Source organism: Mesorhizobium sp. P2_E7, from assembly GCF_056403855.1.
In genome coordinates this window covers 113,433-170,162 of sequence record NZ_JBFUER010000008.1, presented here as the reverse complement: position 1 = coordinate 170,162, position 56,730 = coordinate 113,433, and the positions used below count along the sequence as shown (strand labels likewise).

Genomic DNA, 56,730 nt, shown 5'->3' with positions numbered 1-56,730 from the left:
GGAAAAATGGCCGAACGGTCTTTTGCCAAGGAAGTCGAAAAACTGAGGCTCGGCGCCGGCGAGGAGTTTGCCGGCGAAGGCATCCTCGCCATCACCAAGGCGCTCTTGCAGTGCGGCGTCGGCTATGTCGGCGGCTACCAGGGCGCGCCGATCAGCCACCTGATGGATGTGCTGGCCGACGCGCAGGATATTCTGGGCGAGCTCGGCGTGCATTTCGAGGCCAGCGCGTCGGAAGCCACCGCCACCGCGATGCTGGCAGCCTCGGTGCACTACCCCATTCGCGGTGCCGCCACGTTCAAGTCGACCGTCGGCACCAATGTCGCTTCCGATGCGCTCGCCAACCTCGCCTCCGGCGGGGTCACCGGCGGGGCGCTGATCATCGTCGGCGAGGACTATGGCGAAGGCTCCTCCATCATGCAGGAACGCAGCCATGCCTTCGCCATGAAAAGCCAGGTCTGGCTGCTCGACCCGCGCCCCAATCTGCCGTCGATCGTCAAGGCGGTGGAGGACGGCTTTGAACTGTCCGAGGCCTCCAACACGCCGGTCATGCTTCAGGTCCGCATCCGCTGCTGCCATGTCCATGGCCATTTCATCGCCAAGAACAACAAGCGCCCGCCGATGACGGTGGCCGACGCGCTCGACGCGCCGCGCCGCGATACCGGCCGCATCGTGCTGCCGCCCGCCTCCTTCCTGCACGAGAAAGAGAAGGTCCAGAAACGCTGGCCGGCGGCCGTGGACTTCATTCGCGATAACAAGATCAACGAATTTTTCGGCTCGGACAACGGCTCCGTCGGCATCGTCATGCAGGGCGGCATGTACAATTCGGTCATCCGCGCCCTCCAGCGTCTCGGCCTCGCCGACACCTATGGCGAGACGGATGTGCCGCTCTATGTGCTCAACGCCGTCTATCCGCTGATCGACGACGAGTTCCTGTCCTTCTGCGAAGGCAAGCAGGCGGTGCTGGTGGTCGAGGAAGGCCAGCCCAACTACATCGAGCAGGCCTTTGCCGCCATGCTGCACAAGGCCCTGCGCGGCACCAGGCTGGTCGGCAAGGAGTATCTGCCGATGGCCGGGGAATATACCGGCCAGGTGATGCTCGACGGCATCGGCGCCTTCCTGCGCGCCGAGGCCCCGCATCTCTTGCCGGGTGAAGTGCGCGCGCCCAACAAGGTCGGCGACGGCGTCGACACCGCTGATCTGATCAACGTCGTGCCGGGCCGGCCGCCCGGCTTCTGCGTCGGCTGTCCAGAACGGCCAATCTTTGCTGCGACAAAACTGGTCGAGCAGGAACTCGGCAAGCATCACATCGCATCCGACATTGGCTGCCATTTGTTCTCGATCATGCCGCCCTTCGAGCTTGGCGCCACCACCATGGGCTACGGGCTCGGGCCGGCGTCGGCCTCGGCCTTCAATTCGCCTGACGCCAAGCGCCGCTCGATCTCCTTCGTCGGCGATGGCGGCTTCTGGCACAACGGCCTGACCTCCTCGATCGGCAACGCCGTGTTCAACAAGAACGACGGCGTCATCGTCATCGTCGACAATTTCTACTCGGCCGCCACCGGCGGTCAGGACATTCTCTCCTCCCGCGCGGGCAACAAGACCAAGTCGACCAAGCATCCGATCACCGAGGCAGTGAAAGGCATGGGCGTCAAATGGCTGCGCCACATCGACCGCACCTATGATGTCGGCAAGATGCAAGACACGCTGCGCGAGGCGCTGACAACGGAGGAGAAAGGTCCCAAGGTTATCGTCGCCTCGTCCGAATGCATGCTCAATCGCCAGCGCCGCGAAAAGCCGCTGGTCGACCAGGCGATCAAGGGCGGGACCCGTGTCGTCAAGCCGAAGTTCGGCGTTGACGAGGACATCTGCACCGGCGACCACGCCTGCATGCGGCTGTCCGGCTGCCCGTCGCTGTCGGTGAAGTCGCTCGACGATCCCTTGCGCGACGATCCGGTGGCATCGATCGACCAGAGCTGCGTCGGCTGCGGCAATTGCGGCGAGGTGGCGGACGCCGCCGTGCTGTGCCCATCCTTCTACCGCGCCGATGTCGTGCACAATCCGAGCCGATGGGATCGCTTTTTGGAGGGCGCCCGCCGCGTCGTGATCGGCCTGATGCAACGCCGCCGCGAGAGCCGGCGCCTGACCTTTGCCGATGCTTGACGCTGTCCCGCCATTCAGCGCCCGGAGCGGCGCACAGGACGACGAGCGCGTCATCAAGCTCGCCGTGCTGGCGGTCGGCGGCCAGGGTGGCGGCGTGCTGGCCGACTGGATCACCGACGTTGCCGAGCGCAATTCCTATGTTGCGCAATCGACCTCGGTCGCCGGCGTCGCCCAGCGCACTGGCGCTACGATCTACTACGTCGAGATGGCCCGCGATACCGGCCGGCTGCCGGTCTTTGCCCTGTCGCCTTCGCAAGGCGACGTCGACATATTGATCGCTGCCGAGCTGATGGAAGCCGGCCGCGCCATCATCAGAGGCTTCGTCACGCCCGATCGCACCACGCTCATCGCTTCTTCACACCGTATTGCCGCCGTGTCGGAAAAGATCGAGCCGGGTGACGGCCGGGCCTCGTCTTCCAAGGTACACGCGACAGCGCAAGCTGCATCGAAACGCTTCATCGCCTTCGACATGGAAAAGATCGCCGCCGACAATGGCTCGATGATCTCTGCCAGCCTGCTTGGCGCGCTGGCCGGCTCCGATGCGCTGCCGTTTCCACGCGAAAGCTACGAACAGGCGATCGGCGTCGGCGGCCGGGGCGTGAAAGCCAGCCTCGCCGCCTTTGGCGCCGCCTTTGATCGCGCCCGCGGTACCAGTTCACCAGCGCCACAGGCGGCGGAACCCGCGGTCGCCAGGATTGGCCTGGATGCGGCGGGAAAAGTCAGCGGACCGCAAAGCCTGCTGCAAGGTTGGCAGGCCTTGGCGGCTCGCGTCGCTGCATTTCCGGAGCCCTTGCGCGACATGGCGCTGCGCGGCCTGAAAAAGGTCGTCGACTACCAGGACATCGCCTATGGCGGCGAGTATCTCGACCGGCTCGACCGGGCGGTGGCGCTGGATAGCGACGGCCATGCCTATGCGCTATCCATCGCCGCCGCGAAGCATCTCGCCAACGCCCTGTGCTATGACGATATGATCCGCGTTGCGGATCTGAAAACGCGGTCAACGCGCGACCGGCGTGTGCGCAAGGAGGTCGGCGTCAAGGACGGTTCTATCCTGCAAGTGACCGAATATTTCCATCCGCGCATCGAGGAGTTCTGCGGCACGATGCCGGCGGGGCTCGGCAGCTACATCGAGAGCCGGCCGAAACTCGCCGCTTTTCTCGACCGGCGCATCAACCATGGCCGCCGCATTCGCACCGACAGCTTTGCCGGTTTTGCGGCCCTCTGGTTCATCGGCGGCCTGCGCCGCTGGCGCCGCCGGCTGTTGCGCCACAAGGTGGAGACCGCACATCTGGAGCGCTGGTATGCGCTGGCGCTCCGCCACGTGCCTCAGGACTACGCGTTGGCCACAGAAATCCTCAACTGCCGCCGACTGATCAAGGGCTACAGCGACACCCATATCCGCGCCCAGTCGAAATTCGACCGCGTCCTGTCGGCGCTCGATCTGGTCAAGGGCCGCGACGACGCTGCCGACTGGATCAGGCGGTTGCGCGAGGCCGCGCTGAAGGACGAGAAAGGCGACATGCTCGATGGCGCGCTGAAGACGGTGGCGTCATTGTCCGATCGTAGTGTGTGAGGAGGAGGAGGTTGACCTTGATGGTCCCGAAGTCGGCGACAGATGTCGTGCTCTCCGCTGCAGGCGGACTGCCCGGCGAACTCTACTGCACCTGGAGATCGATCGGCGTCGGCACATTCGAGTCCAAATATGGCTTCTCAGTACGCTACGTCGCAGATTGGCGTGCTTCGGCGGCGTTTGGGTAAGGCTGAATCACTCCCACTCGATTTTTGCAAGCCATGATAACCGACTGATTTTGAAGAGTAATTAATTTTCGTTCAACACAGATACCGTCGAACACACCGTCAAAAATCTGGGCTTTTGATTTCACTGGCGAATTTTCGCTGCTAGATAGAAATCCGAGCTTCGCGGACTATCGATAGGACCGGTCGATTTTTCACAGACCGGATGCAGGTCAGATCAAAAACGTTCACCGTACATTCTCGCTCTATTTTCCTTTTTCACCGACGGGCTCTGGGGGTGGGATCTGCGACTGCGGCGGCACAGTGTCCGAGCCGACCACGCTGTCGATCCGAGGTGGGGCAACGTCGATCTTCCGGGACGATCTAGAAGCCCAAGCGATAGCGGTCGAAGAGCGGTTCGGATCGGATGCATCTGCGGCTGTGCCGCACATGTGGCCATATCGGCTACTGCTACGACTGGTGTTTAGAGATCATTCGGACATGGAACGGAGCGTTTCAGGCTTGCGGATTTCGAGGATACGAAGTCCGTGAAACCTGAGCACACCCTTGTCGCGCAATCTCGATAGCACGCGCGATACCGTCTCTATCGTGAGGCCGAGGTAGTCGCCGATATCCTGTCGGGACATCGGCAGCTCGATCTGAGCGAGATCTCCCTGTCGTCCAGCCATGTCGACCAGGAAAGCGGCGATGCGTTCGATCGCTGTCTGCCGGCCGACCACCAGCAAATGTTCCTGGGCCCGCACCATGCAGCGAAGGGCAAGCGGCAAAAGTTCGCGCGATCTGTCCAGGCCAGCCACCGGCCGGAATGTCCGCAGTCCGGTCGAGACGATGGCCTCGGCAAAGAAATGATGGACAAGGTCCGCTTCAAACCCGAACGTCTCTCCCCCCAGATGGAAAGCCGTGATCTGCCTGCGACCATCGGCAAGCAGCCGGTAGATGCGGACCGCGCCGAACTCGATCTGGTAGTGGGAAGCGACCTTTTCGCCCTGAGCGTAGATTTCCCAACCTGCGTTGAAGAACGAGAGCGGCACCGGCCGGCCATCATTCGACACGTCTAGTTGCGGGGCCAGGGCGGTGAGGATCTCGAAGGGCACCCGAGTGTCGGCAATCGCATTCATGGCTGTTCCCTTAATTTCGGTGGGATAGCCATCGCGCGGAATGCCGGTCTGCGAAATTGGGTTATGTCCTAAGGGATTCTACTTAGTCAGCAAGGTGGGTGGCTTGGTCAGCCGGGACGTAGCGGGCCGAAAAGGCCTGCACCATGTCGATCAGGTCGCTCCCCTCGACCGGTTTGGTCAGGACGGCGAACCCGTCGGCGCCGGCGGATGGATCAACGTCTTCGACAAGCAGAATCACCCGCCCGGCGAAACCGGCAAGCGGCTGGCGCCCGGCAGGGCTGAGCCGGATCGCACTTTCATCGACAATGAGGCAGGCCGCGGCATTTGCCTCGTGCGAAGCCTCGACTGTTGAAAGCGACGCATGCGATTCAACCGCGAAGCCTTCGACTTCGAGCGCGAACTCGAGCGAACGCCTCAGCCCCGGGTCGGGCGCCACGACTAGTATGGTTTTGGCGGCGGGCAAGGTTCGCGGCTTCCGGATTTGCCAGCGAGGTCATCCCGCCAGTCATTTCACAACAAGCGGCAATCTGGAGCTTCACGCCTTGCGCCAGATCAATCCTTGTGAAACAGGGCCTTGCGAAATTCAGGCTGGCCCGAAACCGGCGGCCAATGCCATCCGCACAAGCTGCGGCAGGCTTGTTGCCTGCATCTTGGCCATGACGCTGGCGCGGTGCACCTCGACGGTGCGCGGGCTGATATTCAGATCATAGGCAATCGACTTGTTCGGCAATCCAGCCACCACGCCTGAGAGAACCTGGCGTTCACGGTCGCTCAGCCGTCCAAGCCTTGCCTGTATCGAAACGACGTCGTCGAATTCCAGCGGTTTGTCGACAAGTTGTTCGGCTGCGCGCTGGATGGCTTCGATCAGGACGACGTCCTCGAACGGCTTCTCGATGAAATCCGTTGCGCCGGCCTTCATCGCTTCGACCGCCATGGGAACGTCGGCGTGACCAGTGATGACAACGGCCGGAAGCGAGGCGTTTGCGCTCACGAGATTTCGCAAAAGCTCCACTCCGGTCATGTCAGGCATGCGCAGGTCGGTCACCAGAACGCCATTTCTGATGCTTGAAGCCGCAGCCAGAAAGTCGGTTGCGCTCTCGTGCATCTTGACCGCGAATCCCGACATCGTGAGCAGAAAAGCCAACGACTTCCTGACCGGTTCCTCGTCATCGACGATGTGAACGATATAGTCACCCGTCTCCATGTCCGTCCTCTTCCGTAAATGCGGGGAGCGTGAACCTGAACGTCGCCCCACCAGCGGCGTTCTGGCTCACCGTCATCGTTCCGCCATGCGCCTCGACGATCCGCTTGGAGATCGACAGTCCAACCCCCATGCCGCCAGGCTTTGTCGTCACGAAGGGTTTGAAAAGCTGGGCCGAAATCTCCTCGGAAATCCCTGGCCCGGTGTCTTCGACGACAACGGCGATTTCGCCATCCTGCGCGGCATAGGTGCGCACGACAAGCTCGCGGCGCGCGCTGTCGTGCATGGCGTCCATGGCATTGCGCATCAAATTGGTCAGCACCTGTTGAATCTGTATGCGGTCGACCATCACGGTTGCCGGTCCAGGCGCGAAGTCGAACACTGTCCGCACCCCGCGCTCGCGCGATCCCACCAATGCCAGGGCTCCCGCCTCTTCCACCAGGCTGCGAATGTTCTCCGGTGCTTTGTCGGTGGCGCCTTTGGTGACGAATTCGCGAAGATGGCGAATGATCTGCCCCGCACGCAGCGACTGCCTTGCTGTTTCTTCCAGTGCGGCCCTCATCCTTGTTGCCACGGCGTCGTCCATGTCGCGCAGCAGGCGGGCGCAGCCTTGAACGTAATTGGCAATCGCCGAAAGCGGTTGGTTCAGCTCGTGAGCGAGCGTCGAGGCCATTTCGCCAAGTTCGTTGAGGCGTGCCAACCTTGCCAGTTCGCCCTGGATTTCATGCAGACGTGCCGCCGATTCTTCCCGTTCCGTAAGGTCTCGAATGAAGCCGGTAAAATAGATCTTGTCACCCGACTTCATCTCGCCGACCGCCAATTTCATCGGAAACGTCGAGCCGTCCTTGCGGCGGCCGACAACAACGCGGTCGATTCCGATAATCCGTTTTTCCCCAGTGGTCAGGTATCGGTGCATATAGCCGTCATGCTCGTGGCGATAAGGCTCCGGCATCAGGAGGCGCACATTCTCTCCGACCACCTCGGCCTCGGCGTAGCCGAACTGCCGCACCGCGGCGGCATTGAACGAAACGATCGTGCCGTCCTTCTCGATGACGACGGTCGCGTCGATCACCGTGTCAAGAATGGAGCGAAGATGGGCCTCCCGCGCGTTGAGCGCGCTTTCGGCCCGATCGATTGCCTTGCTGGCGCGGTGCAGGAGTTCGCCCATCCAGGCAATCGCCAGGCCGACAAGGGCGAAGACGACGAGTTCAACCGGATTTTGCGCACGATCAGACTGAAGATTGTCCAGCCAGAACGCTCCGCCCAACGAAAGCGCCACGGACAACAGCCCAGGCCAGATTCCACCGGCGATCGAGGCGACGAGGATAGCCGGGGTGAAGAGAGTAAATGTCGCCCGGTCTTCGAGCAGTCCCTGCAACAGAAGCCGCAGCAGGACAGCGGCTGCGACCATGACAATCGCCAGCAAATAGCCATCGCGTCCTTCGAAACGGCGAGACAGCACCGCTTGCAGGAAGCGCCCTTTGATACCGGTAATGTCCCGCGCTGGCATAAAATTCGTTACCGCTGAGCTGAAAGGCTGCCCCCAAGCTCAGCCAACCTAGCTGAACGTTCGTCACTTAGCGCACTTTTTCCGTTCGTTCCCGAACAGAAAGGGAAGGAGCGCGGGCTGCGCGAGGCAAGCAGGCTGCCAGAGGTCCTCACGGGCGCCGGATCGCCACGTCATATCCAGATATTTCGTGTGCCGGTTTGCGCCAGCGCAAACCGCAGCGCCATCCCGCGGCGTAGAAGGCCGCAACGGTTGATGCCGTGATGAAACTTAGGAAAGGACTATCCCATGAAATTGCCCCTGATCGCCGCGGCCATCGCGTTGTTCGCCCTGGCCGGCGCAGCAAGCGCTGAAGAACACGTCGTGCAGATGCTCAACAAGGGCGAGAAGGGTTCGATGGTCTTCCAGCCCGCCTACGTAAAAGCGGCGCCCGGCGACACGATCAAGTTCGTGCCCACCGACAAGTCCCACAACGCCGAAACCGTCAAGGGAATGCTGCCGGACGGCGCTGAAGCGTTCAAGGGAAAGGCGAACACGGAGATTACCGTGACCCTAACCAAGGAAGGCGTCTACGGCGTGAAATGCGCGCCCCACTACGGTATGGGCATGGTGGCGTTGATCGTCGTTGGCAAACCTGTGAACCTCGACGCGGCGGAAGCCGTCAAGCAGACCGGCAAGGCCAAAACGGTCTTTGCGGAGCTGTTCGGCGAGGCCACCAAGGCCGCCTCCAACTGACATCTCGATGACAGATACCCTCGGTTGGCGATAGCCGAGGGAAAGGGCTGGACGGACCACAGGGGGAGGTCCAGTCCGGCCTATTTCATATGGATCGATGAGCGCTTCGGAACACGATCCTCTCCGCACCCGCAAACCCAACAATCGCATTGGAAATGAACTTGGTTTGCGCCAGCGCAAAGACGGTCCCTGCAAGCAGGCTATTCTTGGGGCATCAAGTGGTTGACGCACAGGGAGATTGAAATGCTTACGCGACGTGAAGCTCTGTTGGGATCTGTCCTTACCGCCGCCGCCGCGGCAACGATGGTCGCAATGCCGGCTGCGGCGAGCGCCAAGGAAGTGGCCGGACTGCCGCGCGAAAAGGTCACCCTCGTCGCGCCACCCTTCGTCCACGCGCACGACCAGGTGGCCAAGGACGGCCCGAAAGTCGTCGAGTTCACGATGACGATCGAGGAAAAGTCCGTCGTCATCGACGCCGATGGGACGCAGCTCAACGCGATGACCTACAATGGCTCGATCCCCGGTCCCTTGATGGTCGTCCATGAAGGCGACTATGTCGAACTCACTCTCATCAATCCCGACACCAATACGCTTGCGCACAACATCGACTTCCACGCTGCCACCGGCGCGCTCGGCGGTGGCGGGCTGACACTGGTCAACCCCGGCGAGCAGGTGACGCTGCGCTTCAAGGCAACGCGCACGGGGACGTTCGTCTACCACTGTGCGCCCGGCGGACCGATGATCCCGTGGCACGTCGTGTCGGGCATGAGCGGTGCGGTGATGGTGCTGCCGCGTGACGGCCTAAGGGACGACAAGGGCAAATCCATCCTCTACGACCGCATCTATTATATCGGCGAAAACGACTTCTACGTCCCTCGCGACGAGCAGGGGAAATTCAAGAAATACGAAACGGCCGGCGACAATTTCGATGACACGATGAAGGTCATGCGTGGATTGATTCCGACGCACGTCGTGTTCAATGGCAAGGCGGGATCGCTGACCGGCGAGAATGCCATGAAGGCGAAGGTTGGCGAGACTGTTCTGATCGTCCATTCGCAAGCCAATCGCGATACGCGGCCGCATCTGATCGGCGGCCACGGCGATTACGTCTGGGAGCAAGGCAAGTTCGCCAACCCTCCCGCAAAGGACCTGGAGACCTGGTTCATTCGCGGCGGTTCCGCCGGCTCGGCCCTCTATACATTCCAGCAGCCGGGCATCTATGCCTACGTGAACCACAATCTGATCGAGGCCGTGGAACTCGGCGCAACCGCACATTTTACGGTCGATGGAACCTGGGATGACGACCTGATGACGCAGGTCGAAGCCCCAAGGGCCATTACGGCGTGAGCATCGGCACGACCTTGCGCCAATCTGCGCAAGGTCGCGTGCGCTTTGGATGAAATGCCATGTCGTTCAACCCAATCGTAGCCATCGGAAGTATCGCGGCTGCCGCGCTGATCGTCATGGGCGCGACCAGTGCGCTCGATCGGTTGGCTGGTTTACCCGTGGAAGGTCCCGAACTTGTGACCCTCGCGCCCGGATCGTTCGACCACCCTCAGTCAGGCGAATTCCTAGGGGAAGGCCATCCCGTCGCGGCGCCGCGGATGCTGGCAACGGTCAATGTTCCGCTGAAGATCATGAAATACCAGGTGAGCGCAGCCGAATACGGACGGTGCGTGGCATCAGGCAGTTGCAAGGCGGCCGACACCCTGGATATCGGCAATGTCCCGGTCACCGGCGTAAGTCATATCGACGCCGAAGCCTATGCGGCCTGGCTCTCGGCCCAGACCGGCGCGACATGGCGGCTGCCGACAGATACAGAATGGGCCTACGCCGCCGGCGAACGATTCCGCGGTGATATCGAGGGCGGCGCCGGCGACCCTAACAATCCCGCGCAGCGCTGGCTCGCCCAGTATCGCACCGAGGCTTCTCTCGGACGGAAATCCGATCCCGAGCCACGGGTTCAGGGGTCATTTGGTGTCAACTCAAAAGGGCTGGCTGACGTCGCGGGCAATGTCTGGGAGTGGACATCGACCTGCTACCTCCACGCAACGATAGCCGCCGACGGCATCAGCATCGTGAGCTCGATCGATAATTGCGGGGTGCACGTCGTGGAAGGCTTCCACCGCACCTATATGTCGAACTTCATCCGGGATGGGAAAAGTGGCGGCTGCGCGGTCGGCACACCGCCAGACAATCTGGGTTTCCGCCTTGTCCGTGAACGCCTCAACGTCATACGAGCCGCCATGCGGCGCCTTGGATATTCTTGACCCGTGAGTGCCGCGTTTCGAGGCCAGGGAATTATGAAGGCACAATCACCGAAAGGATCACTATGAACTCATCCGCGATCGATCAGGCGCGACCGGCTGCCGAGCGGCCGTTGGCCGATCCGGGAGTTGACCGGGCGAGCATCGGCGCACTGGTGCGCGAATTCTACTCCAGACTGCGGAAAAATGAACGGCTGGGGCCGATCTTCGCGCGTGAGATCACCGGCGACTGGGAGCCGCACCTCGAGAAAATGACCGACTTCTGGTGTTCCGTCATTCTCAAGACGGGCGACTATCAAGGACGCCCAGTTCCTGCCCATCTGAAACTCAAGGATGTGACCGAGGCCGATTTCGACATCTGGCTGGGCTTGTTCGGCGAGACCGCGGCGGCGCATTTCGCCCCGCAGACGGCCGCGGTCTTTGTCGATCGAGCCGAACGCATTGCGAAAAGCCTGAAGCTGGCGATGTTCTTTCGCCTTCCGCTTGCCGGCTCACCGGCGGGCAACACTGCTGAAGCCAAGGGCAGCTGAGCCGGAGCTCGCCCGTCGCTCCCGTCGGGCCGGCCGCCTGAAAGCGGCACTCTCTTTCCGGGTGCAATCAGCTTCGTTTTTGCGCCAGATCAAATTACCTGCCGCGCAGCCATGCGAAACCCGAGGGACGATTTCGCCCTGACGGGCATCTGAGGTGGCCGCATATGCTCGCTCAACTGACATCCGGCGAACGCCAACTTTCCATCGTGGTGCTGACCCTGATGACCATGGTCGGACTGGCCATGGCGGCAGCTGGGCGCGGCGACCCGATCGGCGTGCATGGCTTTATTGTCGTTGTTGCAAGCCTGGCGATGCTCTTCGTCATGCTTTCGGCGCTCTACGCCCCCGAACCCTCTGCTGAACGTCTGGATCACTATTATGACGACCCGAGCAAGGTCGGCGTCATCCTCACCATGATCTGGGCCATGGTCGGCATGTTCTTCGGCGTCTGGGTGGCGAGCCTGCTGGCCTGGCCCGATCTGACCTTCGACGCGGCCTGGGCAAGCTTTGGCCGCTTGCGGCCGGTCCATACCAGCGGCGTGATCTTCGGCTTCGGTGGCAACGCGCTGATCGCCACGTCTTTCCATGTGCTGCAGCGGACTTCGCGCGCCCGGCTGCCCGACCAGTTCAGCCCCTGGTTCGTCCTGCTCGGCTACAATCTGTTCTGTGTCATGGCCGCGACCGGCTATTTCATGGGCGTCACGCAATCGAAGGAATATGCGGAGCCGGAGTGGTACGCCGATATCTGGCTGGTCATCGTCTGGGTGGTGTATTTCGCGATCTACATTCGCACGCTGGCTCGCCGCAAGGAGCCGCACATCTATGTCGCCAACTGGTACTACATGGCCTTCATCCTGGTCGTGGCGATCCTGCATATCGTCAACAATCTGGCCGTGCCGGTGTCGTTCGGCCACGCCAAAAGCTATTCGGCGTTCTCCGGCGTTCAGGACGCCATGACCCAGTGGTGGTACGGCCACAACGCCGTCGCATTCTTCCTCACCTCCGGCTTCCTCGGGATGATGTATTACTACCTGCCCAAGCGGGCGGGTCGGCCGATCTACTCCTACCGGCTGTCGATCATCAGCTTCTGGGGCATCACCTTCATGTATATGTGGGCGGGGTCACACCACCTGCATTACACCGCCCTGCCCCAATGGGTGCAAACGCTGGGGATGACGTTTTCACTGGTCCTCCTGGTGCCATCGTGGGCCTCGGCGGGAAACGCGCTCGCAACCCTCAATGGCGCCTGGCACAAGGTGCGCGACGACGCCACGCTGCGTTTCATGATGGCGGCGGCGGTGTTCTACGGCCTGACCACCTTTGAAGGGTCGTTCATGGCGATCCGTCCGGTGAACGCGCTTTCGCACTACACGGACTGGACCGTCGGCCACGTCCATGCCGGCGCCCTGGGTTGGGTGGCGTTGATCACCTTCGGCTCGATCTACTGTCTGGTCCCGGCCTTATGGAAGCGCGAGCGGATGTACTCGGCCAAACTTGTCGAAGTGCATTTCTGGTTGGCGATCTCGGGAACGGTCATCTACGTCTTTGCGATGTGGAATTCCGGCATCCTGCAAGGCTTGATGTGGCGAACATACAACGAGAACGGAACGCTCACCTATTCCTTCCTTGAATCCATGGTGGCGATGCATCCCTATTACATCGCGCGCGCCTTCGGCGGACTGCTGTTTCTGCTCGGCGCCATCACCGGCTCCTACAACATCTGGATGACGGTCCGCGGCCACTCGCAAGCAGCGCTGCAACCGGGCGACGACACGCCGCAGCGCCATTTGGCGCCTGTCGCCCAGCCAGCGGAGTAAGAGGATCATGCGCGAATTTCACCGCAAAATCGAACGCAGCGCCATCGGCTTCGTCCTTGCCATCGTCGTGGTCTCCAGCATCGGCGGCTTCGTGGAGATCGCTCCGCTGTTCACCATCGACAACACGGTCGAGAACGCGCCGGACATGCGGGTCTACACCCCGCTGGAGCAGGCCGGGCGCAACATCTACATGCGCGAAGGCTGCTACGCCTGCCATTCGCAAATGATCCGGACATTGCGCGACGAAGTCGAACGCTACGGCCCTTATTCGCTCGCCGTTGAATCGAAATACGATCATCCGATGTTGTGGGGATCAAAGCGCACGGGGCCGGATCTGGCGCGCATCGGCGGCAAATATTCCGACGCCTGGCAGGTCGCCCATTTGATCAACCCGCGCGCGGTGGTTCCGGAATCGATCATGCCCAAATTCGGCTGGCTGCGCGACAACCCGCTGCGCATCGACGATCTAGGCGAGCATCTCACCGCCCTCAGGGACGTCGGCGTTCCCTACACCGACGACATGATCGCCAATGCCCCCCACGACGCGCTCGGCCAGACCGCGCCGGACGGCGATTTCGCCGCAGGCGTTACCAAGCGCTACGGCCAGGCAACGCAGGTCAGGGCCTTTGACGGCAATCCGGCAACCGTCACCGAAATGGATGCGCTGGTCGCCTATCTGCAGATCCTTGGCCACCTGACCGGCGCCGCCCAGGCGGAGGTTGCCGCGCAGCCGGAGGCCGCGCAATGAGCTGGGAACACGAAGCCGTCGTCGCCTTTTCCAAAAGCTGGGGCCTTTTCTACCTGATCGCGATGGCCGTAGGCGTCCTCGTCTACACGTTCTGGCCGTCGAACAAGAAGCGGTTCGAAAGGGCGAAAGACAGCATTCTCGACGGAGATGACAAGCCATGGAAATAGGCGAGCGCGATCCCGTCACGGGACAGGTCACGACCGGTCATGAGTGGAATGGCATCAAGGAGCTGTACACGCCAATTCCGCGCATTGTGTTCTTCTTCCTGGCCACCACCATCCTTTTTGCCGTGTGCTACTGGGTCCTCATGCCTGCCTGGCCATTGGGCAAGACCTACACCAAGGGCCTGCTTGGAATTGACCAGAAGACCAGTGTCGAACGCCTGGTAAAGGATGCCACGCTGGAGCGTGCCGCCTGGACCCAAAAGATCGATCAAATGGATTTTGCGGCAATTCAGGCCGATCCTTCGATGATGACGATCGTCGAAGAAACCGGCCACACGCTGTTTGGCGACAATTGCGCGGCTTGCCACGGCACCAAAGCCATGGGCGGTCCCGGATTTCCCAACCTCACCGCCGGCATCTGGCTCTGGGGCGGTGATCCCGAAACGATCTTTGAAACGCTGCGAGTCGGCATCAACTCGACGCACCCCGATACGCGGACCTCGCAGATGCTGGCCTTTGGACGCGATGGCGTGATCGAGAGCAAGCAACTGGCTGACGTCGTCGCCTATGTGCGGTCTCTCGGCGGTACCACAGACGGCCTCGATGCCGATCCGCAAAGCATTGCTGCCGGACAGGACGTGTTCAAACAGAATTGCGTCGCCTGTCATGGCGACGATGCCAAGGGCAAGCACGACGTCGGCGCGCCCGACTTGACCGACAGCAACTGGATCTATGGCGGCGATCTCCAGTCCGTCACCACGACAGTCTATGGCGGCCGGCAAGGCACCATGCCTAGTTGGGAACAGCGCTTCTCCCCGACCCAGCGCAAGATACTCGCCCTCTATGTGCTCTCCCTCCGGAAGGTGCCTGAGTGATGCTGGATCCCGCCATGCCGTCGAGGCCGCGATCGCGCTCGCGGACTGTCGCGCTCGTCCTGGTCACGGCGGGACTGGCGCTGGTCGCCGCTGCCAATTTCCATCTGGTCTACGTGTCCTTCGCCTCGCAAGCCGACTGCGTGCCGCATTTGAAGGAACCCGGCGACCCCGCGAAGAACAGCTACGCTGCGGCCAGTTCGTCGTGCTGACGCTGAAGCTGCGCGACCCGGCGAAACGACAGGAAGGATCATGGAAATGAGTGATCTCCATATGGCCAATGACGAGGAATTCGTCCGCGTCGCATCGCGCAACCGCGGTCTCCCGGCCAGTGCCGCGTTTGGCTGGCTGCGCGCCGGCTGGCAGGACCTGACGGCAACGCCGGCCCCCAGTCTCGCCTATGGGCTGGCGGTCTTTGCCGTGTCCGCGATGATCGTCGGCGGGCTTTTCCTGTTTCGGCTCGACTACATCCTGTTTCCAGCAACCGCGGCGTTTATGGTGGTCGGCCCGCTCATCGCCGTCGGCCTCTATGAAAAAAGCCGATCGCTGGAACAGGGCAGAGCCATCTCTCTTGCCAGGATGATCTTCGTCAGGCCGGCCTCCGGCGCCCAGATTCTTTTCGTCGGCTTCATCATGCTCGGCCTGGCGCTGCTGTGGATGCGTGCTGCGGTCATCATCTACGCGCTGTTCTTCGGCTGGCGGCCGTTTCCCGGCCTCGATCACCTTGCCCCGATGCTTTTCACCACCACCATCGGCTGGGCAATGTTGGCCGTAGGCACGGTGGTTGGCGGGGTGTTCGCCGCATTCTCCTTCGCCATCAGCGCCTTTTCGGTTCCCATGCTCCTCGACCAGCGAACGGATGCGTTTACCGCGATGGGCACCAGCATTTCGCTGGTCTGGAACAACCGGCCAGTGATGATCGCCTGGGGTGCGATGGTGCTGCTGCTGACCCTTCTTGGCCTTGGCACCGGGCTGGTCGGATTGATCGTCACCTTTCCTCTGCTCGGGCATGCCACATGGCATGCCTACAGGACCATATCGGCTGAGCCGGGGCTGAAGGAGTAGCGCTTATGAGCTGCTGCGCACCCGGGGCCGAAGCTGCCCTGGAGATCGGCCCGGCGGGTCGGGTTTCCAGTCCGTGTGAGGAGCTTGTCCTTCTAAGCCGCGACCTTGGTGGCGGCCTTTTTCAAACCGATCTGTCGGTGCCCGAAATCCATTGCGCATCCTGCATGGCCACGGTCGAGCGCGCTCTGTCGCGCTTGCCCGACGTCGAATATGCCCGAGCCAACCTTTCGATGAAACGGACCATCGTGAAATGGCGCCCGCGCGCCGACAAGGCACCAGATCTCATTGGTGCGCTGAGAGCCGCGGGTTACGAGTCGCATGTCTTCACTGCGGATGCCGATCAGCGCAGTCCCGAATATTCCCGGCTGATCAAGGCGCTCGCCGTCGCAGGCTTCTGCGCCATGAACATCATGCTGCTGTCGGTTTCGGTGTGGTCGGGAGCCGAGGGCGGAACCCGTCAGGCGTTCCACTGGATTTCGGCGGGGCTCGCCTTGCCGGCGATCGTCTATTCGGGGCGGATATTCTTTTCCTCGGCATGGGTTGCCTTGCGCAACGGCCGGACAAACATGGATGTGCCGATTTCAATCGGCGTTTTGATGGCGTTCGGGCTCAGTCTCTACGACACCATTCACAGTGGGCCACATGCCTATTTCGACGCGGCGACATCGCTTTTGTTCTTTCTGCTTATCGGCCGCACGCTCGACCATGTGATGCGGGAAAAGGCGCGCTCGGCCGTGGCTGGGCTTGCGAACCTGGCGCCGCGAGGAGCGGTCGTGGTGGACGCCGACGGCCGGCGCTATGCCCCGATCGCCGAGATCAGGCCGGGAACCACCATCCTCATTGCCGCCGGCGACAGGGTCCCTGTCGACGGGATCGTCCTGGAAGGTGCTTCGGAGCTCGATTGTTCGGTCGTCACCGGAGAGACGGCACCCAGGCCCGCCATTCCGGGCACCTTGGTCCAGGCCGGGCTTCTCAATCTGACGGGGCCACTCACGATAAGGGCCGCAGCCGAGGCAAAGGATTCGTTCCTGGCGGAAATGATCAGAATGATGGAAGCCGCCGAGGGCGGTAGGGCGCACTATCGAAGACTGGCGGATCGTGCCTCGGCGCTCTATTCGCCAGTCGTGCATGCCATCGCCTTGCTGTCCTTTCTGGGGTGGCTTTCCATGACAAGGGATTGGCACGCATCGGTTTCGATCGCCATCGCCGTGTTGATCATAACCTGCCCGTGCGCACTCGGTCTTGCCGTTCCGATCGTGCAGGTCGTTGCCGCCCGGCGCCTCTTCGAAAAAGGCGTGATGGTCAGGGACGGCTCCGCTCTCGAGCGCCTCGCCGAAGTCAACACTGTGCTGTTCGACAAGACCGGCACACTGACGCTCGGCCGTCCCCATCTCGTCAACAAGGCTGATGTTGATCCCGGTGCATTGGTGCTTGCCGCCAAAATGGCGTCGGGCTCGCGGCATCCGATGTCCCTCGCAATTCTGGCTGCCGCATCGCAAGGTTCCATTGCAACCTCTCCGATGAACAATCTCGCCGAGTACCCCGGCCGCGGCCTCGAAGCCAGGATGGGAACCTCCATCTATCGCCTGGGCCGACCGGACTGGGCGCTTGGCCGCAAAATGCCGGAAGGCACGGACGGTTGTGTTTCGGTGTCGCTGCTGGTGCAGAACGGCCAGCAGCTGGGGCGGCTGGAATTTGAAGACATCATGCGAAGCGGCGCGCGCGCGACGATCGATCGATTGCGCCGGCAGGGCCTCGGTGTCGGCATTCTATCCGGTGACCGTAGATCTGCCGTGGCCGCTCTGGCTTCGAAACTCGGCATCGATGATTTCACGCCGGAAATGCTTCCATCCGACAAGGTTGAGCGGATCGCGGCTCTCACCGCTGCCCACTCCAAGGTGTTGATGGTGGGAGACGGACTTAACGACGCGCCGGCCCTCGCCGCCGCGCATGTCTCCATGGCTCCCGCGACGGCGGCCGATGTCGGCCGCAATGCAGCCGACTTCGTGTTCCTGAAGGAAAGCCTTGCGAGCGTCGCCGACGCCTACGAGATTTCGCGCAACGCGGGAAAGCTGATCCGGCAGAATTTCGCCCTAGCAGTCGGCTACAACGCCGTTGCGGTGCCATTTGCCGTGTGCGGATACATCACCCCGCTCGTGGCTGCAGCGGCAATGTCGCTGTCGTCCGTCTTGGTGGTGGCCAATGCCTTACGTCTGGGTTCCCGAAAGCCTTTCAGGCGCAGGGTGTCAGGCCTGCTTTCCGCCCAGATATTGAACACGACAACATGAGCTATTTGGCTTTCCTTGTGCCTGTCGCAATCCTGCTCGGGCTACTCGGCCTTGTGGCATTCATGTGGACCTTGCGAAATGAGCAGTACGAAGACCTGGACGGGGCCGCGGCACGTATCCTGATGGACGACGATCAGGACGAGCCCAAATAGTCGCCTTCGACAACTGTTGGTCTAGGCGATACACTTGCGAACCTGGGAGTCCGGGATGCGAAGCGCCTCACAGACGTTCAGGTTCAAATGCGTCTTCAGGACAGAGAGTGGCATTTCGCGTCAGCTAGCTGTCGCGGCATTCTCGACCAATCGTTCAAACCATCCCTTTCGCACGTCGTTGCCACCGATCACCGCACGGATCGCCGAGCGACCTGTCGGCGCCAGAATTTCTGGACTAGGTGTAGTGGGTGCCTTGAATGAGAAGGAGAGTTCTGGCGCAAAGGCCCGAAACATTTTCTTTCGAACGCCACGAGTTTAGCCGAGATAATGAATTCACTCACGAAGGCTTTCAGGTAAACCTTTGATATTTTTTTAATCTGGTGAGCCCGGAGGACGTATCAAGAACGTTGATTTCATGGGCTTTTTCGCGGGCCAGAACCAGAAATCTTCTCGTATCGTTCCATATGGTTCCGCCACAGTCGAACATAGCGCCCCTACGCCTCCTTCGCGCCAAGACCGGTCTTGAGCTCACATTGACGCTTGAGCTGCACAACAAAACGCGTCGTCACCTCGGGCGCAACAACTGCTGCGCGATAAACCAAGCTTGTTCGACATGATGTCGAGCGGCGGCCTCAGCTTTATCAGGGTCGCGCAACTTGATTGCGTCCATGATTTCGGTCATTTCGGCGATCGCCGGCTCGCGGCGGTTGTCCGAGGCAATGGTCATCGAACGCAGCTGGTTGATGCGGACATTCAGCCCGGTGACGATTTCCCAGGCAATACGCTTGTCGGCCGCTTCGAACAGCGCCTCGTAGAATTTGGTCGTCGCCCGCATCACCGCGACCGGCACGCCCGAAGCCCAGGCTTCGAACAGGTTGGTCAAAGCGCCATCGAGCAAGGCAATCTGCTCGCTCGTGGCCGACATGGCGCAAGCTCGCGCCGCGATGCCCTCCAGCAGCGCTCGCAATTCATAGATCTCGTCGGTGCGGCCGAGATCCGGCTTGGCCACGGCCGGTCCATGGCCCGGTATCATCTGCACCAGGCCTTCGGCCTCCAATTGCCGCAAAACCTCGCGCACGACCGAACGGCTGACCCCGAGCTGATCGCAAAGCGGCCGCTCGACCAGTCTCTCGCCGGGTTGGAAGTGGAAATCCATGATCGCCTCGCGCATGCGCTCCAGCGCCAGCGTCCGCAACGTCTTGGCGGAGCGGTCGATCCGCAGCGCATCTTCTGACATTTTTTCTCGCCTCCCTGGTACGGCCACAAAACAGATTCCATGGCCAATTGACAAGGTTCTTGGCGCTCCATAGCATGGTATACCATAAGACGCGATAGACATGACGGCGCTGAACCGCGCTATCCGACCGAGGATTTTGATGAAGCCGGCCATTCGAAAGATCGTCACCTATATCGAGAACACGCTGATCGAAGGCGGAAAGGCAGCACCCCAGCCGCTGAGACTGGTCGGTGTAGCGGCTGTGCTGACGAACCCTTGGGCTGGCCGTGGTTTCATCGAGGATCTTTCTCCCGAGATCCGCGCCATCGCTCCCATCCTTGGCGAAATGCTGACCCGCGAGATCATCGCCGTCGCCGGTTCGGGCGAGGCGATCGAAGGCTACGGCAAGGCCGCCATCTGCGGCACCTCGGGCGAAATAGAGCACGCTTCGGCGCTGATCCACACGCTACATTTCGGCAATCACTATCGCCGCGCCGTCGGCGCCAAGACCTACCTCGCCTTTACCAATCTGCGCGGCGGGCCGAACACGCCAATCATGATTCCGCTGATGGACAAGAACGACGAAGGCCGTCGCTCCCATTATCTAACTGTGCATTTCCAGATCGGCGATGCGCCGGCGCCCGACGAACTGGTAGTGGCGCTTGGCGCCTCCATTGGCGGGCGCCCGCACCACCGCATCGGCGACCGCTATCAGGATCTCAAGGAGGTCGGGGACCTGCATGGCTGACGTCGCCGCCTCCGCATGGGTCCGGGACACGGCTCCGGACGGAACCGGCTTCATCCGTGCCGGCTCCGGCGCGCCGGTTCTGCTCATCCACGGCGTCGGCATGAATGCCGCGATCTGGCAGGATCAGATCGCTTCGATGAAAGGCCGCCACGACCTGATCGCCATCGATATGCTCGGCCACGGCAACTCGCCGCTGCCGCCCGAAAATGCCGCACTGTCCGACTTTGCCGATCAGGCGCTTCGCCTGATCGATCACCTCGGTCTCGCCTCCGTATCGATCATCGGCCATTCCATGGGGGCGTTGGTGGCCCTCGAAATCGCCCATCGCGCACCGTCGCGGGTCAGCTCCATCGTCTGTCTCAATGGCGTGTTCCGTCGTCCTGAGGCATTGGCGCAGGCTGTGCGCGAACGGGCGGCAGCACTCGGCAGTCATGGCGACCCCTCCGCCATCGCCGCAACGCTAGCCCGCTGGTTCGGCGATCCACTGCCAGCCAATTTGGCCGGCGCGGCCGCGACGGCCCGCATCGCGCTTGAAGGTGTCAGCGCCGAGGGCTACGCGCGCACCTATCGCCTCTTTGCTCACGCCGATACCCAGCATGCCGATCGCTTAGCCGAGCTTGCGGCGCCAGCGCTGTTTATGACCGGATCCGAGGACAGGAATTCTACGCCGGCCATGTCAGCGGCCATGGCGCGGCTTGCACCGCGCGGCCAATGCCTCGTGTTGAGCGGCGAAAGGCACATGATGACAATCGCTTCGCCCGAAAAAGTGACTCAACACATCATGGCTTTTCTCGATGCCGAGAAAGACGCCGCCGCCAAGCCGGAGGCTCCTGCATTTGACCCCGGCGAATTCAGGCGGGCGCTAGGTTCGTTTCTGACCGGCGTCACCATCGTCACCACGGTCAGTGCGGAAGGCGAACCGCGCGGCTTCACCGCCAATTCCTTCACCTCGGTCTCGCTCGATCCGCCGCTGGTGCTTGTGTGCATCGCCAAGAAGGCGTTGGGGCACAGCGCGTTTTCGACCTCAAGAGGTTTCGCGATCAACATCCTCTCGGAGAGTCAGAAGGCCGAATCCGGCATTTTCGCCTCCAAAGCAGCTGACAAATTCGCTTCCGTTGCCTGGCAATCCGGACACACCGGCAATCCGCTGATCGACGGTTCCGTCGCCGTGTTCGATTGCGCCATGGAGCAACTGGTCGATGCCGGCGACCATTCGATCCTCATCGGTCGCGTTCGCGACTTCACCCACAATGGTGCGCAGCCGCTCGGCTATTGCCGCGGCACCTATGTCACACCAGGCCTCAGCCAGGAGGCGCTGGCGGCAGCACCTTCGGGAACCGAAGTTGGCGCCATCCTCGAAAATGAAGGTCGCGTGCTGTTCTTCGAAACCCCGGACGGTTTCCACGAGTTGCCGGCGGGTCGCGGGCTGGGCACGCCCAGGGATGCCCGCAGCCTCAAGGGATGCCTCGCCGCCAAGGTGGTCGACGCACAGCTCGGCTTCCTGTTTGCAGTGTGGGACGACGCGGCCGATCCGTCGCGCTCGCACGTCTACTACCGGGGGACGGTCACCGCCCCCGCCTCCAGCGATCGCCAGGTCAGGCTTGTCGACATCGACCATATCGCCGATCTCAAGGTCGCCGATCCGGCGGTTCGTTCCATGCTGACCCGCTATGTCCGTGAACGTACGGAAGATGCATTCGGCGTCTATGTCGGCAACGAGGTCGAAGGCGAAGTCCGGCCGCTCGCCAGGGCGGCGTCTTCCCAAGCTCTTACTGGTCGCAGGTGATGCCGATGAAATTTTCGCTGTTCGTCCATATGGAGCGCTCGGATCTGGCGAAGCCACATTCCGAACTGGTTGCCGAGCTGGAGGATCTGGTCCTGCAGGCCGAGGCGGCAGGCTTCGAGACCGCCTGGATCGGCGAGCATCACGGGATGGAATTCACCATCTCGCCCAACCCGTTCATCAACATCGCCTATCTCGGCGCAAAGACGACGCGCATCCGGCTCGGCACCGGAACCATCGTCGCGCCATTCTGGCACCCGATCAAGCTCGCCGGCGAAGCAGCAATGGCCGACGTCATTACCGGCGGCCGGCTCGATATCGGCATTGCGCGCGGCGCCTACAGCTATGAGTACCGGCGGCTTTTCCCCGGGCTCGAAGCCTGGGGCGCGGGTCAGCGCATGCGCGAGATGGTGCCGGCGATCCGTGGCCTGTGGGATGGCGACTTCGAACTGTCCGGCGAATTCTGGTCGTTTCCGTCGACCACCTCATCGCCCAAGCCGCTGCAAAAGCCCTATCCGCCGATCTGGGTGGCGGCGCGTGACCCTAACTCGCACGACTTTGCCGTGGCCAACAAATGCAACGTGCAGGTAACGCCGCTCGCCTCCGGCGATGGCGAAGTGGCGAGCCTGATGGAGCGCTTCAACACGGCCTGTGCCGCCCATCCTGAAACGCCACGGCCGGAAATCATGCTCCTGATGCACACCTTCGTGGCCGAAGACGCAGCCGACGCCGATCGCCTGACACAGGATCTGTCGCAATTCTACTGCCAGTTCGGCGCCTGGTTTCAAAACAAGAAGCCGGTGCACCAGGGCGTGTTGGAGGAGCTGACGGAGGCCGAGATTGCGGCCATGCCGCAATACGCGCCGGACAAGATCCGGGAGAATCTGGTGATCGGTGAAGCCGAGGAAGTGATCGCCCGGCTCAAGGCCTATGAGGCACTCGGTTACGACCAGTATTCGATCTGGATCGACAGCGGCATTTCGCATGAGCGCAAGAAGAAATCGCTGCAGCTGTTCATCGACAGGGTGATGCCGGCCTTTGCCACACCGCAGGCGGGATCGTGATGAGCACCGGCGAATTCAGGAACTACATAGACGGCCAGTTCGTGGAGGCCGCCGCAACCTTCGACAGTGTCGACCCGTCGACCGGCGCGCCTTGGGCAAAAATGCCCGCCGCAACGGTGGCCGACGTCGATCGTGCCGTCGAGGCCGCCCACCGGGCGCTGCGCTCCGGCCCATGGGCCGCGATGACGGCGACGGCGCGCGGCAAGCTTCTGGTGCGGCTCGGCGATCTCGTCGTCGCCAATGCCGATCGGCTGGCGCAGCTCGAGACACGCGATACCGGCAAGATCATCCGCGAGACCCGCGCCCAGATCGCCTATGTCGGCGACTACTACCGCTACTATGGCGGGCTCGCCGACAAACACGAAGGGGCGTTCGTTCCGATCGACAAGGCGGATATGGAGGTGACGATCCGGCCGGAGCCGATCGGCGTCGTTGCCGCCGTCGTGCCGTGGAATTCGCAGCTCTTCCTGTCGGCCGTCAAGCTTGGGCCAGCGCTCGCCGCAGGTTGCACCGTCGTCCTCAAGGCATCCGAGGACGGGCCCGCCCCGCTGCTCGCTTTCGCCGAACTCGTCGACGAAGCCGGATTTCCCGCAGGCAGCGTCAACATCCTGACCGGCTTCGGTCACGACTGCGGCCATCGCCTGACCAGCCATCCGCTGGTCGCCCGCGTCGCCTTCACCGGCGGCCCAGCGACGGCCCGCCAGATCGTCAGGAACACGGCGGAAAACCTCGCCTACACCACGCTGGAACTCGGCGGCAAAAGCCCGGTGGTGGTGTTTGCCGATGCCGATCTGGAAAGTGCGGCTAACGCCGTCGTCGCCGGCATTTTTGCCGCCACCGGCCAGAGCTGCGTCGCCGGCTCGCGGCTCTTGGTCGAGCGCTCGGTTAAGGACGAGTTTCTCGCCCGGCTCAAGCAAAAAGCAGAAGCCATCAGAATTGGCGACCCGCAGGATTCCTCCACCGAAATGGGGCCGCTTGCCACATCGCGCCAGCGCGAATGGATCGAAAAGACCGTCGCCGAAAGCCTCGCCGCCGGCGGCCGGCTGGTCACAGGCGGCAAACGCCCTGAAGGCAAGGCGGATGGCTTCTACTATGCCCCGACGATCATCGAGGTACCCGATCAGACCCTGGCTTGCGTGCGCGAAGAGCTTTTCGGCCCGGTGCTGAGCGCGCTGGCCTTCGACACCGAGGCCGAAGCGTTGGCACTGGCCAACGATACGAAGTTCGGCCTGGCGTCCGGCGTCTTCACCACCAATCTCGCCAAGGCGCACCGCATGGCGCGCGGCATCCACGCCGGCGTGGTCTGGATCAACACCTACCGCGCCGTCTCGCCGCTAGTGCCGTTTGGCGGCTACGGCCAGTCCGGTCTCGGCCGCGAAGGCGGCATGGACGCGATCCGCGACTACACGCGTTCGAAATCGGTCTGGATACGCACCTCGGACGACCCAATTCCCGATCCTTTTGTCATGCGGTAGCCGCCGCAGGCCGGGGATTCGCGATCAAGGCGAAAACGCCGATCGCGAACAGCCAACAACGAAAACAAACAGAGGAGAACGACATGAAACTGATCTTCACCGGCATCCTTGCCGGACTTCTGGCAACAACAGTTCTGGCAACGACGGCCGCCAAGGCCGAGGAAATGGTGTTCACCAGCTGGGGTGGGACGACGCAGGAAGCGCAGACCAAATCCTGGGCGGAACCGTTCTCGGCCGCATCCGGCATCAAGGTCCTGCAGGACGGTCCGACCGACTACGGCAAGCTGAAGGCCATGGTCGACGCCGGCAGCGTCAATTGGGATGTCGTCGACGTCGAGATGGATTTCGCCATCAAGGCGGCCAAGGACGGGCTGCTGGAGCCGATCGACTTCAAAGCGGTGCCGCGGGCCGACCTCGATCCGCGCTTCACCACCGACCATGCCGTCGGCAGCTTCTACTATTCCTTCGTGCTCGCCTGGAACAAGGGCGCCGTTTCGGGCGAGCCTGCCGGCTGGGCAGACATGTTCGACGTCAAGAAATTCCCGGGCAAGCGCACCTTCTACAAATGGTCGGCGCCCGGCGTCATCGAGATCGCACTGCTGGCCGACGGCGTTCCCGCCGACAAGCTCTATCCGCTCGATCTCGACCGCGCTTTCAAGAAACTCGACACCATCAAGTCGGACATTGTTTGGTGGGGCGGCGGCGCGGAGTCGCAGCAGTTGATCGCTTCCGGCGAGGCGGCCTTCGGCCAGCTCTGGAACGGCCGCGTCTTTGCGCTTCAGCATGACGAAGCCGATGTCGGCGTGTCCTGGACCCAGAACCTGACGGCGGCCGACGTTCTGGTGGTGCCGAAGGGCGCCAAGAACAAGGATGCGGCGATGAAGTTCCTGGCTGCGGCGAGCAGCCCGGCCGGCCAGGCAAAGTTTGCCGAAGCCAGCGGCTATGCGCCGATCAACACCAAGGCCAAGGCGGAGATGGCGGCGGACGTCGTGAAGTCGCTGCCGGACGCCCATGTCGACGGACAGATCAACCTCGACATGAACTATTGGGCCGAAAATCGCGACGCCATCGCCACGCGCTGGTACGCCTGGCAGGCGAAGTAACGGCTGCTGCCGCAACAGAACGGGACGAGACAGCGCAGGCTGTCTCGTCCCACAAACAGGTTCCCGCCATGTCGGTCGAAACGCGTCAGAGCTTTGGAGCTTTCAGGATGCCGGCAGGCTTCGGTGGCCTGCTGCCGGCGCTGATCCTGATTGCGCTGTTCTTCGTCGTCCCGGTGCTGGCCCTGCTGTTGCGCAGCGTCACCGAGCCGGCGCCCGGCCTGCAGAACTACGCGACATTGCTGGGCGACGGCACCTATGCGCGGGTGTTCTTCAACACCTTCCTGGTTGCGGCGGTCGTCACCGTCGTTACCGTGCTAGTCGCCTTTCCAGTCGCCTGGATGCTGGCGATCATGCCGGCGGCCCTCGCCTCGATCGTCTTCGGCATCATCATCCTGTCGATGTGGACCAATTTGCTCACCCGCACCTATGCCTGGATGGTGCTGCTGCAGCGCACCGGCGTTATCAACCGGACGCTGATCGCCATTGGTGTCATCGACCAGCCGCTGCCGCTCATCAACAATCTTACCGGCGTCACCATCGGCATGGTCTACATTATGCTGCCGTTCATGATCCTGCCGCTGGTCGGCACCTTGCGGGCGATCGATCCGATGACGCTGCGTGCCGCGGCCCTCTGCGGTGCCAGCCCGTTCCAGGCATTCCGCCGCATCCTCCTGCCGCTGTCGCTGCCCGGCATCGCCGCTGGTGGCCTGATGGTCTTCGTCATGTCTCTCGGCTATTTCGTCACCCCCGCGCTGCTCGGCGGCACGTCGAACATGATGCTGGCCGAAATGATCGCGCAGATGATCCAGTCGCTGCTCAATTGGGGGCTCGGCAGCGCCGCCGCCTTCATCCTGCTGGTCGTCACCATGGCGCTCTACGCATTGCAGCTGCGCCTTGTCGGCGCCCGGCGCGTGACGGGAGGCATCTGAGATGCTGCTCGATTACGACCGTATGGGATGGCTGAAAATTGCCCTGCTCGGCTTCACCGCGCTGGTCGCCGCCTTCCTCCTCTTGCCAGTGGTTTTCATCGTTCTGCTGTCGTTCGGATCGTCGCGCTGGCTGGCCTTTCCACCGCCCGGTTGGACACTGAAATGGTACCAGGAGCTGTTTGCCGACCCGTCCTGGCTGGAGGCGGCGCTGACCAGCGCCCGCATCGCCACCATGACGGCGATCCTTGCCGTGGTGATCGGCCTTCTCGCCTCGTTCGCGTTGGTTCGCGGACAGTTCCGCGGCCGCGAAATCCTGCGCGGCCTGCTGCTGACGCCGATGGTCCTGCCGGTCGTGGTCTTCGCCATCGCCATTTACGCCTTCTTCCTCCGCGTTGGCCTCGGCGGCACAACGATCGGCTTCGTCATCGCCCACACCGTGCTGGCGCTGCCATTCGCGATCATCCCGATCGCTACGGCGCTTGAAGGCTTCGACAAGTCAATCGAGGACGCGGCGATCGTCTGCGGCGCCAGCCCGCTCGAGGCCAAGCTCAGGATCACCTTGCCGTCGATCAGGATCGGCATCTTTTCCGCGGCGATCTTTTCCTTCCTTGCCTCCTGGGATGAGGTCGTCGTCGCCATCTTCATGGCCAGCCCCACCTTGCAGACCTTGCCGGTCAAGATCTGGGGCAGCTTGCGCTCGGATCTGAGCCCGGTGATCGCCGCCGCCTCCAGCCTGCTCGTCGGCCTCACCCTTGCCCTGATGGTGGTGACGGCACTGCTGCGCCGAAAGTTCCAGACATGACCCAGTCCTTCCTCTCCATCCGCAAATTGCACAAGGCGTTCGGCGCGTTCACCGCCGTACATGACGTCACGCTGGACATTCCAAAGGGTCAGTTCCTGACCTTTCTCGGGCCGTCGGGTTCGGGAAAATCAACGACGCTCTATGCCATCGCCGGCTTCCAGGATCCGAGCTCCGGCGATGTCCAGCTGGAAGGCAAATCCTTGCTCGCGATACCCTCGCACAAGCGCAACATCGGCATGGTCTTCCAGCGCTACACGCTGTTTCCGCATCTGACGGTCGCCGAAAACATTGCCTTTCCGCTTCGAGTCCGGCGCCGGCCGGAAGCCGAGGTGAAGAAGAAGGTCGGCGACATGCTGGCCCTGGTGCGGCTGGAAAGCTTTGCCGCGAGACTTCCCGGCGCGCTGTCAGGCGGCCAGCAGCAGCGCGTCGCGCTGGCCCGGGCGCTGGCCTACGATCCGCCGATCCTTTTGATGGACGAGCCGCTGTCGGCGCTGGACAAGAAACTGCGCGAGGAGATCCAGGCCGAGATCCGCCGCATCCACCGCGAGACCGGCGTTACCATCCTCTATGTCACGCATGACCAGGAGGAGGCGCTGCACCTCTCGGATCGGATCGCGCTCTTCAGGGACGGCCGCATCGAGCAGATCGGCACCGGCGAGGACCTTTATCTCCGGCCAGCGACCGATTTCGTCGCAGGCTTCATCGGCAATTCGAATTTTTTGGCTGCGGAACATCTGGAAACCGTTGGCGGTGCCGCCACCATCCGCCTCGCCGACGGCTCGCTGGTCTCGGGTATCAACGCAAATGGCAGCCTCGCACCGGGGCAAAAAACCAGATTGATGATCAGACCGGAGGCCCTTCGTCTGGACCGGGGACCGAAAAGTGTGGAGCTGGTCGTAGATATCATCGACGTTGCCTTCTATGGCGAACGGCGGCGCATCGTTGCGCGTACCAGCACTGGACAGGAGATCGACATCAGGCCGACATTCTCCGCCACAGCTTCGCATGATGTGGCGCCGAGCCAACGTCAGGTCTTTTTCGACCCGAGCGCAGCGTTCCTGTTTCCCGCCTGACTCACCACACCGGATGGAGGTCAGCCAGCAGTTCGACGAGTTGCTGCTGGCTGGGGCAAGACGGCGGACGGCAAGGTTGCGCAGGCCCGCGTGTCGCCCACCATTCAGATCATCGGCCTGCCGCCGGGCGTCCAGGACATCGTCGTCATCTTCGTGCTCGCGCTGGCCGGACGCCAAGCCCTGACACGCGAACTCCGCCCGAACCGCCAGCCGACGATGCTAATCCCGCCATGCAGCCAAGCGACCGGCAGGCATGACACGGCAATGAAGGCTCTGGTCAAACCCGGAGGTTGTGGTAGAGTGATCATACCAGTCAATAACATGACGATAGGCACGGCCATCGTTGGAAATCGGGAGCAAGCATAGATGACGACGATTGCGCTGTTCGGAGCCGGCGGGAAAATGGGTTACCGCCTGTCGACCAATTTTCGTGGCTCGCCGTATACGATACGCCATGTCGAGGTCAGCGATGCCGGCCGCGAGCGGCTGAAATCGGGGCTGGGCTTTGATGCCGTCAGTGCTGATGAAGCGCTCAACGGTGCCGATGTGGTGATCCTGGCGGTTCCCGATACGCATATCGGCAAGGTGGCGGCCAGCATAGAGAGCAAGCTTGCATCGGGCACGATGGTCGTCGTGCTCGACGCCGCCGCGCCGTTCGCCGGCCATTTGCCGAAGCGGCCGGACTTGACCTATTTTGTCACCCATCCCTGCCATCCGCCGATCTTCAACGACGAGACCGACATGGCGGCCAAAAAAGACTATTTCGGCGGCGTCAAAGCCAAGCAGCATATGGTCAGCGCGCTGATGCAGGGGCCGGAAGAGGATTTTGCCAAGGGCGAGGCGATCGCCAAGATCATCTGGGCGCCAGTGATGCGTTCGCACCGTGTCACTGTCGATCAGATGGCGTTGCTGGAGCCCGGCCTTTCGGAAACCGTATGCGCCTCGCTGCTCGTCGTCATGAAGGAAGCCGTCGACGAGGTCGTGGCGCGCGGCGTCGACCAGCAGGCTGCGCTCGATTTCCTGCTCGGCCATATGAATGTTCTTGGCGCCGTCATCTTCGGCGAAACCAAGGGTGTGTTCTCCGACGCCTGCAACAAGGCGATCGAGTTCGGCAAGCCGGTGCTGATGCGCGACGACTGGAAGCGGGTGTTCGAGCCGGAAGAGATCGCCGCGAGCATTCAGCGCATCACCTGAGAAAGGCCAAGTCAGGTGCTCGCCGGAGCGTCTCGATGCCTCTGCGCATCGCCGCCGACGCTCAACCTCGGTCGTATCAGGTACATATCATCTGAATTTGTGATTGACTCATCATACCAGTTGGCTTAGCTGTTGTTGACTCGGATCGATAAGGTTTCGCAGGGAGTTCGAAGCCTGGACGAGTGGAGGACGGCCGGGGAGCAACGATCCGTCAGTGGAAGCCGGCAAACGGCTTTTGAGCCTGAACCGATCAGCGGCCCGCGCTGCGTAACGAATTCGAATGCAGACAGTGGCCTTGGTTGATCAAGGCCGTTTTTCAAACGGGAGGACATCATGAAAATCACACGCAGAATGACACTTGCGGCTTTTGCCGGCATGCTGGCGCTTGGCACCGCGGCACCCGCCTATGCGGCGGACCTCATTGCCATCATCACGCCCTCGCATGACAATCCGTTCTTCAAGGCGGAAGCCGTAGGTGCCGAAGCCAAGGCCAAGGAACTCGGCTACGAAGCGCTGGTGCTCGTCCATGACGACGATGCCAACAAGCAGTCCGAACTGATCGACACCGCGATCGGTCGCGGCGCCAAGGCGATCATCCTCGACAATGCCGGCGCCGACGCCACCGTCGCCGCCGTGCAGAAGGCCAAGGATGCGGGCGTTCCTTCGTTCCTGATCGACCGCGAGATCAATGCCACCGGCGTCGCCGTCGCGCAGATCGTCTCCAACAACTACCAGGGCGCCCAGCTCGGCGCGCAGGAGTTCGTCAAGCTGATGGGCGAGAAGGGCAATTTCGTCGAGCTGGTCGGCAAGGAATCCGACACCAATGCCGGCATCCGCTCGAAGGGCTATCACGACGTCATCGACGACTATCCGGACCTGAAGATGGTTGCCCAGCAGTCGGCCAACTGGAGCCAGACCGAGGCCTACGCCAAGATGGAATCGATCCTGCAGGCCAACCCTGACATCAAGGGCGTCATCTCCGGCAACGACACGATGGCGATGGGCGCCTATGCGGCGCTGGTCGCTGCAAACCGCAAGGACGTCATCGTCGTCGGCTTCGACGGATCGAACGACGTGCGCGACTCGATCACCGCGGGCGGCATCAAGGCAACCGTCCTGCAGCCGGCTTACGCGCAGGCGCAGATGGCGGTCGAACAGGCCAACGACTTCATCAAGAACAAGAAGTCGCCCGAGAAGGAGAAGCAGCTGATGGACTGCCTTCTGGTCAATGGCGACAATGCTGCCAAGCTGGAAACGTTTGCGCTGACCAACTGAGCCGGCGTGACATGAATAGCGAGGGGCGACCCAAGGGGTCGTCCCTCGCCGCCATTTTCTGTGGGTGCCGACCACCATGAACAACAGGCCGCCATGCTGAACAACAAGCCGACCTGGCCGATCCTTGCCGTGACAGTCGGCATCAGCCTGACCGCCTGCAAGATTCTGCCGACGCCTTCGGGGGATAGCGGCAATGCCGCAGCGTTCAATCCGGACAAGACGGTAGAGGAGATCTGGGCGGCGAAGGTCGTGCCCTATCTCCAGCGGAAGGCCGGACCGTTTGCCGAGGTTCACGCGCTGGCGAAAACCGATCCCGCTTCTGCCGGCGCCAAATATGGCAATCCGAACAAGCAGGCGAATTCGCCATGGACCTTCGCGGTTCGCGTCGAGGGCAAGATCATCGCCGCCAACACGGCGTCTCGCGCGGCGACGATGGATATCGATGTCGATGGCGACGGCAAGGCCGATGCGCGGGTGCAGATCGGACCCGCGATGCGGGGAACCGCGCTGCGCGACAGCCTCGATTTCATCCAGTTCAACGATTTTACCAATCAGATCGACTTCGCCCAGTTCGGCAAGGCGTTCAACGCCTATGCCGACAAGACCGTGCTTTCCAAACTGCCGCGCGACGCGCTGGAAGGCCGGACCGCCAAGGTTCTCGGCGCCTATACGCTCGAAAGCGGCCAGGACCTGCCGCTGGTGACGCCGGCGGAGGCAGAAATCGGGCCGAAACCATGAGTGCCGCCTCCGCTCACGATGTCATCCTGAAGCTGGAAGACGTCTCCAAGGTCTATTCCGGCACCGTTGCGGTCAAGCGCGCGAATTTCGAGGTGCGCAAGGGCGCGGTCAATGTGCTGGTCGGCGAAAACGGCGCCGGCAAATCGACGCTGATGAAGATCATCGCCGGTGTCGAACAACCGACGCTCGGCCGGATCCTTCTGGAAGGGGAGGAGGTTTCCTTCTCGTCATCGGGAGACGCAGTGAACCGCGGCATCGGCATGGTGTTCCAGGAGCTGAACCTGTTCGGCAATATGACTGTCGCCGAGAACATCTTTGCCACGCGCGAGATCACCAACCGGTTCCGCAAGATCGACCACAAGGAGCAGGAGCGCCGCGCGGCGCAATTTCTCGAACGCCTGCAGGCCGGGATCCGGCCCGACATGCTGGTCGAGGATCTGCGCATCGGCCAGCAGCAGCTGGTCGAGATCGCCAAGGCGGTTTCGCTCGATGCGCGCATCCTGATCATGGACGAGCCGACCTCGGCGCTGAGTGCGGCGGAGGTCGAGATCCTCTTCAAGGTGATTGCCGACCTCAAAGCGCGCGGCGTGGCCATCGTCTACATCTCGCACCGGCTGGAAGAGCTGATCCGCATCGGCGACTACATCACCGTGCTGCGCGATGGACACATCACCGGCCAGGAGGAGATGAAAAACGTCGACACGCGATGGATCGTGCGGCAGATGATCGGCTCCGACGCCAAGGATTTCGCCAAGGCCGACGGCCATGTTCCAGGCGATGAGATATTTCGCGCCGAGGACATCTGTCTGCCGCGCGCGACCGGCGGGCTTGCGGTCGACCACGTCTCGCTGTCGTTGCGCGCCGGCGAGATCCTCGGCATCTACGGCCTGATGGGCGCCGGGCGCAGCGAGCTGTTTGACTGCATCATGGGCCGTCATGGCCAGGCCACCGGTGCGATCTTCATCGCCGGCAAAAAGGTCAAGGAGCGCGACACGACGCGGCGCATCCGGCGCGGGCTGGCGCTGATCCCCGAAGACCGCCAGCGCGAAGGGCTGGTGTCGATCCTCTCCGTCGCCAGCAATCTGACGCTGGCCAGCCTGTCGCGCTTTGTCCGCCTGTTTCATATTCGGGGCGGTGCCGAAAGGCAGGCGGTGACGCAGATGGTGCGGGAACTGGCGATCAAGGTTGCCGACCCGGCGCAAGAAGTCTCGTCGCTGTCCGGCGGCAACCAGCAAAAGGTGGTGATCGGCAAGGCGCTGCTCACCGGCCCGAAGGTGCTGCTGATGGATGAGCCGAGCCGCGGCATCGATGTCGGCGCCAAAGCCGACGTCTTCCGCACCATGCGCAAACTGTCGCGCGACGGATTGGGCATTCTCTTCGCCACCTCCGATCTCGACGAGGTGATGGCACTGTCCGACCGCATTGCGGTGATGAGCAATGGAAAACTGACCGGCATGTTCGATCGCGCCGAGGCGACGGAAGCAGCCCTGGTAGCCGCCTCGGCACTTGGCCACGGACCGGCCCCGCACACGGAGAGCCCATGACTGATATCCCGGCCAAGGCGGCCTCCTCCTCCGTCTCGAGCGGCTCGCTGCTGCTGACGTTGATGAAGGCGAGAACCTTCATCGCGCTGATCGCCGTGCTGATCTTCTTTTCGATTGCGGCGCCGAACTTCCTGTCGACCGCCAATCTGATCCTGATGTCGAAGCATGTGGCGCTGAACGCGTTCCTGGCGATGGGCATGACCTTCGTCATCATCACCGGCGGCATCGACCTGTCGGTCGGCTCGATCGTCGGCCTGTGCGGCATGGTCGCCGGCTATCTCGTGCTCAACGGCATCGACCTGCAGATCGGCTACACCATCTACTTCAACGTGGTCGAGATCGCGCTGATCACGCTGGCGGTCGGCATTCTGATCGGCGCCGTCAACGGATTGCTGATCACCAGGCTGAATGTCGCGCCGTTCATCGCCACGCTTGGCGTGCTCTATGTCGCGCGCGGCCTGGCGCTGCTGTCGTCGGATGGCCGCACCTTCCCGAACCTGGTCGGCAAGCCTGAGCTCGGCACCACCGGCTTCGGCTTCCTCGGCGCCGGGCGGTTGCTCGGCCTGCCGGTGGCGATCTGGATCCTGATCGTCGTTGCGCTGGCGGCGGCCTATCTCGCCAAATACACGCCGCTCGGCCGCCACATCTTCGCTGTCGGCGGCAATGAGCGGGCGTCGCGAATTTCCGGCGTCCGTGTCAACATGGTGAAAATGTTCGTCTATATGTTCTCCGGTTTTTGCGCCGCGATCGTCGGCCTGATCATCTCGTCTGAGCTGATGGCATCGCATCCGGCGACTGGCGAGAGCTTCGAATTGAATGCGATCGCGGCAGCGGTGCTCGGCGGCACCTCGATGTCTGGCGGTCGCGGCACTATCGGCGGCACCATTGTCGGCGCCTTCGTCATCGGTATTCTTTCGGATGGGTTGGTGATGATGGGCGTGAGTTCGTTCTGGCAGATGGTGATCAAGGGCCTCGTCATCATCGTCGCGGTCGTCGTCGACCAGGCGCAGCGGCGGCTGCAGAGCCGGGTGACGCTGATGCAGATGGCAAAGGCAGGCTGAGCATGGCGGAGTTGCGCGGAGCGCTGATCGGCTGCGGCTTCTTTGCCGTCAACCAGATGCATGCCTGGCGCGACATTGATGGCGCCGCGATCATCGCCATCTGCGACCGCGATCCCGACCGGCTGCGGATCGTCGGCGACCAGTTCGGCATCGCAAAGCGCTACACCGATGCGGCAGAACTTTTTGCCGGCGAGAGCCTGGATTTTGTCGATATCGCCACCACGGCACCCAGCCATCGGCCGCTGGTCGAGATGGCTGCGCGGCACCGCGTGCCGGTGATCTGCCAAAAGCCGTTCGCACCGACACTTGCCGACGCCAAGGCCATGGTCAAAGCCTGTGCCGACGCTGGCATACCGCTGATGGTACACGAGAATTTTCGCTGGCAGTCGGCCATCCAGGCAGTGCGTGTCGTGCTCGACAGTGGCGAGATCGGCACGCCGTTCTTCGGACGGATCTCCTTCCGCTCAGCCTACGACGTGTTTTCCGGCCAACCCTATCTCGCCAAGGGAAAGCGCTTCATCATCGAGGATCTCGGCATCCATAGTCTCGACATCGCCCGCTTCCTGCTCGGCGACGTGTCGACGATCACGACGCGAACCGCGCGCATCAACCCCGGCATCGCGGGCGAGGACGTCGCGACGATGCTGATGGACCACCAGAACGGCGCCACCTCTGTCGTCGACTGCAGCTACGCGACGAAGCTTGCCGTCGAGCCGTTTCCCGAAACGCTGATCGAGATCGACGGCACCGACGGCACAATCCGGCTGGCGCAGGGCTACCGGCTCACCGTCACCGGCAGGAACGGCACACGGGTCACCGACGTCTCGCCGCCGCTGTTGCCCTGGGCATCGCGCCCATGGCACAACATCCAGGAGAGCGTCGTTGCCATCCAGCGGCACTGGGTCGACTGCCTGGCTAAGAGGATAGAACCGGCGACCTCGGGCGCCGACAATCTCAAGACATTCGCGTTGGTCGAGGCCGCCTATACGGGTGCGGCGAGCCGGGAGCCGGTGCAGCTCGACGCTTTGCTGAAATGACCGCCGACGCCTTCCTCCTCTATGGCACGCATGTGGTCGAAGCCGCGCCGGTCAGGCTCAGCGCCGGCGCGCTCAGCGCGGACTTCGTCAATGGCAATCTGCGCACCATCCGTCTTGGCGGCATCGAAGTGCTGCGTGCCATCGCCTACATCGTGCGCGATCGCGACTGGGGCACTTACGAGCCTGAACTGACGGACCTTGTCATCAACCAGGGCGCCGACACTTTCTCGGTCAGCTACACGGCAAATTTCACCGGGCCGGACGCGAGCCGGCTCGCCTTTCGCGCCACCATCAAAGGCTCTGATGGCCATCTGGCCTTCGACGTGAGTGCCCTGCCCGAGAGCGACTTCGAGACCAATCGCTGCGGCTTCTGCGTCCTGCATCCGATCGCAGGCCTCGCCGGCAGTCCGGTCACGGTCGAGCACACTGACGGCAGCGCGGTGGCGACGAAGCTGCCGCTGTTGATTGATCCTTGGCAGCCTTTCAAGGATCTGCGCGCCATCACCCATGAGGTTCAGCCGGGCATCACTGCCGAATGCCGGATGGAGGGCGACACTTTCGAGATGGAAGACCAGCGCAACTGGTCGGATGCGTCCTACAAGACCTATGTCCGGCCGCTGGCGCTGCCATGGCCCTATGTGTTGCCTGCTGGCCAACCCGTCAGGCAGACGATCAGCCTGCGCATCATCGGCGAGGGGAAAATACCGGCCGTCGCGACAAGCACCGAACCGGTGCGCATCGAACTCGGCGAGGCCGGGCAGAGGCTGCCGGATATCGGCGTGATCATCTACCCGGATGACGTGGAGGTCGCGCTCGCAAACCTTCCAACATTGGCGGAGCTCGGCCCACAGCAACTGATCCTCCACTACGACCCGACACGCGGCCATGGGCTTGACGCGTTGCAGTCCTTTGCAAAACTTGCCGCCGCCTATCCAGTGCAGACGACGCTGGAATGCGTCGTTGCCTGCGCGGGCGATCTCGACGCCGAGCTTTCAGGTGTCGCCGCCATGGTGCGGCAAGCGGGACTGAAACTATCAGCAATTGCCGTCTCGCCTTCAGTCGACCGTCAGTCGACGCCGCCGGGCAGCGCGTGGCCGGACTGTCCGCCGCTCGAAGACGTCTATGCCGCGGCGCGGCGCGCCTTTCCGGACATCAGGCTTGGCGGTGGCATGTTCAGCTATTTCACCGAACTCAACCGCAAGCGCGTACCGGCCGGCTTGCTCGATTTCGTCACCCACTGCACTTGCCCGATCGTGCACGCGGCAGATGATCTCAGCGTCATGCAATCGCTGGAGGCGCTGCCCTTCATCACCGCGTCGGCGCGGGCGATCTTCGGCGACAAACCCTACCGCATCGGGCCGTCGACGATTGCCATGCGCCAGAACCCCTATGGCGGCGCGACCAAACCCAATCCCGGGGGACAGCGCGTTGCCATGGCGGATCGCGACCCCCGTCATGCCGGCCTGTTCGCCGCAGCATGGACGATCGGCTATGCCGCGCGCGTCGCGCCGGCCGGGCTGGAGCTGCTCACGCTCTCCGGCTTCACCGGACCATTCGGCGTGCTGGCTGTCTCCGGTGAACCCGTCGCCGAAGGAGCGCGCCGGCCGATCTTCGATGCCATTAGGGGGATTTGCGAAATGGCCGGCCTTGTGCATGTGGCGGCAAGGACGAGCGATGAGACCAAGGTGCTGGCGCTCGCCGGGCGCTCCGTGTCGGGCAAGACCGTCGTGTGGCTGGCGAACCTGACAGCAGACGATGTACCGGTAGACATCTCAGCGTTTGGCCGAGGCCATCTCGTGATGGCGCCCTACGCGATTGCCCGGTTCGGCTGAGCTATTTTTCGGAGTTCATCACATAGAGCGCGCGCGAGCGCTCGAGATGCTTGATCATCGCATTCTCGGCGCCGTCGGCATCCCTCTTCTCGATGCGGCCGATGATCTCTTCATGCTCGGTCAGCGTGAACTTTTCCTTGCCAGTCCAGATCAGCATCTCGGTGTGATATTCCTTCAGCCAACCGAGCATCGCTTCGCTGACGGCGACATAGATCGGGTTGCCTGAAATCGCCGCGATCTGGGTGTGGAACTTCATGTCGGCGGAGATGAAGGCTTCGGAATCGCCGCGAAAGCCGCGCTGTTCGGCAATTGTGGCGCGCAGGCGCTCAACGTCCTCGGCGGTGGCGTTTTCGGCGGCTTCCCTGACCATGCCGCGCTCGAAGAAGATGCGCGCGGTTTTCAGGTGCTCCAGCGTGTCCTTCGACGACGACAGGATGATCTTGGCGGCGCCGTCGACCTGCTTGATGATCGATTTGGCGGTCAGCTGCAGCACCTTGGCGCGTTCGCCATGCGAGATCGCGACGAGGCCCATATTGCTCAGCGCCTGCATGGCCTCGCGGATCGCGGGACGGCCGACCTCGAAGCGTTCCATCAGTTCGCGCTCCGACGGCATGTCGTCGCCCGGCGTCAATTCTCCGCTGGTGATCAGGCGCTTCAGCCGCAAAAAAACTTCGTCGGAAAGTTTGCGCCGGACGATCGGCTCCGAACGGTTCATCGTCGCGAATCACTCCCTTGACCTGTGTCTATCTAGCACTGCCACAGCTATGTCCGGAACGGCTGTCGCCCCGATCGCTCCTGGCCTCAAGACAGGATAGTGCTTGCAAAGCTTATGTACTCATTATACCAGATTTCGACGATCAAGGAACTCTTTTCGAACCTCCTTCGGCCTTAGACAACGAACCATGATCACGCTCACCTACCGCATCGAAACATCAGGCAGCATCGAGGCGCTGGCGGCCAAGATCGCCAGCGACCAGTCGACCGGAACCTTCGTTGCGCTGCCCGGCGAGACCGAGGAGCTCAAGGCCCGGGTGGCGGCGCGCGTCCTGGCGATACGGCATTTGCCCGACGCCCTTCGGCCCTCCATTCCTGAGGCTGGTGACGGGCCTTTCAAGCGTGCGGATGTCGATATCGCCTTTCCGTTCGATGCCATCGGCACCGACCTATCGGCGCTGATGACCATTGCCATTGGCGGCGCCTATTCGATCAAGGGCCTGTCCGGCATTCGCGTCGTCGACTTGAAGCTGCCGGAGCAATTTCGCGGCGCGCATCCGGGTCCGCAGTTCGGCGTCGCCGGCAGCCGCAGGCTGACCGGCGTCACGGATCGGCCGATCATCGGCACCATCGTCAAGCCGGCGCTGGGGCTGCGACCTCATGAGACGGCCGCAATGGTGGGCGAACTGATCGCCGCCGGCGTCGATTTCATCAAAGACGACGAGAAGCTGATGAGCCCGGCCTATTCGCCCTTGGCGGAGCGGGTGAAGGCGATCATGCCGCTCATCCTCGACCACGAGCAGAAGACCGGCAAGAAGGTGATGTATGCCTTCGGCATCTCGCATGCCGACCCCGACGAGATGATGCGCAACCACGATCTGGTGGCGAAGGCCGGTGGCAATTGCGCGGTGGTAAACATCAACTCCGTCGGCTTCGGCGGCATGGCCTTTCTCAGGAAGCGCTCAAGCCTGGTGCTGCACGCCCACCGCAACGGCTGGGACATCCTCACCCGCCATCCCGGCCTCGGCATGGCCTTCAAGGTCTGGCAGCAATTCTGGCGGCTGCTCGGCGTCGACCAGTTCCAGATCAACGGCATCCAATCGAAATACTGGGAGCCGGACGCGTCTTTCGTCGAATCCTTCAAGGCGGTAACGACGCCGATCTTTGCGCCTGATGATTGCGCTCTGCCGGTCGCCGGCTCCGGCCAGTGGGGCGGGCAGGCGCCCGAGACCTATGCACGAACCGGCCGCACCGTCGATCTTCTCTATCTCTGCGGCGGCGGCATCGTCAGCCATCCGAACGGGCCAGGCGCCGGCGTGCGTGCCGTGCAGCAGGCCTGGCAAGCGGCGGTCGACGGCATTCCGCTGTCAGAGTTCGCTCTGAAGCATCCCGAACTGGCGCGGTCGATCGAGAAATTCGGCGACGGCAAGGCAGCCTGAAGCGATGCAAGACCTGCTGCTCAGCTATTATGGCGACGATCTCACCGGTTCGACCGACGTCATGGAGGCGCTCGAACTCGGCGGCGTGCCGACCGTGCTGTTCATGCGCCAACCGGACGCGGCCATGCTTGCGCAGTTCGCACATTGCCGAGCCATTGGCCTGGCCGGCACCAGCCGCAGCGAGACACCGCAATGGATGGACACGCATCTCAAGGACGCCTTCACCTGGCTGAAGACGCTGAACGCCGCGATCTGCCACTACAAGGTCTGCTCGACCTTCGATTCCAGCCCGACGATCGGCAGCATCGGCCGGGCGATCGAGATCGGCCGTTCGGTCTTCGCGCAGGGCAGCGTGCCACTGCTGGTCGGGGCGCCCCAGCTCAAGCGTTACACCGCCTTTGGCCATCTGTTCGCGGCCTACCGTGAAAAGTATTTCCGCATCGACCGCCATCCGGTGATGAGCCGCCACCCGACGACACCGATGGATGAATCCGACATGCTGATCCATCTGTCGCGGCAAACGGAACTGACGTCGGGGCTGATCGACCTCGCGACACTGCAGTCGGCGTCGCGCTCGGAAACCTTCGATCGCTTGTTCGCCGACGGCACCGATATCGTGCTTGTCGATGTCGATAGCCGGGAGACGCAGGTGCTTGCGGGCAAGGAGATATGGCGCGTCCGCAAGCCGGGCGGTTCTTTCGTCGTCGGCTCGTCCGGGATCGAGTATGCGCTGCTGGCCGAATGGAAGTCGGACCAAACCGTCACCGGCCAGCCCGCCTTTTCGTCGCCGGGCGAAGCGGACCGCATTGCGGTGGTCTCGGGCAGCTGCTCGCCGACGACCGAGCGGCAGATCCGCCATGCGCTGACCGATGGATTCGACGGCGTCGAAGTCGACCCCATCGACCTGGTCTCGGAGAATTCCGGAAAGGCGATCGCGCGCGCCGCGGCGGTCGGCCGCGCCAGCCTGGAAGCCGGGCGCAGCGTCATCCTCTATACCGCGCTCGGACCCACCGCCGATCGCGGCGCCGAGATCGACCTCCAGGAAGGCGCTCGCCACAAGCTCGGCCGCAGCCTCGGTACGCTGCTGCGGCAACTGACCGAGGAGCAGGAACTGCGGCGCGTGATCATCGCAGGCGGCGACACGTCGAGCCATGCGCTCGGACAGATGCGCGTCGATGCGCTGGCGGTCAGGATGCCGCTGCCGGCATCGCCCGGCTCCCCGCTGTGCGTCGCCCATTCGCGCGTCAAGGCAATCGACGGGCTGGAAGTGGCGCTGAAGGGTGGGCAGGTCGGAACCGACCGCTATTTCTCAGCCATCCGCGACGGCGTTGGCGGTTAGCAGCGCCCTGCCCCGAAACATATCAAGGCGAAAGAAGCAGCCAAGGCTTGCGGGCGGGCGGCGCAAAACTTGCCGCATGAAACGTTTCCTGCCGGATGGAAATCACGATAACACTCGGTAGTATTTGCGCGATACCGAGATCGGGAGGATGCCGGTGCAGACCAAGAAGATCATCAACGACGGCAACCGCGCCGTCGACGAGATGCTGGAAGGCATTCTCGCCGCGCATCCCCGCCATCTCAAGAGCGCGGACGGGAGCCCACGCTCCATCATCGCCCGTGACGGACCGCGCCAAGGAAAGGTCGGCCTCGTCATCGGCGGCGGCTCGGGCCACGAGCCGAGCTTTCTCGGCTTTGTCGGCAAAGGGCTGGCCGATGCGGCGGCGATCGGCAATGTCTTTGCCTCCCCTCCTCCCGACCCGATCCTCGAATGCGCCAAGGCGGTCAGCGGCGGCGCCGGCGTGCTGTTCATGTATGGCAACTATGCCGGCGACGTCATGAATTTCGACATGGCGGCCGAAATGGCAGCGATGGACGACATTGAGGTACGCACGGTTCTGAGCACCGACGACGTCGCGTCAGCGCCGCGCGGCGAAAGGCACAAGCGTCGCGGCGTTGCCGGCAATTTCTTCATCTTCAAGGCGGCCGGTGCTGCCTGCGACCGTATGCTGTCTTTCGATGAATGCGAGCGCATCGCCAGAAAGGCCAACGACCATACCTTCACCATGGGCGTGGCGCTTTCGCCTTGCTCGCTGCCGCAGACGAGGCGGCCGAATTTCGAGATCGGCGACGACGAGATGGAGATCGGCATGGGCATCCATGGCGAGCCCGGCGTCGCGCGCGGGCCGCTGAAGAGCGCCGACGAGGTCACCGACGAGATGCTCGACCACATATTGCAGGAAATGGCGCCGTCGCGCGGCGATCGCGTCGCCATTCTCGTCAATTCGCTCGGGTCAACACCCCTAATGGAACTCTACATCATGAACCGGCGGCTGTCGCAAAGGCTGGCCGATATCGGCGTCGGCGTTCACGCAACCTGGGTCGGCAATTACTGCACCTCGCTTGAGATGGCCGGCGCCTCGATCACGCTGCACCAGCTCGACGGCGAACTGCAGACGATGCTGGACCACCCTTGCGACTGCGCCATGTTTTGCGCTGGGTGAACTAAGCATCAGGGATAGAGAAATGACGACAATCGACAGCGCCCGCCTCGCAGGGATGTTTGCGGCCATCGCCGGCGCCATGTCAGCCGACAGGGACCGTCTGTGCGCGCTCGACGGCGTGATCGGTGACGCCGACCACGGCATCGCCATGGAGTTGGGATTTTCCGCGGCACGCGACGCGGTTGCCGCATTGGACGCCGCCACGACCGACCCGACCACATTGCTGAACACGGCGGCGAAGTCGTTCCTCAACGCCGTCGGCGCATCCTCCGGCCCGCTCTATGCCACCGCGTTCATGCGCGGCGCGGCAGTGGTGAAGGGCAAGACGACGCTTGATGATGCGGACATGGTCGCCCTGTTCCAGGCCATGGCCAAAGGCATCCAGGATCGCGGCAAGGCTGAAACAGGCGAAAAGACAATGATGGACGCCTGGGCGCCGGCCGCGGCGGCAGCAGGCGAAGCGCTGGCCGCCGGCAAGGGTCTGGCCGGCAGCTTCGCGGCTGCAGCCGAGGCGGCAAGGACAGGCGCGGAGGCGACCAAGACGATGATCGCCACCAAGGGCCGGGCCGCCCGTCTTGGCGAACGCTCGCTTGGCCACATGGATCCAGGTGCCGCATCCGCCGTAACCGTGATCGAGGCGATGCGAGTCGCCCTGACGGGCTAGACCATATCCCTTCGGAAAAGGTCTTATTCAAACAACAGGATAGAGGCTTATCTTGACTCTATCCGGAAAGACCCATCTTCAGCGCTTCGCGTCGAGCTTGTCGATGGCATCCACGTTCCCGGCAGAGGGGCCGTTCGGATCGAACTCCGAGGCCAGCCACGCATCGGCGATCGACTTCGCCAGTTCGGGGCCGATGACGCGGGCGCCCATGGTGATGATCTGGGCGTTGTTCGACTTCGCGGCGCGTTCCGCCGAATAGGTGTCGTGGGTCAACGCGGCGCGAATGCCCGGCACCTTGTTGGCCGAGATGCTGACGCCGATGCCGGTGCCGCAAAACAGGATGGCGCGGTCGTAATTGCCGTCGATAATTTCGTGGCCAACTGCGGCGGCGATATCGGCGTAGTAGCCGGCCTGGCTGAGATCGACGACCTGCAGTTCTGGCTTGGTGGCGAGATGCTTGGCGATGACATCGAGCAGCGGCTTGCCGGCGCTGTCGGCTCCAAGTGCGATCTTCATGACAATGAACTCCTTTGCTTTCCTGGTCAGCGCGCGATGGCGGCCGACGCCTTTTTCAGAATGTCGATATAGCCTTCCGCATGCCATGCCGAGCGGCCGATGAACAGGCCGTCTATATGCGGCTGGCCGATCAGTTCGGCCGCATTGCCAGGATTGACGCTGCCGCCGTAGAGCACAAGCGGGACAGCCGGCAACCGGCTGGCGGCGACCTGTTTGATCAGCGCCTGCTGCTTGTCGGCATAGTCGGCGCTGGCCGGAATGCCTTTCTCGCCGATCGCCCAGACCGGCTCATAGGCAAACAGGATTTCCGCCGACAATTCATTGTCCGTGAGGCCTTGCAGCGCCCCCATTACCTGCGCGGTCAAGACGTCATCGGCGCGGCCGCCCTCGCGCTCCGCCAGCGTCTCGCCGACGCAGATCAGCGGCACGAAACCGTTCCTGACCGCCGCCGCCGTTTTCAGTCCCACGGTTTTGTCCGTCTCGCCAAAATGTTCGCGGCGCTCACTATGGCCGAGTTCGATCAGGTCGAGTCCGCAATCCCTGAGCATCACCGGCGAAATCTCGCCCGTCCACGCACCGGCATCGGCCCAGTGCATGTTCTGCGCGCCAACCTTGACGCGTGTGTTGGCGAGTGCCGCCTTGACCTCGCGCACCGCAGTAAACGGCGGAATGACGAAAGGCTGTATTGCCGGATCGAATCCCGGCACGAAGGCCGCCAGCGCCTCGGCGAACTGCAACGCCTCCGCCAGCGTCTTGTTCATCTTCCAGCTGGTGCCGACCCAATATGGGGTCATTCGTTTCTCCTTCGATCCGAAATTCGGATGACACGTGTTTTCTCGGCCAGCATCGGCGCCAGCTTTCGAGCCGGCGTTTTGCCTCAAGCGCGAGGCTTGAGACTGTCGCGGCCGCTGTCGACGTAAGGCGCCCAGAAATCCACCGACTCGCGGATCATTGCAACAACCTGATGATCGACCGGTTCCCTCTCTCGGAAGGAAAGTTCAAGGCAGATCTCATTGTCGGTTCCGCCACCAGCCTGCACCGTGTCGAGCAGCTTCTGCGGGATGATGCGACCGTCCTTGTTGTAGGCGGCGGTGAACGGCCAGTGCCCGCCCTTGTTCATCGACGACTGCTTGATGTGGATGATCGGCGATTGCAAGGGAAAGGCTTTCGCCCAGGCATAGGGATCGGTGTCGTCGGGGTTGGGCGAGGTCACGTCGCCATGGTCGATGTCGACCATCATCTGCATCGGGATCGGCAGCCTGGCCGCATCGATGGCGCCCTGCAGTTCGACGCAACTTTCGATCGTATGGCCAAACTCCCGGCCCACCGACATCGGCTCCCAGAACAAATAGCTCAGGCCCGCCGCCTTGGCGTGCTCGGCCACTTCGCCCCAGCATTCGAGCGCGATGTCGAGAAGCGCCGCGCGCCGGTTCGGATCGTCAAAATCCTTGTAGGTGAATATGGCAAACTGTGTGCCCATGCCCGACGCCCCGAGCTCGGCGGAAATGTCGGCGAAGGTCTTGAACCAGTCGACATAGTAGCGGCGCACATCTGCGTCCGGATGGCCGAAATGATTGAGCCGGCCATAGGGACCGGTCATCCCCGAAGTGATGCGCACGCCCGTCCGCGCCAGCGCGCTGTTGAACCGGCGCAGGAATTTGGCAATCGTTGCCGCCGGCCATCCCGGATTGACGAACTCATGTGTCAGCTGCACGTCGCGAATGCCGATGCCATAAGCAATCGCATCGATCAGATCGTCCGGATCGGCGAAGCGATTGACCAACGGGTTGGTGTTGAGGGAAAGCGTGAAGGCCATCAGTTTGCCGCCGCCATTGTCTTGCTGCACCAGTCTTCGAATGCTTTACGCTCCGCCGCATTGATATGCAGGCCATGCTTGGTCCGGCGCTCGAGAACGTCGGCGGCGGTCATCGCCCATTCGGTCTCGAACAGGAAAACCGCTTCCCGCTCGTAGAAATCCGGGCCGAAACGGCGGCCGAGATCGGCTTCATTCTTGACGCCTTTCAGCAGAGCGCGCGTGCGCGTTCCGTAGCTCCGGGCATAATGCTTCACCAATGACGGGCTGAGCCAGGAAAACTCGGCGTGCAGATCGCTCAGGAATTGCTCGAAATCCGCGTTGGGCAGGTCGCCTCCCGGCAAGGGAATTTTGGCCGTCCAGGCCTTCTTCATCGTCGGAAAGAACGGTTGGATCTTTTCCAGCGCATGTTCGGAAAGCTTGCGGAAGGTGGTGATCTTGCCGCCGAACACCGAAAGCAGCGGTGCACCACCGTTTGGGGCATCCAGCTCGAAGATGTAGTCGCGCGTCACCGCGCTCGGATTGTCGGCATTGTCGTCATAGAGCGGACGCACGCCTGAGAAACTGTAGACCACGTCCTGCGCTGTCAGCTGGCGTTTGAAGTAGCGATTGACCACCTTGATCAAGTAGTCGATTTCGCTGGCCTCGGCCGCCACTTCCTCGGGCCTGCCTTCATAGGGAATGTCGGTGGTGCCGATCAGCGCCAGATCGTTCTCATACGGGTTGACGAAGATCACCCGCTTGTCGTTGTTCTGGATGAGATAGGCCTGCCGTCCCTCCCAGAATTTCGGCACGACGATATGGCTGCCTTTCACCAGGCGAACGTTGCGGGTGGAATTCTGCCCGGCAACGCGGCTGACGATGTCGTTGACCCACGGCCCCGCCGCGTTGACCAGCCCGCGCGCGCGGATCTTAGTGACAGCACCGGTGCGGCCATCCTGCATGTCGATCGACCACAGGCCGCCTTCGCGCCGGGCAGCAATACAGGCGGTGCGCGTGAAGACTTTTGCACCGCGCTGACTGGCGTCGAGCACATTGAGCAGCACCAGCCGCGCATCATCGACCCAGCAGTCGGAATATTCAAAGCCGCGCTTGAATTCGTCCTTGATCGGCGCCCCTTCCGGCGCGGTCCTCAGGTTCAGCGTCCGCGTCCCCGGCAGCCGCTTGCGGCCGCCAAGATGGTCGTAGAGAAACAGCCCGAGCCGGACCAGCCATGCCGGCCGGTCTTCGGGGCTGTGCGGCAGCACGAAGCGCATCGGCCAGATGATGTGCGGCGCCGCCTCCAGCAGCACCTCGCGTTCGATCAACGCTTCGCGCACCAGCCGGAATTCGTAGTACTCGAGGTAGCGCAGACCGCCATGCACCAGCTTGCCGGAGCGCGAACTCGTGCCTTGCGCCAGATCGTCCTTCTCGCACAGGATGACGGACAGCCCGCGACCGGCAGCATCGCGCGCTATGCCGGCGCCGTTGACGCCGCCGCCAATCACGAAGAGATCGACTACATCAGACGTATCGCTCAAGACTTTGCTCCTGTGCGGTGCGCCATGCCCTTCCACACTGGCCGCAGCGCCTGGCGCGCCGCGACGAAGGATGGAAACAGCGCATCGTAAGTGTGGGAAAGCGCCTCGTCATAGGCGTCGCACTCACCCAGAAGCGGCGTCACCCATTCGGCGCAACAATCATCCATGGAGCGATAGACGCCGAGCCCGACCGCGGCCATCATCGCCGCACCCGCAGCACCGGCCTCCTGGCGGCTGCTGGTTCTGACTTTGGCGCGGGTCGCAGCGGCGATAATGCGGCGCAGTGACGGGCTGCGCGCCGCACCGCCCGACAGGCGGATTTCGCGGGGTATGCTGCCCATCGCCTGGTAGCAATCGCGTGCGGCGAAGGCCAGTCCCTCAAGAACGGCACGCGCCAGATCGCCAAAGCCGTGCTTGACGGAAAGGCCGATGAAGCCCGCGCGTGCGTCTGGATCGACGAACGGGCCGCGTTCGCCGGCGAGCGATATATAGGGCTGGTAGACCAGCGATCCGGGCTCCGATCCTTCGACCCAGGCATCGAGCGCTTTCAGCAGCTCGTCGCGCGAAGGTTTTGCGCCACTGGCGGTCAGCACGTCGCGCGCCAGGCCAAGCAGCCAGTCGATGTTGAGCGTCGCCGCCATGTTGGATTGCAGCTGCGCATAGGCGCCCGGAACCGGCATGGCGATCGTGTAGCCGGATGCATCGTCGTTGAGGACGACATCGTCAGGAGTACGCGCCAGGCGCGTGTGGATGCCGGTGGAGCCGATGACCGTGCAGCCGACATTGCCGCTCGGATCGTAGAGGCCGGCGCCGAGTGCGGTGCTGACCATATCGACGTAGCCCAGCACCACCGGCGTGCCCTCAAGCAGGCCGGTCTCGCCTGCTGCCGAAGGCGAAAGCGGATGATGGTCGGTCGTGCCTTCAAGCATGGGTGCCAACAGGCGCCGATGCGTCGTCAGATCGAGAATATCGAGCACCTCGTCGGAATAGCTGCGAGAGCGGAAATCGCCGAAGGTGAAAGTGCCTTCCGAGGGATCGGTGGCGCGCTCGCCGGTCATCTTGAAATAGAGCCAGTCCTTGCAATGAAAGGCAGTGGCGGCCCGCTCCAGGATTTCCGGGCTGTTCCGTTTCAGCCAGCTTAGCTGAGCCCCCTGCTGGCAAGCGTTGAGACCGGTGCCGGTGATCTCGAACCGCGTGCGATCCCGGGCATCGCCACGCATCTCGTCCACCAGATGTCCGGCGCGGGCGTCGAGCCAGAGCCAGGCGCGCCCGACCGGCATACCGTCGCCATCGATCAGCCAGGTGCCATCGCCCTGCCCGGTGATCGCGATCGCTGCCGTTCGCCGCGCAAGATCGGGAATTTTCGTCGCCAGCTCGCGAACGGTCTGCACCATGTCGCGCCAGGTCTGATCCAGGTCCTGCTCGGCGCCGCCGCCTTCCAGCGTGACGAAGCTGTTGGTCACCGACGCCATCGCCAACTGCCGCCCCGAAAGATCGAAAGCGACCGATTTGATCACGGACGTTCCCGCGTCGATCCCGATCAGCAGGTCTTTCATGCGGCAAGTTCCGGATGGTTATGAAGGCAATTCACAAGCACAGTCTTTGTTGTCTGGAAGCCGTAGAAGAGGCAGGGAGTGTCCGCAAGGACACCCCCTGTGCAGGTTTTACTCCGACAGCACGAAGGGTGCGGTGTACTTGTCCACATTGTCCTTGGTGATGAGAAGGCAATCGAACAGCTGCTTCTCGCTGGTGGCACCGGTTGCGCCCGACTTAATGAACGAGTCGGCCTGCTGCACGGCCTTCGCCGAGAAGATGGCAACCGGCTGCAGCACGGTGTACTGCAGTTCGCCTGACTTGATCGCGGCAACCGCATCCGGCGAGCCGTCGAAGCCGCCGACCTTGATACCGGCCAGCTTGCCGGCTTCCTTCAGCGCCGCAACCGCACCAAGGGCCATTTCATCATTGCCGCTGATCACGGCGACGATGTCGGGATTGGCCTGCAGCATGCTCTGCATCTTGTCGTGGCCCTGGGTACGATCCCAGTTGGCGACCTGTGAAGCAGCCTTTTCGAGATCCGGGTACTGGCTCAGCACGGTCGCGTAGCCGTTCGAGCGCGTCGCGGCGTTGTTGTCCGACGGGGCGCCGAGCAGTTCGACATACTTGCCCTTTTCACCGACCGCCTGCACCCACTGCTGGGCACCGAGAGCCGCACCCTGCGCATTGTTGGAGACGAGCTGTCCCTTGGCGAGGCCTTCCTGGTTGATCTCGGCATTGACGAGGAAAACCGGGATGTTGGCGGCAATCGCCTTCTTCACCGCGCCGACCGAACCATCGGCATTGGCCGGGTCGAGGATGATCGCCACCGACTTGTTGGTGATGGCGGTATCGATCAGATTGCTTTCCGTGTTGGTGTCGCCCTTGTGGGCAGCAACATTGGCCGTGTAGCCGAGCTTCTCAGCTTCAGCCTTGGCGACGTTGCCTTCGGTCAGCCAGTACGGGTTGGCCGGATCGTTGACGATAATCGAAATCAGGCCGGCGGCCGATGCGGCTGCGGTGAACCCAACGACCATCGCGGCAGCAAGCAAACTTCTAAGCACGATTTTCATGTACATTCCTCCAATGATTTACGCGGTGTTGCTGCCGGTCACCCGGCAGTCTTCCCTTGGGCAGGATTGGCCGCTTCGGCCTTCCCCCGTTTCTGAGAAGTCGGTTGGCCGCCCGTCGAAGCTGGAAGCTTGCTACGGCGGCGATACTGAACGGCATTGAGGAGCACGGCGAGCACGATGACGGCGCCGGTGAACACTGTCTGCCAGTAGGATGAGATGCCGATGATCACCAGACCATCGGAGAGGAAGCCGATGACGAAGGCCCCCAGCAAAGTGCCACGGATGTTGCCACGGCCGCCGGTCAGCGCCGCGCCGCCGATGACGACGGCGGCGATCGCAGTCAGTTCGTAGGTGGTGCCGGCGGTCGGTCCAGCCGAGGTCAGCTGCGAGGACAGGATCAGGCCGGCAATCGCGGCGCAGATGCCCGAAAGCACATAGACGGAAATCTGCACGGTCTTGACCGGAACGCCGGAGAGTTCGGCGGCGCGCTCATTGCCGCCCGAGGCGTAGAGCCAGCGGCCAAAAGCGGTGCGGTTCAAGACGATGCTGCCGATCAGCGCGATGACCGCCAGCACCACGACGCCGGTCGGCACGCCGAACAGACGGTTGAAGCCGAGCGCGTCGAAGCCGGTGTTGCCCAGCTCCGGCTTGCCGCCGAGATTGTTATAGGTCAGGCCGCTGGTCATCAGCAGCGCCAGGCCGCGCGCCATGTACATGACACCGAGCGTGGCGACGAAGGCCGGAACCTTGAAGCGTGCGATCAGCACGCCGTTGATCAGCCCGACAGCAGCACCCAGCATGCAGGCCAGCACCGCAACCACCCAGACCGGCGGGTAGAGAACGACGCCCAGCCAGGTCAGCGTCACGCCTTGCATCAGAAATCCGGCGACGACGCCGGCAAGCCCCAGCGTCGAGCCGACCGACAGGTCGATGCCGCCATTGAGGATGACGAGCAGCATGCCAACGGCGAGAATCCCGAAGATGGCGACATGCGAGGCCATGGTCAGGAAATTCGCCACCGAGAGGTAGTAGGGCGACAGGATCGAGAAGACGACGATGATGACGATCAGGGCAAAGAAGGCCCGGCCTTCGAGCAGCAGCTTGGCCACATCGAAGCCCTCGCCGCCGCTACTCGGGCTGGACTGTTTGCTGGCCTGGCTGACATCGGTCATGTTCGGGGCTCCGAAATTCTGTGATCAGGCGACCACGGCTTCGCCGGAGGCGGCCATGATCTGCTCTTTGGTGGCGTTCGCGCCGAATTCGGCTGAAATCTTGCCGCGCCGCATGACGACGATGCGGTGGGCGATGCTGAGGCACTCATTGACCTCCGAGGTCGAGAAGACGACCGCCAGGCCCTGCGCGGCGCGCTCGCTGAGCAAGCGGAAGACCTCGGCCTTGGCGCCGACATCGATACCGCGGCTCGGCTCGTCGAGAAGGATGACCTTGGGATTTGTCGTCAGCATCTTGCCGATGACGACCTTCTGCTGGTTGCCGCCCGACAGCGATCCGATCATGGCGTTGCCGCCGGCGGTCTTGATGGTCACCTTGCGGATCGAGTCGTCGATCAGTGCGCGTTCCCTCGGCCGGGACAGGAACAGGCCTTTGGCGAAGGCCTCGATGCTGGCAAGCGACAGATTGCGGCCGACGGTCATGGTCTGGACCAGCCCGTCGCGCTGGCGGTCCTCGGGCACCAGCACAAGGCCTCTGGCGATGCGCTGGGCAATGGTCAGTCCCGAGACATCCTCGCCTTCCAGCAACGCGCGCCCGCCAGCCATCGGCACGCGTCCGGCGACGGCTTCCAGCAATTCTGTGCGGCCGGCGCCCATCAGCCCATAGATGCAGACGATCTCGCCTGCCCTGACATCCAGCGACAGATGATCGACGACATAGCCTGAACCCGAAGCGTCGGTGACGCTGACATCCTTGATCGACAGCGCCACCGCGCCGAACGCATGGCCGGTCGGCGGCGAGCCAAGGTCGAAATTCTCGCCCACCATGTTGCGGACGATCCATTCGAGATCGATGTCCTTGGCTTCGGCCGTCGCCGTGATCGCCCCGTCGCGCAACACCACGGCATAGTCGGTGATCTGCAGCGCTTCTTCGAGGTGATGCGATATGTAGACGATGGAAACGCCGCGGCTGGTCAGGTCGCGGATCACCTTGAACAGCACCTCCACCTCTGTGGCGCTGAGCGCGGAGGTCGGCTCGTCCATGATCAGGATGCGGGAATCAACCGACAGTGCGCGTGCGATCTCGACGATCTGCTGCTGCCCCAGCCGCAGATCCTCGACCAGGGTCATCGGATCGATGTCTTCCTCGAGGTCGGCCATCAGCGCCCGCGCCTGACGCGACTCCTCGGCGAAGTCGAGGCCGGTCCTGGTGCGCAGTTCGCGGCCCATGAAGATGTTGTCGCGAACGCTGAGATTCGGCGCCAGGCTGAGCTCCTGGTGGATGATCGAAATGCCGCGATCGCGCGCGTCCGAGGACGAGGAAAAGCTGACGAGATTGCCGTCAAGCACGATGTCGCCGGATGTCGGCGTCACCACGCCGGACAGGATCTTCATCAGCGTCGACTTGCCGGCGCCGTTCTCTCCGAACAGGGTCGTGACCTTGCCGCGATGGATGTCGAAGTTCACGCCTTTGAGCGCGTGGACGCCGCCATACGACATGACGACATTGCGCGCCGAGAGCACGGCGTCGCCATTGGCGGGCTCTGTGCCGGAAGCCGAATTCATTTGACCTCCAGCCTCACCGGCGTGACCAGCCAGCTCTTCGGATTGACCAGCTTGAAAGCGCCGACCACCGCTATGGTCTTGCCGGTCAAGGCGCTGGTATCGACTTTCGCCAGCACCTCCGTCTTCATCTCGTTGTTCAACGCCGAGCCGGCATCCTGATATTCGATCTGGTTGGTGAACTGACCGAAGGTGATCTTGCCGGTGGCATCGCGAAGCTCGGTTCCATTGATGGCCGGTCCCGTCTGCACGCGGACCGTCAAAGTGTCCGGCAAACCGTCAACGGCGACCTTGTAGATGCCCGATTTGCCCTCGCCGACGACGCCGGTGAATTTGATCGAGATGACCGGTCCGACGCCCGCGGGCACCCCATATTCCTTTTCGGCCGTCGCCCTGTCCTTGGCAATCGCCGTCGCCACCGTCGCGGCATCGGCGGCCCGCGCTTCGACATCGGCCTGCACCTTGGGAAACTCCGACTTGCCATAGTCGGCGGCGGAAAAGACGGCATTGCGGACGTCGCCGGCGGAGCCGATCTTGATCACCTTGGTGTCAAGCGCCATGGCGCCGAGCAGAACCAGAACCGCAGCGCCGGCTAGTGCCCGGCGCAGGCCAGGCGAAGCCTGCCGGGCGGAGGCAGCCTTCGCGCTCATGATGCAATCACCAGCGATACGGATTTTCGGTTGTCACGCATTCGTCGATCCTCCGTTCGCGCGGCGCTTCGTGGCACCGGTTGCATCATCGAGCCGGCTTTGCTCGACGAGCGCGCGGGCCGTGCATTCATCGGTGATCAGGCCGCTGAGATAACGGCTTTCGAGCACCGCCTTGATGGCGCGCACCTTCACCTTGCCGCCGGCGACGGCAACGATCCTGCGGCCCTTCAACTGGTCGCGCGGAAGCGCCAGGATTCTTTCCGACAGCGCTGTTTCGACAGGGCGCCCCTTGTCGTCGAAGAAATGCGCCAGCAATTCACCGACGCCGCCGTCACGCTTGACCTCATCGATTTCGGAAGGCTCGATCATGCCTGTCGCGACCAGCGATGCCTCCCGCTCGGCCGTGCCTATACCGACGAACATCAGGTCGGACCGGCTGGCGAGAGCGAACACATCGCTGATGCCGCGCTGGCCAAGCAGCACCTCACGGTCCTCGGCGGTATTGGCGACAAAAGGCACCGGCATGACAAAGGCCTGCGCGCCGGTCCGCTCGGCCAGGCGATGCATGACGTCGTGCGGGTTGGCGGCGAATTTGCGCGTCACGCCGCCGAGCAGCGAGACGAAACGAATGTGGGCGGCAGGAGTGCGCGTCAGATACTCGACGCTGGCGGCAAGCGTACGGCCATGGCCAACGCCGATCAGCATGTCTTCGCCGCGATCGATTTCGCGCTTCAAAAACTGGGCGCCGGCAATGCCGAGCCCCTTCAACGGCAGTTCGTCCTGATCGAGATCGGGAACCACCTCGCAATAGTCGAGCCCATAGGCGGCGGTCAGGCGCTGTTCCAGGTCTACGCATTCGGCGACGTCGCCGTCGATGAAGACCCTGACCAGGCCGTCCTGGTTGGCCTTGGTGATCAGCCGGTGCGCCTTGAGGCTGGTCAGGCCAAGCCGCTTGGCCACCTGGGCCTGCGTTAGACCGCCGGCATAGTGAAGCCAGGCCGCGCGCGTGGCGAGGCTGGACTCATGGTCGCGGTTCGCGGTTCCGCCGGATTTCAAGCCATCCCCTCCCCAGGGTGATAATATTATCTTTATGTGCAAAAATTTTCATACCTTTGCATCGCTGTCAATCCCTCCGCGGATGGTTGCCTCAGCCGACGGGTCGGCAGCCAACACAGGCCTATTAGGAAGTCAGCATATGAGGCGATCATATGGCTGTGTTAATTTAACGTCAATCTATGTTATCTCATGCCAAGCGCAACAGAAATACGCAGGCGATGGCAGCCGGGATATCCTCTAAGTATCTATTTTTGCTTGAATTTGTCTGCGCACGGTAAAATCCCAAGCTGGCTGTGAGATGAGACGTTTTGTGCACAAGGCGCAACGAGGGCGAACCCATCGGATTGCCTCGGGAAAAGCTATCGGCGTCGGCGATGGCGCGATCAGTCCAGCCGCATCAGGTTCCTGCCCTCGAGCTCGACAACAGTGGCTTCGACTTCCCGCGCGAGGCGCTCAGCACTCCACGCCAACGCCCGCCCGGCGATCGCGGCAATCTCCTGCAGGTCGCGGCTTGTCAGCGAACTGCCAATGGCCAGTGTGCTGCGGCGCATGACGATGTCGGCCAGATGTTCGACGAATTCGTTGCGGGCGATGTAGTCGATTTCCGCCTTGCCATAGCCTTCGGAGTCCGGCAGGCGACCCTCATCATTCGGCGCCCACTTAGCGATCTGCGCGGCCCTGGTCCCGTAGCGTGACAGCAATTGGTCGAGGCGCCCTTCCCCGGCGCCCGTTGCCTGCCGTGCCTCAGCCAGCCAGTTTGCGCGCGCCGCGGCATCGGCCGGAAAATCCCTGCCGCCGCCGATCGGCATGGATTGCGTCGACACTTTGCGGCTGCGCTGCAGGCGGCCGAGCACGGTGTTGGCAACTTCCTCGGCAAAACCGCGAAACGTCGTCCACTTGCCGCCGACCAGCGAAATGACCGCAAACGGCCTGTTGCCGTCCGGCTCGGCGACCGGCGCCGAATGGTCGCGGCTGATCAGTCCGGGCGTCGCCGCCTCGGACGTCGGCAGCGGTCTGATGCCGCTATAAGCATAGACGATCTGGTCGCGCTCGAACGCCATTCCCGGCAGCAGCGATCGCACGCTGTCGAGCAGATAGTCGACTTCTTCGGGTTCACAGCGCACCGCGTCCGGATTGTTGGCCTTGATGTCGGTCGAGCCGACCAGCGCCAGGCCGAGATAGTCGTAGACAAGGCAGATGCGGCCGTCATCGGCCTCGAAATAGAGCATGCGCCCGGCCAAGCTTTCGACCAGTTCGTCATGCTTCAACAGGATGTGCGAACCCTTGGTGCCACCGATCATCTTCGACGGCGCGCCAAGCAACGCGTTGACGTCATCGATCCACGGACCGGCGGCGTTGACCACCAGCTTCGGCCGCACCGAAAATGCGCTGCCGTTTTCCGGCCGGAAGGTGAGCACGCCATTGGCTGAAGTATCGAGTGCCGTGTAATTGGCGCTTGCGGAGGCTGCATTTGCCCTCAGCCCGTCGAGGATCAGTTCCAGCACCAGTCTTTCGGGATGGCTTACCTTGGCATCGTAATAGGTGCCCGTGGCAACGATCGCCGGGTTGAGCGCCGGCATCTCGCCTAGCGCCTGCCGCCGCCCGACCATGCGGTGGCGTGGCATGACCTGGTTTCGTGAGCCATAGAAGTCATAGATCATCAGGCCGATCTTGATCAGGATGGCGCCGCGGCTGCGCGGTGCGCTGGTCGAGCCGAACAGCGTGCGCAGCGCCGCCAGCATGCCCTTGCCCCACGAGAAGATCGGGATGACGGTCGGCAATGGGCTGACATAGTGCGGTGCGTTTTGCAGGAGCAGATTGCGTTCGAGCGTCGACTGCGCCACCAGCCCGAACTCGCCGGTTTCGAGATATTTCAGGCCGCCATGGATGAGTCGCGACGGCGCGGCACTGGTGCCCGAGCCGAAATCCGCCTTGTCGACGATCAGGCATCTGACGCCTTGCGCGCACAGGTCGCGAAACAGGCCTGCCCCGTTGATGCCGGCGCCAAGAATGACGACGTCGACCTCGCCGGCCGCAGCCATGGCGGCGAGACGCCCGGCGGGATTGTCCGCACCTGCTCCGTCAGTTGGGCTCATGGCGCTTTCGTCTTGACGATGCGCAGCTTCACGCCGGCTCGCTCGAGGCTCTGCGCCTGCGCATCGCCCAGGCCCTCGGTCACCAGCACGGCATCGAAACTGGTCAGATCGTCGAAGACATGCAGCGCGATCCGGTCGAACTTCGCGTGGTCGACCAAAAGGATGCGCTTGACCGATGCGGCCATCATCGCCTGCTTCACCCGCACGACATTCGGATCCTGGATGAAGGACGTGGTTCCGGTGATCGCGGAAGCCGAACAGATCAGCACATTGGCGCGCAGTTGCGCCACAGCGTTCTCGCAGACGATGCCGATATAGGCATTGTAGGTGCCATGGTACTGGCCGCCGAGGCAGATGAAATCGAGGTCGTCGACATTGATCATCAGCGCCGCCGTCGACACGCTGTTGGTGACGACCGTCAGCGGTTTGACGTCGAGCAGCAGTGTCGCGACGGCGTTTGCAGTCGATGAATCGTCGAGCATCACCACCTGGCCGGCCTCGACATAATCCAGCGCTGCCCGCGCCAGCGCATCCTTCTCGGCCCTGTTGACCGTCACCCTATAGCGGAAGGCGCTTTCGTAGAGACCGGACGGCTGAACCGTCACCGCACCATGCAGCTTGCGCAGCACGCCCTGCTGCGCAAGCCGGTCGATGTGCCGGTGGATGGTCATGCGCGACACGCCGAAATGCTCGACCAGATCGTCGATGCGCACCTGCCCCAGCTTGATCACATAATCGGCGATCTCTTCGCGTCGTTCGTCGGCCTTGATCATGCATTTCCCCCCGGCCGCGCCAGCCTTTCGATGTCAGGCCAATGCGACTTCATCTGCTCGGCTATGCGGCAGTAGAGCGAAAACCGCTCATTGAACACGGCGCTGGAGGCGGGCACGGGCTGGTATTTCCGCTCCGTCATGCCGACCTGCTTGGCGCCCTGTTGCGGCGTCGCGAAGATCCCGACCGCGGCCCCCGCGCAAAGGGCGGCACCCAGGGCCGCGGCCTCGTCGGTCGAGGTGATGGTGACCGGAGCGTTCAGCACGTCGGCAAACATCTGGACGAAGGCAGGATTGCGCGAACCACCACCGGTCAGGCGGATCTCGCGAACGGCAAAGCCCTCGCGCAAGGCCTCGACATGGGTGCGGTGATTAAAGACAATGCCTTCCAGAACCGCCT

The 56,730-nt window shown here is 62.7% G+C and carries 53 protein-coding genes (1 of these 53 cut by a window edge); 34 read left to right on the top strand and 19 right to left on the bottom strand.

The genetic code is table 11. From position 1 onward, the window contains the following. The first annotated feature begins 6 nt into the window (after positions 1 to 6). Together AC1DYC_RS28395 and AC1DYC_RS28390 are read left to right on the top strand one after the other, a co-directional pair. Positions 7 to 2,160, top strand: coding sequence for a thiamine pyrophosphate-dependent enzyme (locus AC1DYC_RS28395; RefSeq protein WP_477411003.1), 2,154 nt, complete (start codon positions 7 to 9; stop codon positions 2,158 to 2,160). Further along, positions 2,153 to 3,733 carry an indolepyruvate oxidoreductase subunit beta family protein gene (locus tag AC1DYC_RS28390; protein ID WP_477411002.1) on the top strand — a complete coding sequence of 527 codons (1,581 nt, stop codon included), beginning with the start codon at positions 2,153 to 2,155 and terminating at the stop codon, positions 3,731 to 3,733. The genes AC1DYC_RS28395 and AC1DYC_RS28390 overlap by 8 nt, the downstream gene beginning before the upstream one ends. Before the next feature lie 652 nt (positions 3,734 to 4,385). Here AC1DYC_RS28390 and AC1DYC_RS28385 read toward each other — a convergent pair. The 4 genes from AC1DYC_RS28385 to AC1DYC_RS28370 form a co-directional block, all read right to left on the bottom strand. Further along, positions 4,386 to 5,033, bottom strand: coding sequence for a helix-turn-helix domain-containing protein (locus tag AC1DYC_RS28385; RefSeq protein ID WP_477411001.1), 648 nt, complete (start codon positions 5,031 to 5,033; stop codon positions 4,386 to 4,388). An 82-nt stretch (positions 5,034 to 5,115) separates the two neighbouring features. Further along, positions 5,116 to 5,496 (bottom strand): response regulator transcription factor, encoded by a 381-nt coding sequence (locus tag AC1DYC_RS28380; RefSeq protein WP_477411000.1) that lies wholly within the window; start codon positions 5,494 to 5,496, stop codon positions 5,116 to 5,118. A gap of 120 nt (positions 5,497 to 5,616) precedes the next feature. Continuing rightward, entirely contained in the window at positions 5,617 to 6,237 is a 621-nt protein-coding gene (gene fixJ / locus AC1DYC_RS28375; RefSeq protein WP_477411042.1) for a response regulator FixJ, read from the bottom strand. Next, positions 6,224 to 7,744, bottom strand: coding sequence for a PAS domain S-box protein (locus tag AC1DYC_RS28370; protein ID WP_477410999.1), 1,521 nt, complete (start codon positions 7,742 to 7,744; stop codon positions 6,224 to 6,226). The genes fixJ and AC1DYC_RS28370 overlap by 14 nt, the downstream gene beginning before the upstream one ends. Before the next feature lie 285 nt (positions 7,745 to 8,029). Between AC1DYC_RS28370 and AC1DYC_RS28365 the strand changes: the two genes are divergently transcribed. The 12 genes from AC1DYC_RS28365 (at position 8,030) to ccoS (ending at position 18,379) form a co-directional block, all read left to right on the top strand. Then, complete coding sequence (locus AC1DYC_RS28365; protein WP_477410998.1) at positions 8,030 to 8,476, top strand: pseudoazurin; 447 nt, start codon at positions 8,030 to 8,032, stop codon at positions 8,474 to 8,476. Between the two features lie 243 nt (positions 8,477 to 8,719). Continuing rightward, a complete protein-coding gene (gene nirK, locus AC1DYC_RS28360; RefSeq protein WP_477304613.1) occupies positions 8,720 to 9,823 on the top strand; it encodes a copper-containing nitrite reductase in 1,104 nt (367 codons plus the stop codon). Positions 9,824 to 9,882: 59 nt separating this feature from the next. Then, entirely contained in the window at positions 9,883 to 10,746 is an 864-nt protein-coding gene (locus tag AC1DYC_RS28355; protein ID WP_477410997.1) for an SUMF1/EgtB/PvdO family nonheme iron enzyme, read from the top strand. A gap of 110 nt (positions 10,747 to 10,856) precedes the next feature. Beyond that, positions 10,857 to 11,273, top strand: coding sequence for a group III truncated hemoglobin (locus AC1DYC_RS28350; protein WP_477410996.1), 417 nt, complete (start codon positions 10,857 to 10,859; stop codon positions 11,271 to 11,273). A gap of 164 nt (positions 11,274 to 11,437) precedes the next feature. Beyond that, complete coding sequence (gene ccoN, locus AC1DYC_RS28345) at positions 11,438 to 13,090, top strand: cytochrome-c oxidase, cbb3-type subunit I (protein WP_477410995.1); 1,653 nt, start codon at positions 11,438 to 11,440, stop codon at positions 13,088 to 13,090. Positions 13,091 to 13,097: 7 nt separating this feature from the next. Beyond that, the gene (ccoO, locus tag AC1DYC_RS28340; RefSeq protein WP_477410994.1) at positions 13,098 to 13,838 is read left to right on the top strand and encodes a cytochrome-c oxidase, cbb3-type subunit II; all 741 of its coding nucleotides are present in this window, start codon (positions 13,098 to 13,100) and stop codon (positions 13,836 to 13,838) included. Further along, on the top strand, positions 13,835 to 14,005 hold the full coding sequence (locus AC1DYC_RS28335; protein ID WP_379092680.1) for a cbb3-type cytochrome c oxidase subunit 3: 171 nt from the start codon (positions 13,835 to 13,837) through the stop codon (positions 14,003 to 14,005). The genes ccoO and AC1DYC_RS28335 overlap by 4 nt, the downstream gene beginning before the upstream one ends. After that, the gene (gene ccoP, locus AC1DYC_RS28330; protein ID WP_477410993.1) at positions 13,996 to 14,877 is read left to right on the top strand and encodes a cytochrome-c oxidase, cbb3-type subunit III; all 882 of its coding nucleotides are present in this window, start codon (positions 13,996 to 13,998) and stop codon (positions 14,875 to 14,877) included. The genes AC1DYC_RS28335 and ccoP overlap by 10 nt, the downstream gene beginning before the upstream one ends. Before the next feature lie 14 nt (positions 14,878 to 14,891). Further along, positions 14,892 to 15,086 carry a hypothetical protein gene (locus AC1DYC_RS28325; RefSeq protein ID WP_477410992.1) on the top strand — a complete coding sequence of 65 codons (195 nt, stop codon included), beginning with the start codon at positions 14,892 to 14,894 and terminating at the stop codon, positions 15,084 to 15,086. A 46-nt stretch (positions 15,087 to 15,132) separates the two neighbouring features. After that, positions 15,133 to 15,939, top strand: a complete 807-nt coding sequence (locus tag AC1DYC_RS28320; RefSeq protein WP_477304629.1) for a DUF2189 domain-containing protein — start codon at positions 15,133 to 15,135, stop codon at positions 15,937 to 15,939. 5 nt (positions 15,940 to 15,944) lie between these two features. After that, complete coding sequence (locus AC1DYC_RS28315) at positions 15,945 to 18,227, top strand: cation-translocating P-type ATPase (protein WP_477410991.1); 2,283 nt, start codon at positions 15,945 to 15,947, stop codon at positions 18,225 to 18,227. Next, positions 18,224 to 18,379: a cbb3-type cytochrome oxidase assembly protein CcoS gene (gene ccoS / locus AC1DYC_RS28310; protein WP_477410990.1), complete on the top strand. Its 156-nt coding sequence runs from the start codon at positions 18,224 to 18,226 to the stop codon at positions 18,377 to 18,379. The genes AC1DYC_RS28315 and ccoS overlap by 4 nt, the downstream gene beginning before the upstream one ends. A gap of 565 nt (positions 18,380 to 18,944) precedes the next feature. On the opposite strand, the gene AC1DYC_RS28305 is transcribed toward ccoS, so the two are convergent. Continuing rightward, entirely contained in the window at positions 18,945 to 19,616 is a 672-nt protein-coding gene (locus AC1DYC_RS28305; protein WP_477339570.1) for a GntR family transcriptional regulator, read from the bottom strand. A gap of 139 nt (positions 19,617 to 19,755) precedes the next feature. Between AC1DYC_RS28305 and AC1DYC_RS28300 the strand changes: the two genes are divergently transcribed. From AC1DYC_RS28300 to apnL, 16 genes are all read left to right on the top strand, one after another. Beyond that, on the top strand, positions 19,756 to 20,343 hold the full coding sequence (locus tag AC1DYC_RS28300; protein WP_477304633.1) for an amino acid synthesis family protein: 588 nt from the start codon (positions 19,756 to 19,758) through the stop codon (positions 20,341 to 20,343). Next, entirely contained in the window at positions 20,336 to 22,129 is a 1,794-nt protein-coding gene (locus tag AC1DYC_RS28295; protein ID WP_477410989.1) for an alpha/beta fold hydrolase, read from the top strand. The genes AC1DYC_RS28300 and AC1DYC_RS28295 overlap by 8 nt, the downstream gene beginning before the upstream one ends. A 5-nt stretch (positions 22,130 to 22,134) precedes the next feature. Then, positions 22,135 to 23,190, top strand: coding sequence for an LLM class flavin-dependent oxidoreductase (locus AC1DYC_RS28290; RefSeq protein WP_477410988.1), 1,056 nt, complete (start codon positions 22,135 to 22,137; stop codon positions 23,188 to 23,190). Further along, the gene (locus tag AC1DYC_RS28285; RefSeq protein ID WP_477244306.1) at positions 23,190 to 24,665 is read left to right on the top strand and encodes an aldehyde dehydrogenase; all 1,476 of its coding nucleotides are present in this window, start codon (positions 23,190 to 23,192) and stop codon (positions 24,663 to 24,665) included. Before AC1DYC_RS28290 ends, AC1DYC_RS28285 begins: the two co-directional genes overlap by 1 nt. Before the next feature lie 83 nt (positions 24,666 to 24,748). After that, positions 24,749 to 25,768 (top strand): ABC transporter substrate-binding protein, encoded by a 1,020-nt coding sequence (locus AC1DYC_RS28280; protein WP_477410987.1) that lies wholly within the window; start codon positions 24,749 to 24,751, stop codon positions 25,766 to 25,768. A gap of 68 nt (positions 25,769 to 25,836) precedes the next feature. Then, positions 25,837 to 26,697 (top strand): ABC transporter permease, encoded by an 861-nt coding sequence (locus AC1DYC_RS28275; RefSeq protein WP_477410986.1) that lies wholly within the window; start codon positions 25,837 to 25,839, stop codon positions 26,695 to 26,697. 1 nt (position 26,698) lies between these two features. After that, positions 26,699 to 27,499, top strand: a complete 801-nt coding sequence (locus tag AC1DYC_RS28270; protein ID WP_477410985.1) for an ABC transporter permease — start codon at positions 26,699 to 26,701, stop codon at positions 27,497 to 27,499. Next, positions 27,496 to 28,572 carry an ABC transporter ATP-binding protein gene (locus tag AC1DYC_RS28265; protein ID WP_477410984.1) on the top strand — a complete coding sequence of 359 codons (1,077 nt, stop codon included), beginning with the start codon at positions 27,496 to 27,498 and terminating at the stop codon, positions 28,570 to 28,572. Before AC1DYC_RS28270 ends, AC1DYC_RS28265 begins: the two co-directional genes overlap by 4 nt. 90 nt (positions 28,573 to 28,662) lie before the next feature. Then, the gene (locus AC1DYC_RS28260) at positions 28,663 to 28,938 is read left to right on the top strand and encodes a hypothetical protein (protein ID WP_477410983.1); all 276 of its coding nucleotides are present in this window, start codon (positions 28,663 to 28,665) and stop codon (positions 28,936 to 28,938) included. After that, positions 28,939 to 29,766 (top strand): phosphogluconate dehydrogenase C-terminal domain-containing protein, encoded by an 828-nt coding sequence (locus AC1DYC_RS28255; RefSeq protein WP_477410982.1) that lies wholly within the window; start codon positions 28,939 to 28,941, stop codon positions 29,764 to 29,766. Between the two features lie 333 nt (positions 29,767 to 30,099). Continuing rightward, a complete protein-coding gene (locus AC1DYC_RS28250) occupies positions 30,100 to 31,041 on the top strand; it encodes a substrate-binding domain-containing protein (protein WP_477410981.1) in 942 nt (313 codons plus the stop codon). A 93-nt stretch (positions 31,042 to 31,134) separates the two neighbouring features. Next, positions 31,135 to 31,779, top strand: coding sequence for a DUF2291 family protein (locus tag AC1DYC_RS28245; RefSeq protein ID WP_477410980.1), 645 nt, complete (start codon positions 31,135 to 31,137; stop codon positions 31,777 to 31,779). Then, positions 31,776 to 33,323: a sugar ABC transporter ATP-binding protein gene (locus tag AC1DYC_RS28240; protein WP_477410979.1), complete on the top strand. Its 1,548-nt coding sequence runs from the start codon at positions 31,776 to 31,778 to the stop codon at positions 33,321 to 33,323. The genes AC1DYC_RS28245 and AC1DYC_RS28240 overlap by 4 nt, the downstream gene beginning before the upstream one ends. Continuing rightward, entirely contained in the window at positions 33,320 to 34,384 is a 1,065-nt protein-coding gene (locus AC1DYC_RS28235) for an ABC transporter permease (RefSeq protein ID WP_477304660.1), read from the top strand. Before AC1DYC_RS28240 ends, AC1DYC_RS28235 begins: the two co-directional genes overlap by 4 nt. 2 nt (positions 34,385 to 34,386) lie before the next feature. Further along, a complete protein-coding gene (locus tag AC1DYC_RS28230; protein ID WP_477410978.1) occupies positions 34,387 to 35,421 on the top strand; it encodes a Gfo/Idh/MocA family protein in 1,035 nt (344 codons plus the stop codon). Further along, complete coding sequence (apnL, locus tag AC1DYC_RS28225) at positions 35,418 to 37,253, top strand: D-apionate lactonase (RefSeq protein ID WP_477410977.1); 1,836 nt, start codon at positions 35,418 to 35,420, stop codon at positions 37,251 to 37,253. The genes AC1DYC_RS28230 and apnL overlap by 4 nt, the downstream gene beginning before the upstream one ends. 1 nt (position 37,254) lies before the next feature. Here the strand turns inward: apnL and AC1DYC_RS28220 are convergent, their stop codons facing one another. Continuing rightward, complete coding sequence (locus tag AC1DYC_RS28220) at positions 37,255 to 37,968, bottom strand: transcriptional regulator NanR (RefSeq protein WP_477410976.1); 714 nt, start codon at positions 37,966 to 37,968, stop codon at positions 37,255 to 37,257. 187 nt (positions 37,969 to 38,155) lie between these two features. Here AC1DYC_RS28220 and oiaX point away from each other — a divergent pair, with 187 nt between their 5' ends. From oiaX to dhaL, 4 genes are all read left to right on the top strand, one after another. After that, the gene (gene oiaX / locus AC1DYC_RS28215) at positions 38,156 to 39,406 is read left to right on the top strand and encodes a 3-oxo-isoapionate-4-phosphate decarboxylase OiaX (protein WP_477410975.1); all 1,251 of its coding nucleotides are present in this window, start codon (positions 38,156 to 38,158) and stop codon (positions 39,404 to 39,406) included. Between the two features lie 4 nt (positions 39,407 to 39,410). Next, positions 39,411 to 40,745, top strand: a complete 1,335-nt coding sequence (locus AC1DYC_RS28210) for a four-carbon acid sugar kinase family protein (RefSeq protein WP_477410974.1) — start codon at positions 39,411 to 39,413, stop codon at positions 40,743 to 40,745. Between the two features lie 154 nt (positions 40,746 to 40,899). Continuing rightward, positions 40,900 to 41,907: a dihydroxyacetone kinase subunit DhaK gene (locus AC1DYC_RS28205; protein ID WP_477410973.1), complete on the top strand. Its 1,008-nt coding sequence runs from the start codon at positions 40,900 to 40,902 to the stop codon at positions 41,905 to 41,907. A gap of 22 nt (positions 41,908 to 41,929) precedes the next feature. Continuing rightward, positions 41,930 to 42,571, top strand: a complete 642-nt coding sequence (gene dhaL / locus AC1DYC_RS28200) for a dihydroxyacetone kinase subunit DhaL (RefSeq protein WP_477410972.1) — start codon at positions 41,930 to 41,932, stop codon at positions 42,569 to 42,571. 78 nt (positions 42,572 to 42,649) lie between these two features. Here the strand turns inward: dhaL and derI are convergent, their stop codons facing one another. The 13 genes from derI to AC1DYC_RS28135 all read right to left on the bottom strand — a co-directional run. Continuing rightward, positions 42,650 to 43,087, bottom strand: coding sequence for a D-erythrulose-4-phosphate isomerase (derI, locus tag AC1DYC_RS28195; RefSeq protein ID WP_352583466.1), 438 nt, complete (start codon positions 43,085 to 43,087; stop codon positions 42,650 to 42,652). 26 nt (positions 43,088 to 43,113) lie between these two features. After that, positions 43,114 to 43,881, bottom strand: a complete 768-nt coding sequence (locus tag AC1DYC_RS28190; RefSeq protein ID WP_477410971.1) for a triose-phosphate isomerase — start codon at positions 43,879 to 43,881, stop codon at positions 43,114 to 43,116. An 83-nt stretch (positions 43,882 to 43,964) separates the two neighbouring features. Further along, positions 43,965 to 44,903 carry a sugar phosphate isomerase/epimerase family protein gene (locus AC1DYC_RS28185; RefSeq protein WP_477411041.1) on the bottom strand — a complete coding sequence of 313 codons (939 nt, stop codon included), beginning with the start codon at positions 44,901 to 44,903 and terminating at the stop codon, positions 43,965 to 43,967. Continuing rightward, positions 44,903 to 46,420 (bottom strand): glycerol-3-phosphate dehydrogenase, encoded by a 1,518-nt coding sequence (locus AC1DYC_RS28180; RefSeq protein WP_477410970.1) that lies wholly within the window; start codon positions 46,418 to 46,420, stop codon positions 44,903 to 44,905. Before AC1DYC_RS28180 ends, AC1DYC_RS28185 begins: the two co-directional genes overlap by 1 nt. After that, positions 46,417 to 47,976 carry an FGGY family carbohydrate kinase gene (locus tag AC1DYC_RS28175; RefSeq protein WP_477410969.1) on the bottom strand — a complete coding sequence of 520 codons (1,560 nt, stop codon included), beginning with the start codon at positions 47,974 to 47,976 and terminating at the stop codon, positions 46,417 to 46,419. Before AC1DYC_RS28175 ends, AC1DYC_RS28180 begins: the two co-directional genes overlap by 4 nt. Before the next feature lie 108 nt (positions 47,977 to 48,084). Further along, the gene (locus tag AC1DYC_RS28170; RefSeq protein WP_477410968.1) at positions 48,085 to 49,026 is read right to left on the bottom strand and encodes a substrate-binding domain-containing protein; all 942 of its coding nucleotides are present in this window, start codon (positions 49,024 to 49,026) and stop codon (positions 48,085 to 48,087) included. 38 nt (positions 49,027 to 49,064) lie between these two features. Continuing rightward, on the bottom strand, positions 49,065 to 50,198 hold the full coding sequence (locus AC1DYC_RS28165) for an ABC transporter permease (RefSeq protein ID WP_477410967.1): 1,134 nt from the start codon (positions 50,196 to 50,198) through the stop codon (positions 49,065 to 49,067). A 24-nt stretch (positions 50,199 to 50,222) separates the two neighbouring features. Further along, positions 50,223 to 51,761, bottom strand: coding sequence for a sugar ABC transporter ATP-binding protein (locus AC1DYC_RS28160; protein WP_477410966.1), 1,539 nt, complete (start codon positions 51,759 to 51,761; stop codon positions 50,223 to 50,225). Then, a complete protein-coding gene (locus AC1DYC_RS28155) occupies positions 51,758 to 52,408 on the bottom strand; it encodes a DUF2291 family protein (RefSeq protein WP_477410965.1) in 651 nt (216 codons plus the stop codon). Before AC1DYC_RS28155 ends, AC1DYC_RS28160 begins: the two co-directional genes overlap by 4 nt. Positions 52,409 to 52,441: 33 nt before the next feature. Then, positions 52,442 to 53,464 (bottom strand): sugar-binding transcriptional regulator, encoded by a 1,023-nt coding sequence (locus tag AC1DYC_RS28150; protein ID WP_477410964.1) that lies wholly within the window; start codon positions 53,462 to 53,464, stop codon positions 52,442 to 52,444. A 383-nt stretch (positions 53,465 to 53,847) separates the two neighbouring features. After that, complete coding sequence (locus tag AC1DYC_RS28145) at positions 53,848 to 55,560, bottom strand: glycerol-3-phosphate dehydrogenase/oxidase (RefSeq protein WP_477410963.1); 1,713 nt, start codon at positions 55,558 to 55,560, stop codon at positions 53,848 to 53,850. After that, positions 55,557 to 56,333, bottom strand: coding sequence for a DeoR/GlpR family DNA-binding transcription regulator (locus tag AC1DYC_RS28140; protein ID WP_477410962.1), 777 nt, complete (start codon positions 56,331 to 56,333; stop codon positions 55,557 to 55,559). Before AC1DYC_RS28140 ends, AC1DYC_RS28145 begins: the two co-directional genes overlap by 4 nt. Next, on the bottom strand, positions 56,330 to 56,730 hold the final stretch of the coding sequence (locus AC1DYC_RS28135; RefSeq protein ID WP_477410961.1) for an FGGY-family carbohydrate kinase. The gene runs 1,123 nt beyond the window's last position; 401 of the gene's 1,524 nt are visible here — the last part of the coding sequence; its start codon lies off the right edge, out of view; its stop codon occupies positions 56,330 to 56,332. Before AC1DYC_RS28135 ends, AC1DYC_RS28140 begins: the two co-directional genes overlap by 4 nt.

Coding starts and splice junctions, on each gene's coding strand:
- AC1DYC_RS28295 (WP_477410989.1), top strand. CDS start 20,336: ATGGCTGACGTCGCCGCCTCCGCATGGGTCCGGGACACGGCTCCGGAC.
- AC1DYC_RS28235 (WP_477304660.1), top strand. CDS start 33,320: ATGACTGATATCCCGGCCAAGGCGGCCTCCTCCTCCGTCTCGAGCGGC.
- AC1DYC_RS28255 (WP_477410982.1), top strand. CDS start 28,939: ATGACGACGATTGCGCTGTTCGGAGCCGGCGGGAAAATGGGTTACCGC.
- AC1DYC_RS28335 (WP_379092680.1), top strand. CDS start 13,835: ATGAGCTGGGAACACGAAGCCGTCGTCGCCTTTTCCAAAAGCTGGGGC.
- AC1DYC_RS28315 (WP_477410991.1), top strand. CDS start 15,945: ATGAGCTGCTGCGCACCCGGGGCCGAAGCTGCCCTGGAGATCGGCCCG.
- AC1DYC_RS28320 (WP_477304629.1), top strand. CDS start 15,133: ATGAGTGATCTCCATATGGCCAATGACGAGGAATTCGTCCGCGTCGCA.
- AC1DYC_RS28290 (WP_477410988.1), top strand. CDS start 22,135: ATGAAATTTTCGCTGTTCGTCCATATGGAGCGCTCGGATCTGGCGAAG.
- AC1DYC_RS28390 (WP_477411002.1), top strand. CDS start 2,153: ATGCTTGACGCTGTCCCGCCATTCAGCGCCCGGAGCGGCGCACAGGAC.
- AC1DYC_RS28280 (WP_477410987.1), top strand. CDS start 24,749: ATGAAACTGATCTTCACCGGCATCCTTGCCGGACTTCTGGCAACAACA.
- ccoN (WP_477410995.1), top strand. CDS start 11,438: ATGCTCGCTCAACTGACATCCGGCGAACGCCAACTTTCCATCGTGGTG.
- nirK (WP_477304613.1), top strand. CDS start 8,720: ATGCTTACGCGACGTGAAGCTCTGTTGGGATCTGTCCTTACCGCCGCC.
- oiaX (WP_477410975.1), top strand. CDS start 38,156: ATGATCACGCTCACCTACCGCATCGAAACATCAGGCAGCATCGAGGCG.
- AC1DYC_RS28385 (WP_477411001.1), bottom strand. CDS start 5,033: ATGAATGCGATTGCCGACACTCGGGTGCCCTTCGAGATCCTCACCGCC.
- derI (WP_352583466.1), bottom strand. CDS start 43,087: ATGAAGATCGCACTTGGAGCCGACAGCGCCGGCAAGCCGCTGCTCGAT.
- AC1DYC_RS28230 (WP_477410978.1), top strand. CDS start 34,387: ATGGCGGAGTTGCGCGGAGCGCTGATCGGCTGCGGCTTCTTTGCCGTC.
- AC1DYC_RS28240 (WP_477410979.1), top strand. CDS start 31,776: ATGAGTGCCGCCTCCGCTCACGATGTCATCCTGAAGCTGGAAGACGTC.
- AC1DYC_RS28245 (WP_477410980.1), top strand. CDS start 31,135: ATGCTGAACAACAAGCCGACCTGGCCGATCCTTGCCGTGACAGTCGGC.
- AC1DYC_RS28155 (WP_477410965.1), bottom strand. CDS start 52,408: ATGAGCGCGAAGGCTGCCTCCGCCCGGCAGGCTTCGCCTGGCCTGCGC.
- AC1DYC_RS28175 (WP_477410969.1), bottom strand. CDS start 47,976: ATGAAAGACCTGCTGATCGGGATCGACGCGGGAACGTCCGTGATCAAA.
- AC1DYC_RS28160 (WP_477410966.1), bottom strand. CDS start 51,761: ATGAATTCGGCTTCCGGCACAGAGCCCGCCAATGGCGACGCCGTGCTC.
- AC1DYC_RS28145 (WP_477410963.1), bottom strand. CDS start 55,560: ATGAGCCCAACTGACGGAGCAGGTGCGGACAATCCCGCCGGGCGTCTC.
- AC1DYC_RS28265 (WP_477410984.1), top strand. CDS start 27,496: ATGACCCAGTCCTTCCTCTCCATCCGCAAATTGCACAAGGCGTTCGGC.
- AC1DYC_RS28305 (WP_477339570.1), bottom strand. CDS start 19,616: ATGTCAGAAGATGCGCTGCGGATCGACCGCTCCGCCAAGACGTTGCGG.
- fixJ (WP_477411042.1), bottom strand. CDS start 6,237: ATGGAGACGGGTGACTATATCGTTCACATCGTCGATGACGAGGAACCG.
- AC1DYC_RS28365 (WP_477410998.1), top strand. CDS start 8,030: ATGAAATTGCCCCTGATCGCCGCGGCCATCGCGTTGTTCGCCCTGGCC.
- AC1DYC_RS28210 (WP_477410974.1), top strand. CDS start 39,411: ATGCAAGACCTGCTGCTCAGCTATTATGGCGACGATCTCACCGGTTCG.
- AC1DYC_RS28250 (WP_477410981.1), top strand. CDS start 30,100: ATGAAAATCACACGCAGAATGACACTTGCGGCTTTTGCCGGCATGCTG.
- AC1DYC_RS28170 (WP_477410968.1), bottom strand. CDS start 49,026: ATGAAAATCGTGCTTAGAAGTTTGCTTGCTGCCGCGATGGTCGTTGGG.
- AC1DYC_RS28140 (WP_477410962.1), bottom strand. CDS start 56,333: ATGATCAAGGCCGACGAACGACGCGAAGAGATCGCCGATTATGTGATC.
- apnL (WP_477410977.1), top strand. CDS start 35,418: ATGACCGCCGACGCCTTCCTCCTCTATGGCACGCATGTGGTCGAAGCC.
- AC1DYC_RS28185 (WP_477411041.1), bottom strand. CDS start 44,903: ATGGCCTTCACGCTTTCCCTCAACACCAACCCGTTGGTCAATCGCTTC.
- AC1DYC_RS28285 (WP_477244306.1), top strand. CDS start 23,190: ATGAGCACCGGCGAATTCAGGAACTACATAGACGGCCAGTTCGTGGAG.
- AC1DYC_RS28355 (WP_477410997.1), top strand. CDS start 9,883: ATGTCGTTCAACCCAATCGTAGCCATCGGAAGTATCGCGGCTGCCGCG.
- AC1DYC_RS28270 (WP_477410985.1), top strand. CDS start 26,699: ATGCTGCTCGATTACGACCGTATGGGATGGCTGAAAATTGCCCTGCTC.
- ccoP (WP_477410993.1), top strand. CDS start 13,996: ATGGAAATAGGCGAGCGCGATCCCGTCACGGGACAGGTCACGACCGGT.
- AC1DYC_RS28165 (WP_477410967.1), bottom strand. CDS start 50,198: ATGACCGATGTCAGCCAGGCCAGCAAACAGTCCAGCCCGAGTAGCGGC.
- AC1DYC_RS28220 (WP_477410976.1), bottom strand. CDS start 37,968: ATGAACCGTTCGGAGCCGATCGTCCGGCGCAAACTTTCCGACGAAGTT.
- dhaL (WP_477410972.1), top strand. CDS start 41,930: ATGACGACAATCGACAGCGCCCGCCTCGCAGGGATGTTTGCGGCCATC.
- AC1DYC_RS28395 (WP_477411003.1), top strand. CDS start 7: ATGGCCGAACGGTCTTTTGCCAAGGAAGTCGAAAAACTGAGGCTCGGC.
- ccoS (WP_477410990.1), top strand. CDS start 18,224: ATGAGCTATTTGGCTTTCCTTGTGCCTGTCGCAATCCTGCTCGGGCTA.
- AC1DYC_RS28275 (WP_477410986.1), top strand. CDS start 25,837: ATGTCGGTCGAAACGCGTCAGAGCTTTGGAGCTTTCAGGATGCCGGCA.
- ccoO (WP_477410994.1), top strand. CDS start 13,098: ATGCGCGAATTTCACCGCAAAATCGAACGCAGCGCCATCGGCTTCGTC.
- AC1DYC_RS28370 (WP_477410999.1), bottom strand. CDS start 7,744: ATGCCAGCGCGGGACATTACCGGTATCAAAGGGCGCTTCCTGCAAGCG.
- AC1DYC_RS28300 (WP_477304633.1), top strand. CDS start 19,756: ATGAAGCCGGCCATTCGAAAGATCGTCACCTATATCGAGAACACGCTG.
- AC1DYC_RS28325 (WP_477410992.1), top strand. CDS start 14,892: ATGCCGTCGAGGCCGCGATCGCGCTCGCGGACTGTCGCGCTCGTCCTG.
- AC1DYC_RS28190 (WP_477410971.1), bottom strand. CDS start 43,881: ATGACCCCATATTGGGTCGGCACCAGCTGGAAGATGAACAAGACGCTG.